Annotated in this window: 52 protein-coding genes and 1 pseudogene (2 of these 53 only partly in view); 17 read left to right on the top strand and 36 right to left on the bottom strand. The window is 63.6% G+C overall.

The genetic code is table 11. The features are described 5' to 3' along the window. The 4 genes in view from PFZ56_RS10885 to PFZ56_RS10870 are tightly spaced (at most 11 nt apart) and all read right to left on the bottom strand, a layout consistent with a single transcriptional unit that may run on beyond the window. Positions 1–104 carry the beginning of an HlyD family secretion protein gene (locus PFZ56_RS10885; RefSeq protein ID WP_123727534.1) on the bottom strand. Its footprint begins 757 nt before the window's first position, so only the first 104 of its 861 coding nucleotides appear in the window; its start codon is at positions 102–104; its stop codon lies off the left edge, out of view. A gap of 10 nt (positions 105–114) precedes the next feature. Then, positions 115–315 carry a DUF1656 domain-containing protein gene (locus tag PFZ56_RS10880; RefSeq protein WP_007930063.1) on the bottom strand — a complete coding sequence of 67 codons (201 nt, stop codon included), beginning with the start codon at positions 313–315 and terminating at the stop codon, positions 115–117. Beyond that, positions 305–2512 (bottom strand): FUSC family protein, encoded by a 2208-nt coding sequence (locus PFZ56_RS10875; protein WP_170001125.1) that lies wholly within the window; start codon positions 2510–2512, stop codon positions 305–307. The genes PFZ56_RS10880 and PFZ56_RS10875 overlap by 11 nt, the downstream gene beginning before the upstream one ends. A gap of 11 nt (positions 2513–2523) precedes the next feature. After that, on the bottom strand, positions 2524–4035 hold the full coding sequence (locus PFZ56_RS10870; protein ID WP_170001126.1) for an efflux transporter outer membrane subunit: 1512 nt from the start codon (positions 4033–4035) through the stop codon (positions 2524–2526). A gap of 266 nt (positions 4036–4301) precedes the next feature. On the opposite strand from PFZ56_RS10870, the gene PFZ56_RS10865 reads away from it, so the two are divergent. Together PFZ56_RS10865 and PFZ56_RS10860 are read left to right on the top strand one after the other, a co-directional pair. Further along, entirely contained in the window at positions 4302–5270 is a 969-nt protein-coding gene (locus PFZ56_RS10865; protein WP_170001127.1) for a LysR family transcriptional regulator, read from the top strand. A gap of 210 nt (positions 5271–5480) precedes the next feature. Then, positions 5481–6455, top strand: coding sequence for a D-glycerate dehydrogenase (locus PFZ56_RS10860; RefSeq protein ID WP_102878432.1), 975 nt, complete (start codon positions 5481–5483; stop codon positions 6453–6455). A 90-nt stretch (positions 6456–6545) separates the two neighbouring features. Here PFZ56_RS10860 and PFZ56_RS10855 read toward each other — a convergent pair whose 3' ends face one another. Then, on the bottom strand, positions 6546–7493 hold the full coding sequence (locus tag PFZ56_RS10855; protein ID WP_170001128.1) for a DMT family transporter: 948 nt from the start codon (positions 7491–7493) through the stop codon (positions 6546–6548). A gap of 156 nt (positions 7494–7649) precedes the next feature. On the opposite strand from PFZ56_RS10855, the gene PFZ56_RS10850 reads away from it, so the two are divergent. The 3 genes from PFZ56_RS10850 (at position 7650) to PFZ56_RS10840 (ending at position 11155) form a co-directional block, all read left to right on the top strand. Beyond that, positions 7650–8525 (top strand): AraC family transcriptional regulator, encoded by an 876-nt coding sequence (locus PFZ56_RS10850; protein WP_110596049.1) that lies wholly within the window; start codon positions 7650–7652, stop codon positions 8523–8525. Positions 8526–9000: 475 nt separating this feature from the next. After that, entirely contained in the window at positions 9001–10275 is a 1275-nt protein-coding gene (locus tag PFZ56_RS10845; protein WP_110596048.1) for an OprD family porin, read from the top strand. A gap of 115 nt (positions 10276–10390) precedes the next feature. Continuing rightward, complete coding sequence (locus PFZ56_RS10840) at positions 10391–11155, top strand: phosphatase PAP2 family protein (protein ID WP_346010512.1); 765 nt, start codon at positions 10391–10393, stop codon at positions 11153–11155. A 34-nt stretch (positions 11156–11189) separates the two neighbouring features. On the opposite strand, the gene PFZ56_RS10835 is transcribed toward PFZ56_RS10840, so the two are convergent. The 11 genes from PFZ56_RS10835 to PFZ56_RS10785 form a co-directional block, all read right to left on the bottom strand. Further along, entirely contained in the window at positions 11190–13628 is a 2439-nt protein-coding gene (locus tag PFZ56_RS10835) for a TonB-dependent receptor (RefSeq protein WP_170001130.1), read from the bottom strand. A 315-nt stretch (positions 13629–13943) separates the two neighbouring features. Next, the gene (locus PFZ56_RS10830; RefSeq protein ID WP_170001131.1) at positions 13944–15647 is read right to left on the bottom strand and encodes a bifunctional UDP-sugar hydrolase/5'-nucleotidase; all 1704 of its coding nucleotides are present in this window, start codon (positions 15645–15647) and stop codon (positions 13944–13946) included. A gap of 147 nt (positions 15648–15794) precedes the next feature. Further along, positions 15795–16433: a MotA/TolQ/ExbB proton channel family protein gene (locus tag PFZ56_RS10825; protein WP_110653400.1), complete on the bottom strand. Its 639-nt coding sequence runs from the start codon at positions 16431–16433 to the stop codon at positions 15795–15797. Between the two features lie 28 nt (positions 16434–16461). Next, a complete protein-coding gene (locus PFZ56_RS10820) occupies positions 16462–18702 on the bottom strand; it encodes a TonB-dependent receptor (RefSeq protein ID WP_110596044.1) in 2241 nt (746 codons plus the stop codon). 43 nt (positions 18703–18745) lie between these two features. Then, positions 18746–19516 carry an energy transducer TonB gene (locus PFZ56_RS10815; RefSeq protein WP_102878423.1) on the bottom strand — a complete coding sequence of 257 codons (771 nt, stop codon included), beginning with the start codon at positions 19514–19516 and terminating at the stop codon, positions 18746–18748. A 4-nt stretch (positions 19517–19520) separates the two neighbouring features. Further along, on the bottom strand, positions 19521–19928 hold the full coding sequence (locus tag PFZ56_RS10810; protein WP_060837609.1) for a biopolymer transporter ExbD: 408 nt from the start codon (positions 19926–19928) through the stop codon (positions 19521–19523). Positions 19929–20096: 168 nt separating this feature from the next. Further along, positions 20097–21086, bottom strand: a complete 990-nt coding sequence (locus tag PFZ56_RS10805) for a FecR family protein (protein ID WP_102878421.1) — start codon at positions 21084–21086, stop codon at positions 20097–20099. Continuing rightward, positions 21083–21658, bottom strand: coding sequence for an RNA polymerase sigma factor (locus tag PFZ56_RS10800; RefSeq protein ID WP_102878420.1), 576 nt, complete (start codon positions 21656–21658; stop codon positions 21083–21085). The genes PFZ56_RS10805 and PFZ56_RS10800 overlap by 4 nt, the downstream gene beginning before the upstream one ends. Positions 21659–21672: 14 nt before the next feature. Continuing rightward, positions 21673–21999, bottom strand: coding sequence for a DUF3325 domain-containing protein (locus PFZ56_RS10795; protein WP_102878419.1), 327 nt, complete (start codon positions 21997–21999; stop codon positions 21673–21675). Beyond that, positions 21999–23564 (bottom strand): PepSY domain-containing protein, encoded by a 1566-nt coding sequence (locus PFZ56_RS10790; protein ID WP_170001132.1) that lies wholly within the window; start codon positions 23562–23564, stop codon positions 21999–22001. Before PFZ56_RS10790 ends, PFZ56_RS10795 begins: the two co-directional genes overlap by 1 nt. Continuing rightward, positions 23561–23866 (bottom strand): DUF3649 domain-containing protein, encoded by a 306-nt coding sequence (locus tag PFZ56_RS10785; protein ID WP_102861711.1) that lies wholly within the window; start codon positions 23864–23866, stop codon positions 23561–23563. Before PFZ56_RS10785 ends, PFZ56_RS10790 begins: the two co-directional genes overlap by 4 nt. 190 nt (positions 23867–24056) lie before the next feature. On the opposite strand from PFZ56_RS10785, the gene PFZ56_RS10780 reads away from it, so the two are divergent. From PFZ56_RS10780 to fecA, 3 genes are all read left to right on the top strand, one after another. Next, entirely contained in the window at positions 24057–24575 is a 519-nt protein-coding gene (locus PFZ56_RS10780; protein WP_394304634.1) for a sigma-70 family RNA polymerase sigma factor, read from the top strand. An 8-nt stretch (positions 24576–24583) separates the two neighbouring features. Continuing rightward, positions 24584–25549 (top strand): FecR domain-containing protein, encoded by a 966-nt coding sequence (locus PFZ56_RS10775; RefSeq protein ID WP_170001134.1) that lies wholly within the window; start codon positions 24584–24586, stop codon positions 25547–25549. A gap of 133 nt (positions 25550–25682) precedes the next feature. Next, entirely contained in the window at positions 25683–28043 is a 2361-nt protein-coding gene (fecA, locus tag PFZ56_RS10770) for a TonB-dependent Fe(3+) dicitrate receptor FecA (RefSeq protein ID WP_170001135.1), read from the top strand. Between the two features lie 67 nt (positions 28044–28110). Here fecA and PFZ56_RS10765 read toward each other — a convergent pair whose 3' ends face one another. Further along, the gene (locus tag PFZ56_RS10765; RefSeq protein WP_102861208.1) at positions 28111–28518 is read right to left on the bottom strand and encodes an HPF/RaiA family ribosome-associated protein; all 408 of its coding nucleotides are present in this window, start codon (positions 28516–28518) and stop codon (positions 28111–28113) included. Between the two features lie 213 nt (positions 28519–28731). Beyond that, the gene (locus PFZ56_RS10760; protein ID WP_102861207.1) at positions 28732–29679 is read right to left on the bottom strand and encodes a LysR substrate-binding domain-containing protein; all 948 of its coding nucleotides are present in this window, start codon (positions 29677–29679) and stop codon (positions 28732–28734) included. Between the two features lie 135 nt (positions 29680–29814). On the opposite strand from PFZ56_RS10760, the gene PFZ56_RS10755 reads away from it, so the two are divergent. The 3 genes from PFZ56_RS10755 to PFZ56_RS10745 all read left to right on the top strand — a co-directional run bounded on the left by PFZ56_RS10755 (position 29815) and on the right by PFZ56_RS10745 (position 33087). Then, entirely contained in the window at positions 29815–31191 is a 1377-nt protein-coding gene (locus PFZ56_RS10755) for an L-serine ammonia-lyase (RefSeq protein ID WP_170001136.1), read from the top strand. A gap of 63 nt (positions 31192–31254) precedes the next feature. Continuing rightward, on the top strand, positions 31255–32550 hold the full coding sequence (locus tag PFZ56_RS10750) for a serine/threonine transporter (protein ID WP_170001137.1): 1296 nt from the start codon (positions 31255–31257) through the stop codon (positions 32548–32550). Positions 32551–32769: 219 nt separating this feature from the next. Next, positions 32770–33087: a DUF3509 domain-containing protein gene (locus PFZ56_RS10745; RefSeq protein ID WP_102878412.1), complete on the top strand. Its 318-nt coding sequence runs from the start codon at positions 32770–32772 to the stop codon at positions 33085–33087. Here the strand turns inward: PFZ56_RS10745 and PFZ56_RS10740 are convergent. Then, entirely contained in the window at positions 33084–33584 is a 501-nt protein-coding gene (locus PFZ56_RS10740) for a phosphate-starvation-inducible protein PsiE (RefSeq protein ID WP_102861203.1), read from the bottom strand. The two genes, PFZ56_RS10745 and PFZ56_RS10740, sit on opposite strands and share 4 nt — an antisense overlap. A gap of 266 nt (positions 33585–33850) precedes the next feature. Between PFZ56_RS10740 and PFZ56_RS10735 the strand changes: the two are divergent. Further along, positions 33851–34105 (top strand): annotated as a pseudogene (locus tag PFZ56_RS10735) (YebG family protein); the annotation flags it as partial. A gap of 177 nt (positions 34106–34282) precedes the next feature. Here PFZ56_RS10735 and PFZ56_RS10730 read toward each other — a convergent pair. The 3 genes from PFZ56_RS10730 to PFZ56_RS10720 all read right to left on the bottom strand — a co-directional run bounded on the left by PFZ56_RS10730 (position 34283) and on the right by PFZ56_RS10720 (position 36089). Further along, complete coding sequence (locus PFZ56_RS10730) at positions 34283–34708, bottom strand: hypothetical protein (RefSeq protein WP_110653395.1); 426 nt, start codon at positions 34706–34708, stop codon at positions 34283–34285. Then, entirely contained in the window at positions 34705–34971 is a 267-nt protein-coding gene (locus PFZ56_RS10725; RefSeq protein ID WP_262379202.1) for a hypothetical protein, read from the bottom strand. Before PFZ56_RS10725 ends, PFZ56_RS10730 begins: the two co-directional genes overlap by 4 nt. Positions 34972–35069: 98 nt before the next feature. Next, complete coding sequence (locus PFZ56_RS10720; RefSeq protein WP_102878408.1) at positions 35070–36089, bottom strand: Glu/Leu/Phe/Val dehydrogenase dimerization domain-containing protein; 1020 nt, start codon at positions 36087–36089, stop codon at positions 35070–35072. A gap of 182 nt (positions 36090–36271) precedes the next feature. Between PFZ56_RS10720 and PFZ56_RS10715 the strand changes: the two genes are divergently transcribed. Together PFZ56_RS10715 and PFZ56_RS10710 are read left to right on the top strand one after the other, a co-directional pair. Next, on the top strand, positions 36272–37075 hold the full coding sequence (locus tag PFZ56_RS10715; RefSeq protein ID WP_110596037.1) for a SirB1 family protein: 804 nt from the start codon (positions 36272–36274) through the stop codon (positions 37073–37075). A gap of 59 nt (positions 37076–37134) precedes the next feature. Continuing rightward, positions 37135–37602 carry a GNAT family N-acetyltransferase gene (locus PFZ56_RS10710; protein WP_170001138.1) on the top strand — a complete coding sequence of 156 codons (468 nt, stop codon included), beginning with the start codon at positions 37135–37137 and terminating at the stop codon, positions 37600–37602. 12 nt (positions 37603–37614) lie between these two features. Here the strand turns inward: PFZ56_RS10710 and PFZ56_RS10705 are convergent, their stop codons facing one another. The 4 genes from PFZ56_RS10705 to hmgA form a co-directional block, all read right to left on the bottom strand. Further along, positions 37615–38985, bottom strand: coding sequence for an aromatic acid/H+ symport family MFS transporter (locus tag PFZ56_RS10705; RefSeq protein ID WP_170001139.1), 1371 nt, complete (start codon positions 38983–38985; stop codon positions 37615–37617). 138 nt (positions 38986–39123) lie between these two features. Beyond that, positions 39124–39762 carry a maleylacetoacetate isomerase gene (gene maiA, locus PFZ56_RS10700; protein WP_170001140.1) on the bottom strand — a complete coding sequence of 213 codons (639 nt, stop codon included), beginning with the start codon at positions 39760–39762 and terminating at the stop codon, positions 39124–39126. An 11-nt stretch (positions 39763–39773) separates the two neighbouring features. Next, positions 39774–41075, bottom strand: a complete 1302-nt coding sequence (gene fahA / locus PFZ56_RS10695) for a fumarylacetoacetase (RefSeq protein ID WP_170001141.1) — start codon at positions 41073–41075, stop codon at positions 39774–39776. A 3-nt stretch (positions 41076–41078) separates the two neighbouring features. Then, positions 41079–42383 (bottom strand): homogentisate 1,2-dioxygenase, encoded by a 1305-nt coding sequence (gene hmgA, locus PFZ56_RS10690; RefSeq protein WP_102878402.1) that lies wholly within the window; start codon positions 42381–42383, stop codon positions 41079–41081. 167 nt (positions 42384–42550) lie between these two features. Between hmgA and PFZ56_RS10685 the strand changes: the two genes are divergently transcribed. After that, positions 42551–43351, top strand: a complete 801-nt coding sequence (locus PFZ56_RS10685) for an IclR family transcriptional regulator (protein ID WP_102861192.1) — start codon at positions 42551–42553, stop codon at positions 43349–43351. Positions 43352–43361: 10 nt separating this feature from the next. Here the strand turns inward: PFZ56_RS10685 and PFZ56_RS10680 are convergent, their stop codons facing one another. From PFZ56_RS10680 to PFZ56_RS10640, 9 genes are all read right to left on the bottom strand, one after another. Next, a complete protein-coding gene (locus PFZ56_RS10680) occupies positions 43362–45914 on the bottom strand; it encodes a LuxR C-terminal-related transcriptional regulator (protein WP_170001142.1) in 2553 nt (850 codons plus the stop codon). 148 nt (positions 45915–46062) lie between these two features. After that, positions 46063–47430, bottom strand: a complete 1368-nt coding sequence (locus tag PFZ56_RS10675) for a DUF1329 domain-containing protein (RefSeq protein ID WP_170001143.1) — start codon at positions 47428–47430, stop codon at positions 46063–46065. Between the two features lie 24 nt (positions 47431–47454). Then, positions 47455–49245: a DUF1302 domain-containing protein gene (locus PFZ56_RS10670; protein ID WP_102878399.1), complete on the bottom strand. Its 1791-nt coding sequence runs from the start codon at positions 49243–49245 to the stop codon at positions 47455–47457. Between the two features lie 484 nt (positions 49246–49729). Then, positions 49730–50089 (bottom strand): hypothetical protein, encoded by a 360-nt coding sequence (locus tag PFZ56_RS10665; protein ID WP_102861188.1) that lies wholly within the window; start codon positions 50087–50089, stop codon positions 49730–49732. A 162-nt stretch (positions 50090–50251) separates the two neighbouring features. Continuing rightward, entirely contained in the window at positions 50252–51163 is a 912-nt protein-coding gene (locus PFZ56_RS10660; protein WP_102879066.1) for an SDR family oxidoreductase, read from the bottom strand. A 168-nt stretch (positions 51164–51331) separates the two neighbouring features. Beyond that, positions 51332–52234, bottom strand: a complete 903-nt coding sequence (locus tag PFZ56_RS10655) for an alpha/beta fold hydrolase (protein ID WP_102878398.1) — start codon at positions 52232–52234, stop codon at positions 51332–51334. Then, the gene (locus PFZ56_RS10650; RefSeq protein ID WP_102861186.1) at positions 52234–53016 is read right to left on the bottom strand and encodes a class II aldolase/adducin family protein; all 783 of its coding nucleotides are present in this window, start codon (positions 53014–53016) and stop codon (positions 52234–52236) included. The genes PFZ56_RS10655 and PFZ56_RS10650 overlap by 1 nt, the downstream gene beginning before the upstream one ends. Positions 53017–53160: 144 nt before the next feature. Then, positions 53161–53847 carry an LrgB family protein gene (locus PFZ56_RS10645; RefSeq protein ID WP_060837578.1) on the bottom strand — a complete coding sequence of 229 codons (687 nt, stop codon included), beginning with the start codon at positions 53845–53847 and terminating at the stop codon, positions 53161–53163. Then, complete coding sequence (locus PFZ56_RS10640) at positions 53837–54223, bottom strand: CidA/LrgA family protein (protein ID WP_170001144.1); 387 nt, start codon at positions 54221–54223, stop codon at positions 53837–53839. Before PFZ56_RS10640 ends, PFZ56_RS10645 begins: the two co-directional genes overlap by 11 nt. A gap of 98 nt (positions 54224–54321) precedes the next feature. Between PFZ56_RS10640 and PFZ56_RS10635 the strand changes: the two genes are divergently transcribed. Continuing rightward, on the top strand, positions 54322–55218 hold the full coding sequence (locus PFZ56_RS10635; RefSeq protein WP_170001145.1) for a LysR family transcriptional regulator: 897 nt from the start codon (positions 54322–54324) through the stop codon (positions 55216–55218). On the opposite strand, the gene PFZ56_RS10630 is transcribed toward PFZ56_RS10635, so the two are convergent. Further along, on the bottom strand, positions 55199–55654 hold the full coding sequence (locus PFZ56_RS10630) for a flavodoxin (protein ID WP_110596029.1): 456 nt from the start codon (positions 55652–55654) through the stop codon (positions 55199–55201). The two genes, PFZ56_RS10635 and PFZ56_RS10630, sit on opposite strands and share 20 nt — an antisense overlap. Positions 55655–55813: 159 nt before the next feature. Here PFZ56_RS10630 and PFZ56_RS10625 point away from each other — a divergent pair, with 159 nt between their 5' ends. Next, a protein-coding gene (locus PFZ56_RS10625) for a PAS domain-containing protein (RefSeq protein ID WP_102861182.1) crosses the window boundary here: on the top strand, positions 55814–55831 show its beginning. It continues 456 nt past the right edge of the window; the window shows 18 of its 474 coding nt (coding positions 1–18); the start codon lies at positions 55814–55816; its stop codon lies off the right edge, out of view.

Raw genomic sequence — 55831 nt, 5'->3', positions numbered from 1 at the left:
CGGGTCCAGGGGGTGTACATGTAGTGCTCCCACAGGGTGCGGCCGATCCACAGGGCCAGGGCCAGCACGAGCAGGGTGGCGAGCAGGCTGAAAAACTTTTTCATTGCGGGGGTCTCAACGGTAGACAGTGAGCGCCATGGCGCCGAACAGACAGCAGAACAGGCTCAGGCGCAGCAGCGCCGGGTGCCAGAAGAAGCGATACAGGTCATAGCCGGAAATGAACCGGTCCAGGGCCCAGGCCAGGGCCGCGGCGATGAAGAACATCAGGGTCATGGTGGGCATGTAAACGCCGTGGAAGGCGATTTCACGAGGCATGGTCAAGTCCTTGGGGTGCAGGCGCCGTTGGCTTGGCCACGGCATAGGCCGCCAGCGGCGATTGCGGGTCGAGCAATGAAGTACGGATGAAGTGCAGGTAGCTCTTGACCCGGCGCAGGGCCGAGGTGTCGAAGTGCGGGGCAAAGGGCTCGTCGGTGGCCTGGACCCGGCTGATGGCGTGGTCCACGGCGATCAGGCCGCGCTCCAGGTTGCTCTGGCTCGGTTGCAGGAACAGCCGCACCAGGGAGCGCCCCATGACCCGGATCGCCTGGCGCCAGGGCTGGGATTCGGCATAGGCCGGGTGCACCGGGAGGATCGCCTGCTCCTTGCGCAACTCGATGATGGCGTGGCCGACTTCCAGCACCACGAACATCCAGCGCAGCAGTTCGCTCTGCACCTTGGGCTGACCCACCGCCAGGCCGTAGGCCTGGTGCAGCAGGTCACGGGTGCGGCTTTCGAAACTGGAGGCCAGGCCCTTGAGCTTGCCGCTGATGGCGTACACCACCTGGCCGCGCAGGTCCTGCTCCAGGCGCCGCCACAGCCAGCGGCTGTTGGGCGGCAGGATGATCGCCCCGGCCGCGGCGCAGACCAGCATGCCCATGACCATGGCGATGTAGTCGTTGATGAAGGTGTAGGGGTTGTAGACGGTCAGGTTGTCCGGCACCGAACCGGTGCTGAAGAAGATCAGCAGCCCCAGGCCGACCCCGGCGTACTTGGGCCTTGAGGCGAGGAATGAACCGAGCACGATCACCGGCGCCAGCATCAGGCACAGCAGCGGGAAGCCGTCGATCCAGGGGAACACGAAGAACATTTCGACGAAGCCCACCAGGGCACCGATCAAGGTCCCGCAGGCCATCTGGAAGGCCATGCGCTTGGGGTTCGGCGTCGCGGCCGAGAGGCCGATGGTGGCGGCGGCAATCAGGGTCATGGTGGCACCGCTGGGCCAGGCGGTGGCCACCCAGTAGCTGCCCAGCACCACCAGCACAAAGGCCGCGCGGATGCCCGAAGCGGCGCAGGCCAGCCAGTTGGTCTGCGGCGTGTAGGGCTCGTCCCAGCGCTCGCGTTCGTGACTGTGGTCGGCCAGGGACGCGTGGGTCTGGGCGTAGCTGTGCATCTCGTCGACGAAACGGTAGAGCAGCTCGTAGGCGGTGTGAAAATCCAGCTGCTCGGCGTCGCTCGGACCGCTCTCCTGGAAGGCCGCCCGCAGGCTGCGCACCCGTGCTGGCAGTTCGGCCTTGTAGGCCGCCAGGGCCGTGGCCAGGCGCGCCGCATCGGGGCTGGTCAGGGCCCGGCCGGAGAAACCGTCCAGCAGTTCCGCCAGGTCCTGCAGGCCCGGCTTGATCGCTGCCACCACATGGTCGGCGCCACTGCTGCGCAGCCGCTCGAGCAACTGGTGCAGGGCGTTGAAGCGCGTGGTGATGCCCATGAATTCGCTGTTCAAGCGGCTCAGGCGGCCATTGCGCCGGCGCATGTGCGGGTCTTCGAACACGGTGACACTGCGCAGCCCTTCCAGGCCCACGGCCTCGGCGATGAAGCGCACGTTGCTGGTTTCAAAGCTGTCGCGCTGGCTGCGCCCGCGCAGGCCGTCGGTGACGAACAGGGCGAACACCCCGAAGCGTTGGTACAGGGCGTTGCGCATGGCGGCGCTGGCGGTCTGCGGCAGGATCGCGGCGCTGACCAGGGTCGAACAGAGAATCCCCAGGGAGATCTCCAGCACCCGCCACACCGCCGCCATGAAGGCGCCTTCCGGGTGAGCCAGGGCCGGCAGCCCGACCATGGCCGCGGTGTAACCGGCCAGCACGAAACCGTAGGCGCGAAAGTTGCGGTAGCGCGCGGCACCGGCCGAGCAGATGCCGACCCAGATCGCCAGCGAGCCGAGGAACAGCTCGGTGTTCTGGGCGAACAGGGCGATCAGCGCCACCATCACCGCCGAGCCGGTCAGGGTGCCGAGAAAGCGGTAGAAGCTCTTGGCGAACACCTGGCCGCTCTGCGGCTGCATGACGATGAACACGGTGATCATCGCCGTGCGCGGTTGCGGCAACTCCAGGCGCATGGCCAGCCACAGGGTGAGGAACGCGGCGGCCAGGACCTTGAAGATGTAGACCCAGGTCACGCCGTCGCTGCGCGCCCAGTCGAAGAAACCCCGGCGCCATTCCAGGGAGTACAGCCAGCGCAAAGGGGCGGGCAAGGAAGTCATGAGGGCCTGCTTCAGTGGTCGAACACGGCCAGGGCCGCGGGGGTCTTGGGTGCCTGGGTGCGATTTTCCGCGGGGACGTCACGGCCGGCTTCCAGCCCGCCGCCCAGGGCTGTCACCAGGTCCGCCTGGACGGTCAGGCGCGCGGCCTGCACCTGTTGCTGGATCTGCTGCTGGTGGAACAGCAGGCTCTGGGCGTTGAGCACGTTCAGGTAGTCGGTCAGGCCGCGCTGGAAGGCCACGGTGGCGATGTCGTAGGTCTTCTGCGCCGCAGCCACCGACTCGGCGGCGAAGGTTTGCTGCTTGTTCATGGACTCGCGGCGGATCAACTGGTCGGAGATGCTTTTCAGCGCGTCCACCAGGGTCTGGTTGTACCTGGCCACGGCCAGGTCGTAGCCGGCTGCGGCTTCACCCAGTTCCGAGCGCAGCCGCCCGCCGTCGAAGATCGGCAGGCTGATGGCCGGGCCGACGTTGTAGTTGAGTTTCTTGCCGGTGAGGAACTCCAGGGCCCCGCCGCCAGTGGCCATGAAGCCGATGCTGCCCACCAGGTCGACGTTGGGGTAGAAGCCGGCGTGAGCCACATCGATGCCACGGGCCTGGGCCGCCACTTGCCAGCGGCTGGCGACCACGTCCGGGCGCTGGCCCAGCAGTTCGGCGGGCAGGGCCGAGGGCAGTTTCAGCGCGGCGCCCAGGGACAGGCTCGGTCGCTGCAGTTGCGCGCCCTCCCCCGGGCCCTTGCCGGCCAGGGCCGCCAGTTGATTGCGGGTCAGGGCGATTGCTTCGTCCAGGGCGTCCAGCTGGCGATGGGTTTCCGGCAGCGGCGCCTCGGCCTGGCTGACTTCGAAATGGGTGCCGAGGCCGCCGTCCAGGCGTCGTTGCGCCAGTTCGAGAATCTGTTGCTGCTGCTTCAGGGTGGCGGCCACGATATCGCGCTGGGCGAAGTGCAGGGACAGCTGGATATAGCTGCGCACCACGTTGTTCACCAGTTCCAGCTGGGCCTGGCGGGCTTCGGCCACGCTCATGTGGGCCAGGTCGACGGCGCGCTCGGTGCTGTTGCTTTCCCGGCCCCAGAGGTCCAGGGCATAACTCAAGCCCAGGGCGGCGTTGTTGTCCCAGGTGGTGGTGTTGGCCAGGGCGCCGGGGCCGTAGAACTGATCGGTGGGCCAGTTGTGGCGCTTGAGGGTGGCGTCGCCCTTGATCTGCAACGACTCGGCCGACTCGGCGATACCGGCCAGGGCCTTGGCCTGGCGCACCCGGGCGGCGGCCATGGCCAGGCTCGGGCTGCCTTGCACGGCGAGGCTGATCCAGCGGTTCAGCTGCGGGTCGCCGTAGGCCTGCCACCACTGGGCACTGGGCCAGTGGGCCTCTTGCGCGGCGCTCTTGATCGCCTCGTCAGTGGCCAGTGTATTAGCGGGAAGTGTCTTGCCTTGTGGGGCAATGCCTCCGGTTCCGATGCAGCCGCTGATTGCTAACGATAAAGCCCAAACACTGAGGGTCTTGAACCCTCTGCTGATGCGACGCGGCACTGCTGCGAATTCCTGAAGATCGGGGGGGAGTATTTCTCTCGTAGGCATCGGCTGGCCGGCGCAGCGATACGCCTGCTAAACCGCGTTGCGCGGATCGCCGGCAAACCGGCTCCTACGGATCGGCGCAATTCTAGGGGGCGGCCGGGGCGGCGATAAGGTGGGATTCCTGTGAATCTTTGTTACCGTAAACGCGATAATCCCTTGGTCGCCTATCCAAGCCCCCGTAACTTCGTGTCACAATTTGCCATCTCCCCAGAGAGCACCCCATGGACACTTTGCAAAACATGCGCGCCTTCAGTTGCGTCGCCGAAGCCGGTAGTTTCACCGCCGCGGCAGTGCAACTGGACACCACCACGGCCAACGTCTCGCGCGCAGTCTCCAATCTTGAGGCTCACCTGCAAACCCGCCTGCTCAACCGCACCACCCGCCGTATCGCCCTGACCGAAGCCGGCAAGCGCTACCTGCTGCGCTGCGAGCAGATCCTGGCCTACGTCGAAGAAGCCGAGGCCGAGGCCAGCGACGCCCACGCCCGCCCCGCCGGGCAATTGAAAGTGCACACCATGACCGGCATCGGCCAACACTTCGTGATCGACGCCATCGCCCGCTATCGCAAGTCGCACCCGGACGTGACCTTCGACCTGACCATGGCCAACCGCGTGCCGGACCTTCTGGACGAGGGCTACGACGTGTCCATCGTCCTGGCCAGCGAGCTGCCGGACTCGGGGTTCGTCTCCCAGCGCCTGGGGATCACCTACAGCATCGTCTGCGCCTCCCCGGCCTACGTGAAAGCCAACGGCTGCCCGCACAAACCCAGCGACCTGCTCAACCATGCCTGCCTGCGCCTGGTGAGCCCGGTGATACCGCTTGAGAAGTGGGCTTTCGACGGCCCGGAAGGCCAGGAGATGGTGACCATCAACAGCTCGCCGTTCCTGGTGAACTCTGCCGACGCCATGAAGACCGCGATCATCAGCGGCATGGGCGTTGGTGTGCTGCCGGTGTACGCCGCCATCGAAGGCCTGCGCAACGGCACCCTGGTACGGGTCATGCCCCAGTACCGCTCCCAGGAGTTGAACCTGTACGCCATCTACCCGTCGCGCCAGTACCTGGACGCCAAGATCAAGACCTGGGTCGAATACCTGCGCGGCTCCCTGCCGGAGATCCTCGCCGCGCACCAGGCGGAACTGGCGGCCTATGAACTGAGCGGCAGCCTGAGCGGCGCACGCCTGAGCACTTGAGCCCGCCCCCTTGAACCGGGGGCCTGTAGCCGCTGTCGAGCCAAGGCGAGGCTGCGCGGGCTCAGCCTGAGCAACTCTCGCCGAACCCTCCAGAGCGGCCACCAGGCCGCCCCTGTGCAAGCCATCGCAGCCTGCGGCAGCGGCTACAAAAAGCCGGTGGGGAATGTTAGCTTGCTTGGCATTCTCTCCCGCCTGATGAGTCTCCCCGCAATGAAAAAGACGGTACTAGCCTTCAGCCGCATCACCCCCGAGATGACCGAACGCCTGCAACAGGACTTCGAGGTCATCGTCCCCAACCCCAAGCTCGGGGACATCGCCGCGCAGTTCAATGAAGCCCTGCCCCAGGCCCACGGCCTGATCGGCGTCGGCCGCAAACTGGGACGCGCGCAGCTGGAAAACGCCGCACGACTGGAAGTGGTGTCGAGCATCTCGGTGGGCTACGACAACTACGACCTGGACTACTTCAACGAACGCGGGCTGATGCTCACCAACACTCCCGACGTGCTCACCGAAAGCACCGCCGACCTGGCCTTTGCCCTGCTCATGGGCAGCGCCCGCCGGGTGGCCGAGCTGGATGCCTGGACCAAGGCCGGGCAATGGCAGGCCAGCGTCGGCCCGGCGCTGTTCGGCGGCGATGTGCACGGCAAGACCCTGGGCATCGTCGGCATGGGCAACATTGGCGCGGCCATCGCCCGGCGTGGGCGTTTGGGCTTCGGCATGCCGATTCTCTACAGCGGCAACAGCCGCAAGACTGCCCTGGAACAGGAACTGGGGGCGCAGTTCCGGAGCCTGGAGCAACTCTTGGCCGAGGCGGACTTCGTCTGCCTGGTGGTGCCGCTGAGCGACAAGACCCGACACCTGATCAGCCACCGCGAACTGGCGCTGATGAAACCCAGCGCGATCCTGGTGAACATTTCCCGGGGGCCGGTGGTGGATGAACCGGCGTTGATCGAAGCCCTGCAGAAGGGCCAGATCCGCGGCGCCGGCCTGGATGTGTACGAGAAAGAGCCGCTGGCAGAATCGCCGCTGTTCCAACTGAAAAATGCGCTGACCCTGCCGCACATTGGCTCGGCCACCCATGAAACCCGCGACGCCATGGCCAACCGCGCCATGGCCAACCTGCGCAGCGCCCTGCTGGGCGAACGCCCGCAGGATCTGGTCAACCCGCAAGTGTGGAAGGGCTGACCAGCCACTGCCTATCCCCCCCTGTAGCCGCTGCCGAGCCTGCGAGGCTGCGACAAGGTCCGCAGGACCTTCAGCGATAGCCCGGCAGAATCAGGTCGCCTGGTTTTGCGACGGCTGCGCCGCCGTTCGCAGCCTCGCGAGCTCGGCAGCGGCTACAGAGGCTGGCGCAGCCTTGGGTTTACGGAACACCAGGACGTTGCCCAGCATCACCAGCACCAGTCCAGCCAATGCCGGGGCGGTCCATTGGTAGCCTTCGGCAAAGGCCGAGACGTTCAGCGCCACCACCGGGAACAGCACCGTGCAATAGGCTGCCCGTTCCGGGCCCATGCGCCCGACCAGGGTCAGGTAGGCGGTAAAGCCGATCACCGAACCCGGTATCACCAGGTACAGCAGCGAGCCGATGTAGCGGGTGGTCCACTCCAGGTCGAAGGCAATGCCCTGGAACAGGCAATACACCGCCAGCATCGTCGCGCCGTAGGCCATGCCCCAGGCATTGGTGGTCATGGGCTTGAGTCCGGCTTTCTGCTGCAGGCTGGAGAGCATGTTGCCCGCCGAGAAACACAAGGTGCCCAACAGGGCCAGGCCCAGGCCCAGCAGGGTTTGCGGACTCGCGCTGTGGCCTGCCAGTTCCGGCCAGAACAGCAGCCCCAACCCCAGCAGGCCCAGGCCGCCGCCCAGCAGCACGTTGCGGGCAATCTTCTGGCCAAAGAACACCCGCGCATTCAGGGCATTCCACAAGGTCGCGGTAGAAAACACCACCGCCACCAGGCCGCTGGGAATCCATTGGCTGGCGTGCAGAAAGCACATGAAATTGATGCAGAACAGGCATAGGCCCTGGGCCAGGCAGATCAGGTGGCCACGGCGGTTCATTGGCTGCAGCTTGCGGCTGAGCAGCAGCAGGACGAACAGCACCAGGGCCGCCAGGGCGAAGCGATAGACGATGGACGCCGGAATCGCCACCACCCCCAGTTGCAGTTTCAGGGCGATCCAGGTGGTGCCCCAGATCAGCACGGTCAACAGGTACAGCGATAGGTTCATGGCGGGACTCCTTTATCAGGAGTGCAGTGTCCCGCCCGACCGACCTTGGGCGCTTGCATAAACTTGCGCTTTTTATCGGCCCGGGGCTGGCGGCGAACCGGCGAGGGAGTAGCATGCAAACCACCGGAAACCGGACCCCTTGCCGACTCGAACAGCATGCCCGCATTGGATACCCTGCAAGTCTTCCAAGCCTTGAACCGCTCGCCCCATGCTCGCCTGGAGCATAGCGCCGAGCTCGGAGACGGCTTGTCCGCAGCCTTGTGGAGCAACCATCACGACGCCCAGGAATATGAGGCGCCCGGCCACCACACCCTGTCCTGCTACCTGGCCGGCGGCACCGGCACCTTTCGCCGCGATCAGCCGGGCAGCAAAGGCGGCCCGGGCAAGCTGTGCATCCTGCCTGCCGAGCACCAATCGGCCTGGGTGATCAACGGCGATATCCGCCTGGCCCACGTGTATTTCAGCCCCGAACAATTCGCCCTGGGTTGCGTCACCCTGCTGGACCGCGAACCCCGGGCAATGCAACTGCGCGAAAGCACCTTTGTCGACGACCCCGAGCAGACCCGGCGCTTTGCGCAACTGGTCCGCCTGAATTGGGACGAGCCCGGCGAGCGCCTGCTCACCAGCAGCCTGGCCCACGAGATGCTCTGCCATGCCCTGCTCAATCAAGTGGGCCTGCGCCAGGGTGCCCGGCTCAAGGGCGGCTTGGCCGCGCACCAGCGCCGCCTGCTGGTGGACTACATCGACAGCCAGCTGGACGCGCCCCTGAGCCTGGGCCAACTGGCGGGGTTGTGTGCGCTGTCGGAGTACCACTTCGCCCGCATGTTCCGCGCAAGCTTCGGCCTGCCGCCCCATCAATATGTGCTGGCCCGGCGCCTGAGCCGGGCCCGGCACCTGCTACGCAGCACTGCCCAGCCCCTGGGGGAGATTGCCCTGGCCTGTGGTTTTGCCAGTGCCAGCCACTTCAACAATCGCTTCCGCCAGGCCCTGGGTGGAACACCGGGGGACTACCGCCTGGCATTCCTGCGCTGAGGTTCGGCTTAATCCTGACCCGCCTCTGTAGGCCCCTTCTTATGCCAAAGTCCGCATCGGCACGCCTGAATAAGTAAATTACTCAAATTCTTTACCTAAACAGGACAACTCCTACCAAACAATTAATAAACTCCTACGCTGCCCTCTATAAAAGAGCACTTCTAACAAGTACCTGTATGACAAACAAAAACATAAACAGGTAATTATTTTAAAACTTCAGTTACCACCCCATTCACAGAACTGATGATTCTTGTTTAACCCCAGACCCAACTTAGTCTTTAGGCCTTGAATCCCCGGCATTACGCAAAGATTCAACAAACAGCCACACGCCTTCACCCCCATCAACTTCAACCCCAAAAAAGCCACACCCACAACTTCACCCACCCTTCATCACATTTAAACAAAGCTGCAAAGACTCAACACATCAGCCCCCAATCGCCTTTCTCCTAAAACAACAAAAACAGAGGACGATGAAATGCCTTCAAGACACTGGCCACGACAATGGCTCAACCGCTCTACCCTACTTTGCGCCGGGCTGCTGGCCATCCCGGTAAAAGCCGAACTGCTTGAAGACAGCAGCGCGCGCCTGGAACTGCGCAACTATTACTTCAATCGGGACTATCGCGAAGGCACAGCGCCCAGCCGTGAAGAATGGGCACAAGGTTTGCTCTTGCGCCTGGACTCGGGGTTTACCGAGGGCCGCCTGGGTGTGGGTGCCGACGCCATCGGCATGCTCGGCATCAAGCTGGACTCCGCGCCTGGCCGAACCGGCACCGGGCTGCTGAAGGTGGGACGCGATGGCCGGGCAGAGGATGACTATTGGAAACTGGCCCTGGCCGGGAAGCTCAAGGCCAGCAAGACCCTGTTCAAGTTCGGCGCGCTGGTGCCACCGGTACTGCCCACCTTGAAACCCAACGACGGCCGCCTGTTTCCGCAGATTTTCGAAGGCGGGCTGCTGACCTCGAATGAAATCGATGACCTGGAGTTGACCGCCGGGCGCCTGAGCCGGGTCATGCAGCGCAACGCCACGCAGTACACGCCGCTGACCTTGAGCCCCTTGAACCGGCGCTTCCAGGGTCAGGGGGCAACGGCAGAACACTTCGACATGGCGGGCGTCGACTATCGGTTCCACAAGCAATGGCTGGCGCGGGTGCATGTCGCCCAACTGGAGGACATCTACCGCCAGCAGGTCTTCACCCTGGTCAACAAGAGCCCCTGGGGCGCGGGGACGTTCAGCAGCGATCTGCGCTTGAGCCTGATGAACGACTATGGCAATGCCAAAGGCGGCAAGATCGACAACCGCGCTCTGCAGGGGCTACTCGGCTATGCCTATAAAGGCCACAGCCTTGGCCTGGCTTATCAGCGAATGTTGGGAGACACCGGTTATGCCAACATCCTGGGCGCCGATGCCAACTTGATCAACTTATCGGTACTGGGTGACTTCGCCAATGCCAAGGAACGTTCCTGGGCACTTCGTTATGGCTATGACTTCGCCAACCTGGGTTTGCCGGGACTGAGTATCAACAGCCGCTATATATCCGGCAGCCATGCCGAAATCACCGGCACCCGAACCATTGGCAAGTCATGGGAGTTGGATAACGAACTGCGTTATGTCGTGCAACAAGGCCCACTGAAAAACTTGAGTGTGCGCCTGCGCACCGCACACTATCGCTCCAACTATGCCAAGAACTTCATTCGCGACACCGATGATACACGGCTGATGTTCAATTACGCCTGGAACATCAAGTAACCCAACAAGCAGAACCCATGTAGCGAATCAAACTCCTAGAGGTGATATCCACATGCAACGCCTACTATCGAACTGTTTGGCCGGTCTATTGTTTTCAAGTCTGATCCACTCCGCCGTGGCCAAACAAACCAGCCAAACGGAAAGCGTCCCGGAGTTCCGACCGGGTTACTTGATCGGTTATCTGAAACAGCAGGATCTGCCCAATAGTCTGTCGCTGTTACCACCACCTCCTGCGGTGGGCACGCCAGCCTTCGCGCTGGACCAGAGCATGGCTGAAAAGAGCCAGGCCTTGCGTGGCAGCAAACGCTGGGCGTTGGCCATCAGCGATGCCAACCTGAAATTCCCCGCCGCCGCTGAGACGTTTTCCTGTGCGCTGGATGCGCCAATCAGCGAACAGCAAACACCTGCGCTGTACAGAGTCTTGCGCCGGACCCTGACCGATGCCGGGCTGGCCACCTATAGCGCAAAGAAGCGCTACCAGCGCCCCCGGCCCTTCGTCTACAACCAGCAGCCCAGTTGCACCCCGGAAGATGAAGCCAAGCTGGCCGCGGATGGTTCCTACCCATCGGGCCACAGCGCCATCGGCTGGGCCTGGGCGCTGCTGTTGAGCGAACTGGCCCCCGAGCACGGCAACGCGCTCTGGGCCCGTGGCCGGGCCTATTCGGAAAGCCGCATGGTGTGCAACGTGCACTGGTACAGCGATGTCCGTGAAGGCCGCGAGATTGGCGCGACCACCGTGGCACGCTTGCACACCGATCCGACCTTCCAGGCCGACTTCGCCGTCGCCCGGCAAGAGCTGCTGGCCGTTCGCGCCAAGGGCCTGACTGCCAGCGGCGACTGTGCGGCGCAAGCGCAAGCCCTGGCGCTGGGCGCCGACTAAGGCGCTACGGCCAGGCCCTGGATCAGGGTGCTCATCAGAACTCCAGGGTGCTCGACAGCGACACCTGGCGGGCATCCCCCATGGACACGAAGAACTTGCTGGCCGACGAGGTGTAGTAGGTCTTGTCTAACAGGTTCTTCACGTTGAGCTGGAACTTGACCTTCTGCCCTTCGACCCGGGTGTCGTAGGTGGCAAAGGCATCGGCCACGGTGTAGCCCGGCAGGTCGAAGCTGTTGGGCGCATCCCCGGCGCGCTCGCCGACATAACGGGCCCCGGCGCCGACGCGCAGGCGGTCGCCACCGATCAGGCTGCCGAAGTCGTAGACCGCCGACAGCGAGCCGGTGTTCTTGGCCACGTTCTGCAGTTGCTTGCCCTTGTACTGGGTGTCCTTGGTCACTTCGGTGTCGGTGTAGGCGTAGCTGCCAATCAGGCTCCACTGATCGGTGAGCTGCCCGGTCAGGTCCAGTTCCAGGCCCTGGGAGTGCACCTCACCGGCGACGCTGGTGACCGTCTCGGTTGCGGTGGCGGTGGTCACCAGCACATTGCGCTTGGTGATATCGAACAGCGCCGCGCTGGCGGTGACGCGCCCGGGAATGTCGAGCTTGGCCCCCAGCTCCCAGGACTTGGCTTCTTCCGGGGCGATGGAGCCGTCGAGCACCGCGCTGCCACCGGCCAGATCGGCGATGCTGGAGTTCGGCTTGAACGACTCGGTGTAGCTGCCGTAGAGCGACAACTGGTCGGTGTAGCGATACACCAGACCGGCCCGCGGCACGAATTTCTGTCCGTTGCTGTTGGTATTGACCCGGAACGGCCGGCCCTTGCCGGCGTACTGGTCGTATTCCTGGAAACGTCCGCCGCCCACCAGAATCCACTGGTCGGTAAGGTGGATGGCGTCCTGGAAAAACAGCGAGTCGCTGCGCAACAGGTCGGTCTGCGCACTGTCGTTGGCGCTGACCGTGGTTCCGGCCACTTCCCGGCCGTAGACCGGGTTCAGGTAGTTGAAGGTGGTCCGGCTTTTCTGCCGGATCAGGTCGGCGCGGTAGATCTTGCGGTACTCATCATCCAGGCCAAACACCAGATCGTGGCGCATACCGCCCAGTTGCACCTGGCCTTCCAGGCTGACGGTGGCGTAGCGGTCGGTGGTCAGGGCGTCCTGGGTGCCGTCCATGGCCCGGGTCAGGGTGCCGTTGGCGTTTACCGCGGTCAGGCGCACCTGGCTGGCGTCGTAGGTCTCGCGGTTCCAGCTGTAGCCGAAGTGGGCCTTCCAGTCGTCGCTGAGCTCGTGGTCGACTTCAAAGCGATACAGGTCCGAGCGCCCTTCCATATTGTTGAACGGCTCGTCCAGGCGTCGGGTGGCCGGGATGTCCAGCGGGTGATTGGTCTTGGGATCGATGGCGGTGCCACGGTCGAAGGGGGTCAGGAACTCGCGGTGCTCATAGGCCAGCAACACCTTGGTGCGCTCGCCGTACCAGGCCAGGGACGGCGCCACCAGGGATTCGCGATGGGTGCCGAAGTTGCGCCAGTAGTCTTCGTCTTCATGGTCGACGATCAAGCGGTAGGCCAGCCCGGAATCACCCAGCGGCCCCGTGGTGTCGAGGCTGCCGCCGCTGCCGTTCTTGCCCGAGCCGTAGGTCGAGCCGCGCACGGTCAGGGCCGTGGACTGCTGCAATTCAGGCTTCTTGCTGACAATGTTGATGACCCCGCCCGGGTCCTGGATGCCGTACAGCAGAGACGACGGGCCCTTGAGCACTTCCACCCGGTCCGCCGTGGCATTCAGCGCCCGGCCCTGCACCACCGGCATGCTGTCGCGCATGATCGAACCGTTGCGGTTGTCACCGAAGCCGCGCAACAGCACCGCATCCTGGGTGCCGCCCAGGGTGTTGGTCTGGGTGATGCCGCTGACGTTCTTCAGGGCATCGTCCAGATTGCGCGGGGTCTGGTCCCGCAGCACCTGGGCCGGCACTACGTTGATGATCTGCGGGATTTCCTGGTTCAGCGCTTGGGAACGGGCCACCGAAGTGGTGGCCGGCGGCTGGTAGCTGGTGCTGTCGTCGAGGCCCGGGGTGGTGATGCTGGTGGCCCCCAGGTTCAGTGCGCCACTGCTGGGCAAGGGCTCCAGGACCAGGGTGTGCGCGTCGCTGCGCCGGTAGGTGAAGCCGGAACCGCCCAGCAGACGCTGCAGGGCCTGTTCGGCGCTGAACGGGCCGCTCAGAGCCGGTGCCTTGAACGCATAAGGCGCTTCGTCGGTGTAGACCACGCTGATCCCGGTGACCCGGGTGAAATCGCTCAGGGCCTGGGGCAGCGGCTTGGCCACGATGGCAAAGTTGAACAGCGCACCGTGTTGCGCACTGCCGGCCTCGGCCGCCTGCGCCACGCTCAGGGGCAGCCACGCCAACCCCGACACCACCAGCGCCGAAGCGCCGAACCACCGTTTGACCGAAGCGTTTGCCGCCGAATGTGCCCTGGACTTCATGCTTGAGACTCGCGTGTAAAAAAGCCATGAATGCGAATTAGTCGCACTTTCAAGCACTACACGTGGCTCGAACGCAAAGACCTCACCTGTTTTTTGAAAATATTTTCACGATGGCGAAAACGCCCCCCCGCCCGATGCATTCCTTGTAGCCGCTGGCGCAGGCTGCGAACGAGCTGGGCGGCACTCCGACGAAGTGGTCGCGGCGGTCTTGAGGCCGCTGCTGGCTTGGCGGGAGATCGCCAAGCAAGGTCCTGCGGACCTTTTCGCAGCCTCGCAGGCTCGGCAGCGGCTACAAGGATCGGGGCGATTCTGGTGTCAGTTGAGGCGCTGGATGCGCCCGGCGCTGGTGCTGGAACCCACCGGCTGGCCCTGCTGGTCCATGGCCTTGAGGTACTGCAGCATCGCGTCCAGATCGCTGAGCCCGAGGTCGCTGCGGTTGCGGCCGCTCTTGAACAGGCTGAAGCGGTCGCCGCCATCGGCCAGGAAGCCATTCATCACCAGTCGGTAGTTGCCATCGGCCTGCAGTGGCTTGCCGTTGAGGCGCAGGCTGCCGGGCACTACGCGGCTGTCCAGCGGGCGCTGGGCGTCCCAGCGATAACTGAAGCCCTGGGACACTTGCAGGATGTTGGCATCGTCCGCGCCCTTCCATTGCTGGTTGAGCACCTGTTCGATCTGCCGCCCCGTGAGGTCGAAGGCGATCAGGTTGTTGTTGAACGGCTGCAAGGTCGCCAGTTGCCCATAGTTCACCTGGGTCTGCCCCGGTTCCAGGGCCAGGTCGCTGCGAATGCCGCCGGTGTTCATGAAGGCGATTTGCGCACCGTTGGCCCGGCCACCCGCCAGGTGGGCATCAGCGATCAGGTCGCCGATGGGCATTTCCCCGGCATTGTCGGCGCGCCGGGCAATCGGCGAGGCGGCAATCGCCCCTACCGGCTGGAGCAGCACCTGATTGCTGCGGGCCTCGACCTCCTGTTGCAGCTTCGCCAAGTCCTGGTCCTGTGGATAACGGGCCGGATCGGCCAGCAGGTTAAGGGCCTGGATGCTCGTCACCCGGTGCTGGCCCGGGGTCACTTGCAGGGTCAGGTGGGTCAACAGATGGCCGTAGGCATTGCCCTGGGTCACCAGCAATGGCCCGACCTTGCACAGGTAGCCCTGGTGCGAGTGAGCGCTGATCAACACGTCCACCGCCGGGTCCAGGCGCTTGGCCACGTCGACGATATCGCCACTCAACTGCGAGCAGTCCTGCTTATCGAAAGGTTCCGGGGTCGCGCCGCCCTGGTGCACCACGGCGACGATGGCGTTGACCCCCTTGGCGTTGAGTTCGGGAATCAACTGGTTAATGGACTGGGCTTCATCGGCCACCTGCAAACCGCGCATGCCCTTGGCGCTGACCACCGAAGCCACGTCCCGCAGCACCGCGCCGACGAAGGCCACCTTGACCCCGCGCACCTCCTCGATGCGGTAGGCCGGCAACAGCGGCTGGCCGGTGTCGCTGTCCAGCAGGTTGGCCGCCAGGTAGGGGAAACCGCTGCCGGGGTAGTTCGGGCGGAACTGGCAGGCCTTGTCCGGCCGCGATGACTGGCAGCCGCCATTGAGCTGGCGCAGGAACTCGGCCTTGCCGTTGTCCAGTTCGTGGTTGCCGATGGCGCTGAGCTTCATGCCCATCTGGCGCAAGGCGTCCAGGGTCGGCTCGTCGGCCCACATGGCCGACAGCGGCGGGCTGCCGCCCACCAGATCGCCGGCGCCGATGAACAGCAGTTGCGGGTCCTGCTGGCGCAGCTGGCTGAGCATGCCGCCCAGGGTGGCGATACCGCCGGCCGCAAGCTTGCGCACCCCGCCCGGGGCCTGGGGGTCCTTGTAGCTGAAGGGGTTGGCCTGCAAATAGCCGTGCAAGTCGTTGATGGCGACGATGTTCACCGCCACCGGTTGCGGCTCGCGCGGCAGCGAGCTGCAACCGGCCAGAGTAACCAGGGCCAGGGTCAGTGCACCCAGCACCCGGGGCATGGGACGAAGACGGGACATGAAAGAAATCCTTGGCAGATCAGCAAAAAAAAGGCCGCTGACACAGGCCTGGATCGGACAGAGACGAGCGCTGGGGAACAGCGCTCGCCGTCGATCGTCCGAACGCGGCCCGAGCCTACGGCAGCGGCTACAGGTCACGTCAGGTCATCAGGCCGGTTGCAGATTGCCGTGGACCGTGGGTGCGGGGGCCTTCAGGGCGGTGCCCATGCCGGCGCGCAGCAACAGGATCTTCAGGTGGTCGGTGATGCGCTCGACCCGGTCCTGGAAGTGGTTGTGGAAAATCATGCTGCCCAGGGCGATGGCGATACCCAGGGCCGTGGCGTAGAGCGCGGTGCCGATGCCCTTGGACACTTCGCCCGGGTCGCTGACGCCGGTCTCGGCCAGGGCCTTGAAGGTGTCGATGATCCCCAGGATGGTGCCCAAGAGGCCCAGCAAGGGCGCGGCGGTGACCACGGTTTCCAGCAGCCACAAGCCATGCATCAGCTTGCTGCGGGTGGCGATGTAGATCGACTCGCTGAGGTCTTCCAGGTCCTTGTGGCTGGCCAGCCCCTGCTTGTGGGCGAACAGCTCGGCGACCATCTCCAGGGGCAGGCTGTTGCGCTGGCGCAGCTCGGCGGGCAGGTCGTCGACGCTGTGCATTTTCGGGTTGAGTACGGCCTCCAGTTTCTTCGCCTGGCGCAGGCTGAAGCTGAAGTAGATGCCGCGTTCCACGGCGATAAAGGCGGCAATCGCAGCGGCGCCGTACATGGTGTAGAAGGTGATGTCGTGCAGCAGATTCATGTCCATCGTCATTTCCTCTTGGGCCCTAAGGCCATCAGAACCCGGCTTCCAGGGAGACCATCGCGGTGCGTTCCTCACCGACGTTGTAATAGGCCGTGCTCGGTGCCAGGCCATTGGTGCGCTGGGTGTTGAACGACACGGTGCGGGTCGAGGCCAGGTATTCCTTGTCGAACACGTTGAGCATGGAGAAGCGCAGGGTCGCGGACTTCAGCACTTTCTTGTCCACCGGCAAGTGGATACCGGCATTGAGATCCACCACGGTGCGGCCGGCGATCTTCTCGTCGTTGGTCAGGTCGCCGTAGAAGGCGCCGACGTACTTGCCGACGACGTTGCCGTAGTAGCGCGAGTCGTCGTAGCCCAGGCTCAGGTTGAACATGTTTTCCGGCACGTTGGCCAGTTGCTTGCCGGAGGTGGGCAGCAGCACGTTCTTGTTGCTCAGGTCGTCCATCTGCTCGGACTGGGTGTAGGTGTACGAGGCGTAGTAGTTGAAGTCGTGGGGCAACTTGCCGCTCCACTCCAGTTCCAGGCCGCGGTTCTTCACTTCGCCAACGTTGGCCACCACATAGTCGCCGTTGACGTCGGTGGTGGAGATCTGCCGGTCCTTGAAGCTGATGTAGAACAGGGTCGCGCTCAGGGCCATGTTGTCTTCGCTGTAGCGCCAGCCCAGTTCCTGGTTCCAGCTCAGCTCGGGTTTCAGGCTGATGGAATCGCCCTTGTTGTAGAGCACATAGTTGGGCGGCGTGCGCATGTTGCGGGTGACGTTGTAGAAGGCCTGGTTGTTCGGGTCGATCTGGTACTTGGCGTTGAAGCTGGGCAGGAACTCGTGGTACTTGGCGTCGCGTTTTTCCGGCTTGTCGGTGAGGCTGCCGAGGTTGTTGCCGTCACGTTCCACGTACTGGTAGGCCAGGGCTCCGGTGAGGGTCAGGTCCGGGGTCGCCTGCCAGGTGTCCTGCACCCAGAGTTTCTGCGCCGGGGTCACGGTGTATTGGTGACGGCCCTGGACCGTGGCGCCGTTGCGGTCCACCAGTTGGTCGGAACCGTTGTAGTCGCCCCAGACATTTTCCGGAGCGCCATTGCCCTTGATCCCGATGAAGGGCTGGGTCTGGCGCTGGCGGGCGCGCTCGTACCAGTAGCCGACGTCCAGGCTGTGCTCTTCGTTGAGATCCCACTTGAGCTTGGTGGTCATCCCGGGGCGCCAGGTTTCGGTCCACGACGGCCGGTAGTAGGTGCCGGCAGGCAAGCCGCTCAGGTCGTAGTTGCCGGCCTTGTTCGAGCTGGCGGACAAGCTGGTGGCGGTCTGGCCGCTGAAGCTGCCGCCGTTGGACCACACGTAGTAGGGGTTCAAGGTCAGGCTCAGGTCGTCGCGCAGCTGGAAGCGCTGGGTCACCGAGGCGGTCAGGCTTTCAAAAGGGTTGCGGTTGAGCTTGTAGGACTGGGACACGCTGCCGTTCTTGAACACGGTGCTTTCCGAGTAGTCCAGGCGCCGGCCCTGGTTCTGGAACTGGGCCTTGCTCAGGCTGTTGTAGTTGTAGTTTTCCTGCTGGTTGTACTTGACGATGGCGTTGGTGGAGTTGCCGTTGCCGTCTTCGAACAGGGTGTTCCACTCGACCTTGTCAGCCCGCAGGGTGCCCTTGCCGCGCCACTTATCGCCCTCGGTGTGGGACGCCGAGACCCAGGTCTTGAAGCCGCCCAGGTCACCGGTATTGAGACGGGCGAAGCTCTTGCGCACGTTGTTCGAGCCGATGGACTGCTTGGCGAACACGCCGAAGTCCTTGGTCGGGCGCACGGTCACCAGGCCGATGTTGCCGCCGCTGGAGCCGATGTGCGGGCCGTCGGCTTCGGACGAGCCCTGGGTGACGAAGACTTCGCTGAAGTTCTCCGGGTCGCCCATCAGGTTCGGGTAGATGCTGTAGTCCCCCGAATCGTTGATCGGGAAACCGTCGGCAGAAAGCCCGACCTGGTCGGAGTTCATCCCGCGCATGGTGAAGTTGGTGCCGCTCAGGCCGGTGGCGTCGGTGCTGGAAACGTTGATCCCCGGGGTGTACTTGAGCTTGTCCACGGCGTTGGCAGTGGGGGCCATCTGGTCCATGGCCTCCTTGGTCACGGTGGAACGTCCCTTGGCGCTTTCTTCCTTGATCATGTGGCCGTTGCCCAGGGTCTGTTTACCGGCAACGTTCACCGAACCGACGTCAACTGTATCGTCGGCCAAAACCAATGGCGCAAAACTGCCCAGGCCCGATGCCAGAAGCAGGGCATAAAGTTTATTGATCTTCACGGGTCAATCCCTTGCTTACAACTTTCGTTAATAGGTGATGGGTTTATTCCACGTTGTAACTAAAGGTCGCGGTAAAACGTTGCTTGTTCTTGCCGGAGAACGCGTCCGAGGGAAACGGTGAAACTTTCTCCACGCGGCGCAAACTGGTTTGCGCCGCGCGATTGAGCAACATGTTCGGCGCCTTGTTTTCGATGCCACTGTCGAGCACGTTGCCGGCCCGATCGACTTCCAGCCAGATCACCACATCGCCCTGGGGACGTTGCAGCGAGGCCTCGCGGCCGCTGGGGTATTGCTTGTGCTTTTCCAGTTCCTTGCGCAAAGCGGCGGTGTACAGGCTTTCCTTGATTGCACTGGCGGGCGCCGCAGGTGCGGGGGCCGGAGCCGGTGCGGGAGCCGCTGGCGCCACCACCGGTTGCGGTGCTGCAACCACCGCCGGCTGCGGCGCGGGGGCACTCCTGGCCACCTGAGCCGGAGCCGGCTTGGGTGGTTGCGGCTTGGCCAGCAACGGCTTGGGCGCTGGGGGCTTGGGCTTGACCACCGGCTTGGGCTTGGGCGGCTCGATCACCAGCGGCTCTTCCTCGGGCACCACCAGCGGTGGCTCGGGCTCGATCGGCAGCGGCTCGGGCTCAGGCGGTGGTGGCTCTGCCGCGGCCACCAGTTCCGCCGCATCCACCAGGGCAATTTCCACCGTGCTTTCGTCGTACACCGGCTTGATCTGCAACTGTTGCAACTGACTGGCATAGATCACCAGCAACAACAGGCCGGCCGGCAGCAGGCACGCCAGCCACTTGCGAGTTCTATATAAACCGAACATGGCGTCAGGACTTGCGCGTAGCGATGGAGACGGAAGAGAAGCCATTGCCCTTGAGCAAGTCCATCACCGAAACCAGGCGTTTAACTTCCACGCCCTGATCGCTGTTGATAATGATCACCAACTTTTCGCTGCCGTTGTTCAGCACTTTAAGTTGTGCCAACAGCGCCCCTTCATCCAGGTCCTGACCGTCGAGTTGCAGGCGCTCTTGCAGACCCAGGGTAATCACCGCCTTGTTTTGCGGCTTCAATTGTTGCGCGGTACTGGCCACCGGCAACTGCGTCTTGATTCCCACGGCGGGAATCACGTTGAGACTGATCAGTACGAAGAACACCAGGAGAAACATCATCACATCGATCATCGGAATGATTTCGATGTGGGCCTTCTTCTTTTTTGCGACATCCCAGCTGCGCATCGTCTTGCTCCCGCTTCAGCCTTCCCTCCCTTGTGAGAGCTGAATCACAACCCTCGCCGATCCTGACCATGTGCTCAGGAATCCGCAGATCATCCGCGCCTGATATAACGGTTTGGTGACAGAAAGGTGTGATATCGATGAATGTTCGGGAGCTCTGGGACGGGCCTTTCAGCGCAGGACTATGAACCTGCCGAGGACTTGGTGCTGTTCGAACCCTAAGGCCGCCTGCAGGGAATCGAGGACCGCCTGAGGGTCCTTGCTGGAGAAACTGCCACTGACCCGGCGCGCTGCCAGTTGGTCATTGAGCAGCAGGATGCGTCCGGGGAAATAGCGCCGCAGGTCCTGCACCACCTCGGCCAGGGGCGCGTGGTAGTAGTTCAGCCAACCCTGGCGCCAGGCCAGTTGCGCTTCGCTGTCGACACCCTGCAACGGGGTCGCCTGGCCATGACCGTACGCCACCTGCTGGCCGGCACCGAGCACCTGCTGCGCCGCGCCTTTGGCGGCGGTGACCGCGACACGCCCGGACAGCACCGTGACCTGGGCACCGTCGGCTTGCAGACGCACTTCGAACTGGGTGCCCAGGACCCGCGCTTCGCCCTCCCCGGCCGCCACCACAAAGGGCGCGCCCGTGTGGCTGACGCTGAAGAAACCGGCACCACGACGCAACTGCACATGCCGTTCGCCGTGGCTGAAGTCCACGGCAATGGCGCTGTCGGCGTCCAGGGTGACCTGACTCTGGTCGGCAAGAATCACCGTGCGTACCTGACCCGGCGCGGAAACGTAATCGGCGCCCAGGTCATCGAGCCAACGGCCCGGCTGCCAGCCGGCGCCCAGGGCGATCACCAGCAGCACACTGGCGGCCATGGCCAACCCTGCCGACCAGCGCCGTCGGGCCCGAGCACGGGCTCCGTCCATGGCGCGCAGCAGGCCCTGCAGGGCCAAGGCGTCTTCATCCGCCAGGGTCCGCGCCGGCTGTTCACTCAACTCCCACAGCACCTGGGCCTGGGCATAGGCTTCGACGTGGGCCGGATCGGCCTGCAGCCATTGGCTGAAGGTGGCCTGGTCGCCACTGCTGGGCTGATCGTGGAGCAGGCTCAGCCAGGCCAGGGCGGCCTGTTCCTGGGCCGGCGTCGGGATGACACGGGAGCGCTGATTCACGGTGCATTCCTTGGCGTGCGCGGGGGCGCAGGTTCCCGCAGGCTGGCCTTGCAGGCTTCGAGGGCGCGCATCATGTGTTTTTCCACGGCGCTTTGGGACAGGCCCATGACCTTGGCGATCTCGGCGTACTTGCGCCCGTGGATACGGTTGAGCAGGAAGATCTGCCGGGTTCGCTGCGGCAGGCTGCGCAGGGCGGCCTCCACGTGTCGCAAGTCATTGCCGGCTTCCAGGGCGGCCTGGGGCTCGCTGCCCTGGTTGTCCTGCTGTTCCGGTAGCCAGCCTTCACTGACCCGCACCCGCGCGCCTTCGCTGCGCAAGTGATCGATGGCAATGTTGCCGGCGCAGCGCAGCAGGTAGGTGCTGAGCTCTTCGACCTGCACCAGGGGCCGGCGCCAGAAGCGCAGGAACAGGTCCTGCACCAGGTCCGCGGCGGTGGCCCGGCAGCCGACCCGGCGGCTGACCAAGGCTTCCATCTGCGAACGCTGGGACAGGAACACCTGCAGAAAATGCGCACGACTGCCCCGCAGATCGGGGTGATCCAGGTCGCTGGGTTCCGGTGGCAGGGCGCTCATCACGGGCCGCTCCCTCAGAACCGGGCCAGGGCCGCGAGGGGGCAGGCCAACAGACTGGCCCCCGCCATCGACAGCACCAGACGCGGGCGATAGGGCAGCAGCAACACCAGCAGCAAGGCACTGCACATCAGCACGGCGCACCACTGCACCAGCCCCAGGCTCCAGCCGGTGCCCTGCACTGCCGCCGCCAGCGACAGGCCCAGCAACAACCAGCCTCCCAGGCGCAGGCCCTGTTGGCGCCGAGTCGTGGGCTTGTGCCCCAGCAGTTCGCCGTGATGCCGGTCCAGGGACAGGCACAGGCCGGTGAATCCGCTAAAACACAACAGCAGCGCCAGCAACATCAGTTCACCTCGGTGTCAGGGGGCAGAGGCCGCTGCCGGGCCGGTGCTTGCTGGCCGCGATGCAGCTTGCGCGCAGCCCAGGCCAGGAACAGGCCACTGCTCAGGCAGGCCAGGTCGAAGCCCGCCAGCATCCAGTCGCCACGCACCATGAAGCCGTCCATCAGGCTCGGGCTGGTCACAGCGTCCAGCAAGGGGATGCTGGAGAACAGCAAGGCGGCGAGGCTCAATTGCTCGACCCAGGCACGCCGCCCGGGCCGGACCACGGCATGCACCAGGCTCAGGCCCCACAGGATGAAGAAGCTGTTGACCTCCCACTCAGCGCGCTCGGCGAAGGCTGCCGGCAACAGCCGGTTGGCCCAGAAGAAGCCGGCCACCGCCAGCACCAGCCCGGACATGCTGGCAATGTTCAGCACTTCCACCAGGCGCAGCTCGAAGGGCATGACCCCGCTCTTGGCGTGCTTGAGCTGGCGCTTGCCCAGCCAGATCACCAGCCCGGTGCCGATCATCGCGGTGCTCGCCAGGCCGCAGATAAAGTACAGCCAGCGCAACACCGGACCGGCGAACAGGCCCATGTGCAAGCCATAGAAACTGCCGCCGATGGCCATGGGCAGGGACTGTTCGGGGCTGGCGTCCAACGGCTGGCCAGTGACCCCGTTGAACGACACGCTGCTGCCAAGATCCCGGGCCACCCGGTCGGCGCTGTGGCGCATGACGTGCACCGACGCATTCACATCCCCCGGGTGGTTGACCACCAGGCGCTGCGCATGGCCCCCCGGCCACTGTGCCAAGGCTTGCTTGAGCAGCGGGTCCAGGGCCGTCAGCACTGCCGGCTGCCCAGCCGCCGGGATGCTGTTGCTGGCCGGCCGCAAGTCCTTGAAGAACGCATTGCTGTCACCCTTGTAGGCCACCAGGATGCTCGCCGGCATGACCATGGACATGAAGATCACCAGGCTGCTGTAGGTGATCATCAAGTGGAATGGCAGCACCAGCACACCCACCGCGTTGTGCCCGTCGAGCCAGGTGCGCTGGCCCTTGCGGGGCCGGAAGGTGAAGAAGTCCTTGAAGATTTTCTTGTGGATGATGATGCCGCTGATCAGGGCCACGAACATCACCATGGCGGCCAGGGTCGACAACCAGCGGCCCCAGGGATAAGGCATTTGCAACTGGAAGTGGAAGCGGTAGAAGAACTCGCCGCCACGGGTATCGCGCACCTGCAGTTCGCTGCCGGTGCTGGGGTCCAGGAGTTTTTCCGTGAACTCGCCGCGCTCGCCCGGGGCGCTCGGCGCCTGCCAGGCCACCGATAGCAGCGGCTGGCGCGCATCGGGCAGGGTAATGAACCAGCGCTGCGCGCCCTGGCCGTGCTGTTCCAGGTAACGCTGGGCCAGATCCAGGCTGATATCGGCATGCACGGCCCGAACCGGGGCCTCCGGCTGCATCCAGTGGGTAATTTCCTCCTTGAAGTAGGACAGGGTTCCGGTGAAGAAAATCGCGAACAGCAACCAGCCGAACACCAGCCCGGCCCAGGTGTGCAGCCAGGCCATGGACTGACGCAAACCTTCCTTCATGGCAAGGCCACCCAATAGGCGCTGCCGGCGACCAGCGCCAGCACCAGGCTTGGCAGCAACAGGCCGAACCAGGCCTGCCAGGCAGTGCGACAGGCGAAGCACCAGAGCACCGCCAAGAGATAGAACACAAAGGAGGCCATCATCCCGCTGAGCACGGCGTCGGCCCGGGGAATGGGCAGCAGCAGGGTCAGGCAGACGCTGGACAGCGCCGCCAGCAGGTAACCACCCAGGACCGCGGCACAGACCCGCGAGACCACTGCCAGACGATAGGAAGCGGGAACTCCGCCGGCCTTGCTTTTCATGTTTGAACCTTGCAGCGAGGGGATGCCCGGGGCACTGCGCAGGCCGTCGGGGAGAAACAGGCGCACAATACTAATGATAAATATTCTCATGTGCAAAAAAACACCGACAACGCGGCCCCTTTCTGTCGGTACGGGCTGATTGCCGAATGCCCTGTCTCAACACTACAATGCGAACAATTCTTGTTCTCTTATGCGCCTTGTGGGTGCAGGAGCGTCCGACTTGTCCCATTGCGCTACCGTCGAAGGCCTCTACCAAGCCCATCACAGCTGGCTGAACACTTGGTTGCGGCACCGGCTCGGCTGCCCCCACAGTGCCGCCGACCTGGCCCAGGACACCTTTATTCGTGTGCTCAGCGCCCGGGAAACACCAACCCTGATCGAACCCCGGGCGTTTCTCACCACCATCGCCAAACGGGTGCTGTTCAACCACTACCGACGCCAGGACCTGGAACGGGCCTATCAGGAAACCCTGGCGCAGATGCCGGAACAGGTGGCCCCCTCCGAGGAGGAACGGGCCATCATCCTGCAGACCCTGATGGAGCTGGACGCCTTGCTCGACGGCCTGCCACGCCCGGTCAAGCGGGCCTTCCTGCTGTGTCAGCTCGATGGCCTGACCTACGGCCAGATTGCCGAGCAATTGAACATCTCCATCGCCACAGTCAAACGTCATCTGAACAAAGCCGCCATGCGTTGTTATTTCGCCCTGTGAGCGCCTCGATGAACCCACACCTCAATGGCCAGCCCGACTTCAGCAACGCCGTGGCCGAACAGGCCGTGCACTGGCTGATCGAAATGCAAGGCGGCCCCCTGAGCCCACGCCAGCAAGCGGCCTGGCAGCAATGGCACGACGCCCATAGCGAACACCAGCGAGCCTGGGCGCATATCCAACGGGTCAATCAGCGCTTGCGCGGCTTGTCCTCGCCCCTGGCCCACGCGGCCTTGAATGCACCGAAATCCGCCAGCCGGCGCCAGGCCCTGAAGCTGTTGCTGATTCTCGGTGCCGGCTCGGCCGCCGCCTGGGGCCTGCGGGAACACAACCCGCTGCCGCCGCTGTTGGCGGACTACCGCAGCTCCCTGGGCCAGCGGCGCACCTTGCAACTGAGCGATGGCAGCCAGTTGCAACTCAACACCAGCAGCGCGGTGGATGTGCGTTTCGATGGACAGCAACGACTGATCCGTCTGCTGGAGGGCGAGATCATGCTCAGCGCCGGCCAGGACGCCCGGCCGCTGGTGGTACAGACTTCCCAGGGGCAGGTCCGCCCCGCTGCCGCACGAATCAACCTGCGCCAGTTCAAGGAGCACAGTCAGTTGGCGGTGTTTTCCGGAACGGTCAGCGTGACGCCGGCGCACTACAGCGCAATGCCGCCTCAGGTAGCGGCCGGACAACAACTGAATTTCACCCACAGCAGCTGGCAGCCGCCCCGAGCGCTGGATGCCGGCAGCGGTGCCTGGAGCGAAGGCATGCTGGTGGCGGCCCATATGCGCCTGGCGGATTTCCTCGACGAGTTGGGGCGCTACCGTCGTGGCCAGTTGAACTGCGATGCCCAGGTGGCGGACCTGCTGATCTCAGGCAGTTATCCACTGGATGACAGCGAGCGGATTCTCGACCTGCTGGCCATCAGCCTGCCGGTCAGGGTGCGGCGCTTTACCCGCTATTGGGTCACGGTCGAGGCCCGGGCCTGATTGTCGGGAACCACCATCCGTCGCTGGTTCTTTCGCTCAGGAAGATTTTTTCATGGCCGTTGAGCCGTTTTGCCCGGCTCGGGTGACAGAGAGGGAAAGCCACCTTGATTCCCCCTTCTCAGGATCGCCGTTCATGACCGAGCAACCCATCCGCCTCACGCCCCTGGCCCGTACCCTGCGTCACCTGTTGCTGGGCGCCAGCCTGAGTCTGGCCAGCCTGCCCCAGGTCCTGGCCGCCACCACCGAGACCAAGCCTTACCACATTGCCCCGACCAGCCTGGAAAGCGCGCTGAACCAGTTCGGTCGTGAAGCCGGGGTGCTGATCTCCTTCGGCTCAGAGGTCACCCGTGGCGTGCAAAGTCGTGGCCTGGAAGGTAACTACAGCCCGGAACAGGGCCTCAAAGCCCTGCTGCAAGGCACCGGCCTGCAAGCCCGGGCCGAGGGCCAGAATGCCTTCAGCCTGCAACCGGCCAACCCCGAGGCAGCCCCGGCGTCGGTGCAACTGGAGGCCTCCAGCGTGGTCGGTGACTGGCTCGGCGATGCCCGGCAGAGCGATGTCTTCGAGCACCCCGGCGCCCGGGATGTGATTCGGCGGGAAGAGTTCGAGCGTCAGGGCGCGACCCAGGCCCGGGATGTGCTCAATCGGATTCCCGGGGTCAATGCACCGGACAACAACGGCACCGGCAGCCACGACATGGCCCTGAACTTCGGCATTCGCGGCCTCAATCCGCGTCTGGCCTCGCGTTCCACGGTGCTGATGGACGGCATCCCGGTACCGTTCGCCCCCTACGGTCAGCCGCAACTGTCGTTTGCCCCCATCAGCATGGGCAACATGGATGCCGTGGACGTGGTGCGTGGCGGCGGTGCCGTGCGCTACGGCCCGCAGAACGTCGGCGGCATCGTCAACTTCGTGACCCGGGCGATTCCCGATGCGCCAACGGTCAAGGGTGGTTTTCAGACCGAGACCAGCCCCTCCTCCAGCCATGACGGTTTCAAGACCAGCGCCAACCTGCTGGCCGGCGGCACGGCCGACAATGGCCTGGGTGGCGCCCTGCTGTACTCCGGCACCCGCGGCGGCGACTGGCGCGAACACAGCGACACGCAGATCGACGACCTGATTCTCAAGGGCAAGTACCAGCTCGACGAGGCCAACAGCTTCAATGCCATGGCCCAGTACTACGAGGGTGAAGCGGACATGCCCGGCGGCCTGAACGTGGCGGACTACAAGGCCGATCCGTATCAGTCCACCCGTCCCTATGACAAATTCTGGGGCCGCCGCACGATGTTCAATGTCGGTTATCGCTATCAGGAAGATCGCCGGGAGTTCACCGTCAACAGTTTCTTCACCAAGACCCTGCGCAGCGGCTACCTGGACCAGGGCAGCTTCCTCTCCCTGTCACCCCGCGAGTACTGGGTCCGTGGCCTGGAAACCCGCTTCGCCCAAGGCTTCGACCTGGGGGACAGCAGCCATGAAGTGGGCGTCGGCTACCGCTACATCAACGAAGCCGGGCATGAACTGCGCTATCGCACACCGCTGACCGCCAATCAGCAACTGCCCACCAGCAACAGTCGCAACGACCGGGATACCCGTGGCGGCACCGAGGCCCACGCATTCTTCGTCGACGACCGGATCGATATCGGCAAGTGGACCCTGACCCCGGGCATCCGCTACGAGATGATCGAGTCACAGCAAAGCAACAACCTCACCCACGTCAAATACCAGGGCGACTACAACACCGCGCTGCCGGCGCTGAATGTGCTGTATCACCTCAACGAGAGCTGGAACCTCTACGCCAATACCGAAGGCTCCTTCGGCAGCGTGCAATACAGCCAGATGCCCAACCGGGTGGCCAGCGGCGAGGTCAAACCGGAAAAAGCCCGCACCTGGGAACTGGGCACCCGCTATGACGATGGCAACCTGCGGGCGGAGATCGGCGCCTTCCTGATCAACTTCGACAACCAGTACGACAGTAACCAGACCAACGACACGGTGATCGCCCGGGGCGAAACCCGCCACCAGGGTATCGAGAGCAGCATCAACTACGCCCTGGACGGCCTCGATCCGGCGCTGGCCGGTTTCAATGTCTACGCCACCTATGCCTACGTCGATGCCACGATTCGTGAGGACGGTCCGAACAAGGGCAACCGCGTGCCCTTCTCCTCCAAGCACAAGGGCACCCTGGGGGTGAGCTACACCGAAGGTCCGTGGAAGCTCAACCTCGACAGCAGCTACCAGAGCAGCCAGTTCGCCGACAACGCCAACACCTCGCGTGAAAGTGCCGACGGCAGCAACGGCCGCATCCCCGGCTACATGCTGTTCAGCACCCGTGCCGGCTACGACTTCGGCCCGCAGCTGTCTGACCTGAATGTCGCGGTGGGCGTGAAGAACATCTTCAACCACCAGTACTTCACCCGCTCCTTCGACGACAACAACAAGGGCAAGTACGTGGGTGAACCACGCACGCTCTATGTACAAACGTCAGTGGCGTTCTGACTTTTCTCGCCACAAAACAAAACGGGCCTGCAATGCAGGCCCGTGGGTTGGGGGAGAAACTCAGCCGTCAGCTATTGAGCGCGGCCTGTTGGTTTTCCAGGAATTCTTCTTCGAGCAGGGCATCCGCCTCGGTGCCGTCGCTGCTGGGCACGGCCGCCGCACGTTTGCCGCGCAATTTACCGAACATGTGCTCCAGGGCACTTTCCAGCTTGATGGTCGCACCATCAATGGCCTGTTCCAGGGTGTCGGCCTTATGGGTCACGGAAATCGGCTGGTGACCTTTCGGACGGGCTTCCAGCTGGCAGCGCATATCGTCCGGACCTGACTTGCCACCGTTCTCGTCCCGCAGGTGGACCACGACCCGGGTCAGGTCTTCTTCGTAGCGTTCGAGCGTGCTTTCAACGGTGCTGCGCACCCACTCCTCCAACCGAAGGCTGCTTTGAATATGGTTATCGCTATGGACTTGGATTTGCATAGTTCTTCCCTTATTTCAGCTTGCTCGTAAGAGGGTCAAGGCAGGACGTTTGGACCTGCATTTCGTGACCTCTTGATTACACAATTAGGCACGGCGACGAACATTTCAACCCCTTAAAAAAGATAAATATTCATACGCAAATAAAGCCGGACAAACTGCAAAGGCGCTGTTAAGGTCGGGAGTTAGCTCGATTCGGCCCCCTCGCTCAAACCCTCACAATTGCCCCTCTCCCAGGGGGTGCAGACCGCGAAAGATCTCCGCTTCTTCCACCAGCCAATCATGCACCGCACGCACACCCGGATGGCTCAGGGCGCCCGGTGCATAGAGCAGCACATAACGCTTGTGATTGGGCACCGCCAGACCGAAAGGCACGATCAGGGTGCCGCGCTCCAGTTCGTCATTGAGCAGGGTGCGCCGGGCAATCGCCACGCCCATGCCGGCGATCGCCGCCTCGATGGTCAGGTGGTTGCGGTTGAAGGTGTGGCCACGACGCACATCCGCGCCTTCGAAACCGATGGCATTCAGGTAGAACTCCCATTCAGCGTATTCAAAGCTGCCGCGCCAGGCGGTGATGTCGTGCAGCAGGGGGAAATGCGCCAGATCTGCCGGCCCGTGCAACGGCGGACGGCCCCGCAGCAGACTCGGCGCGCAGACCGGGAAGATCTGCTCGTCCAGCAACGCGGTGGACTGCAAGCCGGGGTAGCTGCCGTCGTTCAGGTCGATGGCCAGGTCGAAGTCGCCTTCGTGCAAGGCCACGCTGCTGTCTTCGGCCACCAGCCGCAGCTGGATCTCCGGATAACGCTGTTGCAGCCGCGGCAGGCGCGGGGTCAGCCACTTGCCGAGAAACGAAGGGATCGAACGCAGACGCAGGGTGCCACTGATCATTCCCGCGTCCAGGCGCCGCAGCTCCGCATCGATGCTGCCGTAGGCCTCGCTCACCGTCAGCGCCAGGCGCTGGCCTTCGGCACTCAGTTCCACACCCCGGGGCCGACGGTGAAACAGACGCAGACCCAGGCGCTCTTCCAACTGACGGATCTGCTGGCTGACCGCGCCGGGCGTGATGTGCAGTTCTTCAGCACAACGGGTAAAGGACAGGTGCCGCGCGGCACAGGAAAACACATGCAGCCAGACATAGGTCTGGGCATGAAACTGACGGCTCATCGTTTAGTCCTGCTAAAGGATCTCTTAGGAAGTTTCGTTGGTCAGTTCCGACCGACCCGGGCAGTATCGCCGACATTGCGCTTGGCCTACAAAAAATGGCAGCGATCCACCTTCCATTGCTTGTAAGGCTTTAGCATGGCTATCAGTGTTTTCGATCTTTTCAAAGTCGGTATCGGTCCCTCCAGCTCCCACACCGTGGGCCCGATGCGCGCCGCCGCCACCTTCGCCCAGGCGCTGTTCGACCTGGGCCTGGAGGATCAGGTACAGCGGGTGCAGATCCGCCTTTACGGCTCCCTCTCCGCCACCGGTGTCGGCCATGCCACCGACCGCGCCAGCGTCATGGGACTGATGGGCGAATGGCCCGATAGCATCGATCCGGGCAGCATCGGCCCACGCATCCAGCAACTGCGCGACAGCGGCCAATTGCTGCTGGGGGGGCGCACGAACATCGCCTTCGACTGGCAACAGGACCTGCTCCTGCTGGACCAAAGCCTGCCCTACCACCCCAACGCCATGTCCCTGACCGCCTCAGGCGAGCAAGGCACGCTGCTGGAGCAGACCTACTACTCGGTAGGTGGTGGTTTCATCATCGAGGCCTCTCAGGTCGAGGCCGGAACTGAAGCCGGCGCCAGCGTCGAATTGCCTTACGACTTCAATAGCGCTGCTGAACTGCTGGCGCTGTGCAAGACCCACAAGCTGCGGGTCGGCGAGCTGATGCTGGCCAACGAAAGGGCTTGGCGCAGCGACGCCGAAATCCGCAGCGGCCTGCTGCATATCTGGTCGGTGATGCGCGAATGCGTCGAACAGGGCCTGCGCCACGAAGGCATCCTGCCTGGCGGCCTCGATGTCCCGCGGCGCGCCGCCAAGCTGCACCGCAGCCTGCTGGAAATCGGCAAGCCGAATGTCATCACCTCAACCCTCTCGGCCATGGAGTGGGTCAACCTCTACGCCCTGGCGGTAAACGAGGAAAACGCCGCCGGCGGGCGCATGGTCACCGCTCCTACCAACGGTGCGGCGGGGATCATCCCGGCGGTGCTGCACTACTACATGAAGTTCAATCCCCAGGCCTCTGACGACGACGTCGTGAACTTTTTCCTCGGTGCCGCGGCAGTGGGCATCCTGTGCAAGAAGAACGCCTCTATTTCCGGCGCCGAAGTCGGCTGCCAGGGCGAAGTGGGCTCGGCCTGCGCCATGGCCGCCGCGGGTTTGGCGGAAGTCCTCGGCGCCACCCCCGAGCAACTGGAAAACGCCGCCGAGATCGGCCTGGAACACAACCTCGGCCTGACCTGCGACCCGGTGGGCGGGCTGGTGCAGGTGCCCTGCATCGAGCGCAACGCGATTGCCGCGGTGAAAGCGATCAACGCCACCCAGATGGCCCTGCGCGGCGACGGCAAACACTTCATTTCCCTGGACCGGGTGATCCGCACCATGCGCGATACCGGCGCCGACATGCATGACAAATACAAAGAAACTTCACGGGGCGGCCTGGCAGTGAGCTGGGTGGAATGCTGAGGAGCCTTCCCTGACCGTCCGTAACACGTGAGCCCGAGCAAAAATAATAACGAGGCGATACCGATGACCGATGTACCCACACCTGCTGCCGAAAACCCCACAGTAGCCACACCCCGCGACACCGCAACAGCCCGGCAAGGCTGGAGCAAGCACGACACCACCTGGATGCTCGGCCTGTATGGCACCGCCATCGGCGCCGGCACCCTGTTCCTGCCGATCAACGCCGGGGTCGGTGGCTTCTGGCCATTGATCGTGCTGGCGCTGCTGGCCTTCCCCATGACCTTCTTCGCTCACCGCGGCCTGACCCGTTTCGTCCTCTCCGGGCGCTCCGGGGACATCACCGAGGTGGTGGAAGAACACTTCGGGGTCGGTGCCGGCAAGCTGATCACCCTGCTCTACTTCTTCGCCATCTTCCCGATCCTGCTGGTGTACAGCGTGGCCCTGACCAACACCCTGGGCAACTTCATGGAGCACCAGCTGCACATGACCCCGCCGCCTCGGGCGCTGCTGTCGCTGCTGCTGATCCTCGGCCTGATGGCCATTGTGCGTTGCGGCCAGGACGTGATCGTGCGGGCCATGAGCCTGCTGGTCTATCCGTTCGTCGCCGCCTTGCTGCTACTGGCCCTGAGCCTGATTCCCAACTGGAACGGCGCGTTCTTCGCTTCGGCCGGCGAGGGCATGCCCCTGCCGCTGTTCTTCAAGACCTTGTGGCTGGCGATTCCGGTGATGGTGTTCTCCTTCAACCATTCGCCGATCATCTCGGCCTTCGCCCTGGATCAGAAACGCCATTACGGCGCCCAGGCCGAACGCAAGAGCAGCGGCATCCTGGCCACGGCCCACGCCATGATGGTGCTGACGGTGATGTTCTTCTGCTTCAGCTGCGTGCTGGCCCTGTCGCCGGCGGACCTGGTGGCGGCCAAGGAACAGAACATCTCGATCCTGTCGTACCTGGCCAACCACTTCCAGACCCCGGTCATCGCCTACGCCGCACCGCTGATCGCCCTGGTGGCCATTACCAAGTCGTTCCTGGGCCACTACATCGGCGCCAGCGAAGGCTTTCAGGGGCTGATCGTAAAAAACCTGCGGGGGCGCTCGCTGTCGTCCACCCGCCTGGAAAAGATCACCGCGCTGTTCATGATCCTCACTTGCTGGGCCGTGGCCACCTTCAACCCGAGCATCCTGCACATTATCGAGACCATGGGCGGACCGGTGATCGCCTGCCTGCTGTTCCTGATGCCGATGTACGCGATCCAGCGGGTGCCTTCGCTGCGCCAGTATTCGGGCCAGCTGTCGAACCTGTTCGTGGTGCTGATCGGCCTGATCGCACTGTCTGCGATCATTTACTCGGTCGTGCCCTGAAACGGGCAGGAATAAAAAAAGCGGACCTTGTGGTCCGCTTTTTTGTCCCCGCAATCATTGCCCGGCGAGGTTCCCGGCATGCCCCTTGCTTTGTTCATCCTTGAGCAACACGGACGTAGGCAAACCTCGGCAAACGACCGGCCAGCGGTCTGGAATCGCGAACTAATTCCGCGCCCTGCCAGTCAATGACTGCACGATCCAATCAGGCGGTGACGCATCATGGACAACCCCTTTCAACTGATTACCGACACCTTCACCCCGGATTATCAGGTCAACCTGAGCATCCAGGGCCTGGACGGCAGCATCATGCTGACCTTGTCCCAGGCCGGCCGGGTGGTGGCCAAGCGCATGATCAGCGCAGCCCAGCGCAATGACCCGCAGCGCATCAAGCGCCTGGTGCAAAGCATTCAATTCGGCATCGCCATCGAGCAAGGCCACAGCGCCGTAGCCATCCTCGAAGCCATGACCAACGGCGACAGCCTCGCACTGCTGCCGTCCGCTGGCCATAAGCCCGCGCCCCAGACCTTGCGTTTCTAGAGCTCGCCCTTCTCCACTTCCGGGTGCTCGCCGGAGCCCGCGCCGATCTTGCGTTGCGGATGTTCGATCTTCACCGAGGGAAACTGCGACGAGGCGTAGCGCACCACCAGAATGGCGAAGGCCAGCAGCAGGATGCCGCCACACAGGTAGATGATCCCCAGGTCTGGCGGGCTGTGGTGCGAGACGTTGGAAATCAGTAGCCGGGTCAGCGCGGTGATCGCCACGTAGATCAGGAAACGCACTGGCATATGGTTGGTCTTGAAGTAGATACCGACCATCGCCCCCAATTCCAGGTAGATGAACAGCAGCAGGATGTCATCGATCTTGATGTGGCCTGCCTCAAGCATCTGCAGGAATTCCATCACCGCCGCCCAGGCAGTCACCGCGCCAATGGCGAACAGCGCCAGGTAATGGAACGACTCGACAAACAGGTTGCCCAGGGACTCGGCCAGTTGATGGACGTTCTGCCGTAGGTTCTCGGCCCAATTGATTTTCACGATGGTTCTTCCTTAGGTCGGTTCGACCGGATGATGCGGATTGGACGTGACGGTTGTTCTGCATGCAGAAAAAAGGCCAGGAGCCGTCAATGAGATGGTGGCCGCCCGCAACGAGGCACGGCCCCATCACAATCGACCCGGGAAAAAAATTCCGTCTACATTAAAAAGCCACTATCCAAGGGAAAAGGATTCGCCTATTCTCTCGACCTGTATATAGATACAGTATTTATACAGACCCATTATCGTGAAGGCATGTGAGGTGGTGAATGGCCGTCGAAGTGGTATACCGCAGCAGCCGAGATCTGGAGCGCTTGTTCATGGATAAAGCCGAAGCTGACCGTCATGACAAAATGCTCGAACTGGCTGAAGTGCTGGCGCAAGTGTTGCAAAAAGCCGTGCCGTCGCTGAGCGAGCAACAGGTGGAAGAAGCCGGGATCTACATGGCGAAGAACCGCGATGTATTCGCCAGGGCCTTCAAGAGCCAGCCGGATGCGTTGTCCGAATTGCTCAGCGCCCCCGCTCCCGCGCTGGAGGTGGTTGAAGCGCAGCAACCTGCTGAAGTCGAGGCGCCGACCAAACCGGCGAAAGCGGCCAAGGCAGCGAAATAGGCTTTACGCGAATTGAATAAGCTCTGTGTCCATGGCACAGGGCTTTTTTCATGTTTGCCGATCAAGGAGTGCCCGTGATGCAGCCGCCGGTCAAACGACTGCCGCGCCTTTCGGCTCGGGCAAATCGATCAGGTTGCGACGCAATATCGCAGTGATCTTGCCCATGAAAATCACGGGCAAATCGGTCGCGCCTCCATACAGGTCGACCATTCCAACCTCAACCGCGCTGTCGACGATACTGGAGAACGCCTCGATATCTTCAGGCGCTATCAAAGCAATAAGGCTTTGTGGCAAATCATCTCCTCGACCATTCAATGCCAGTTGCGCTCCGGCCCTGTCCCAGGCCAGTAAACGATCTTTTTCCGGATAGTCCTCAAGGTGCTTTAGCAAGTCATCGACAGCAGGATGAGCAATACCTTTGCTCAGGCAGTAAGCCTCCAGGCACGCCGCAGCGTACAACTGCAGGTCCCTGACAGAACACCCGATCAATGGTTTGTCGGTATGGGCCTGGGTCATGGCGCAACCTCCCACACCCTGCAGCCTGGCGAGCAGTATCCGGACGCTATATCCATGGCTTCCAGGATTCTGTCTTCAAGTTCTTCAGATGCGTCGTGCCTGAGCAACGCCAGATAGTTGTACACCGCCTGCGCGCCAAAGCCCCGATCCCGGTACCGCTCAAGAAGCTGGCGTATCGATTGAATATCCGCACCTTTGCGCAACAGCGAAGCCAACTGCTCATCCAGGCCACTATCCAGCACTTGAGGCATCGTCGAATTCATTCCTTGTCGTTGGCCTTTGAGGGATCGGGCTCAGCGCGGCAACCTTTCCCGGGCCCTGATACTACAGAGGGCGAGCCAAAGGGATAAGACACAGATACCTAGCGGTACAGCACCCGCTCCGCCAGTTCGTCCGCGACCCGCGCCGGAGAGCGTTTTTCCGCCTGGGCGTGGGCGAAGATCTCCGTCAGCCGCAGGCTGATCTTCGACAGGTGCGCGGTGATCACCGGAAGCTCCTCATTGCGATGCTTGAGGGACACATAGATCAGGCCACCCGAATTGATCACGTAGTCCGGCGCATAGAGAATCCCGCGCCGCTCCAGTTGATCGGCCACTTGCAGGTTGGTCAGTTGATTGTTGGCCGAACCGGCCACCGCCGCGCAGCGCAACTGGGCCACGCTGAGGCTGTTGAGCACGGCGCCAAGGCCGCAGGGGGCGAGAATGTCGCAGGGGGTGCTGAGCAACGAATCGTTGGCGACGGGATGCGCCCCGAGTTGCTCCATGGCCAACTGCACCTTGCCGGCATCAATGTCGCTGACCAGCAGCTCGGCACCAGCGGCGTGCAGTTGCTCGGCCAGGGCAAAGCCGACGTTGCCCAGGCCCTGGATTGCCACCCGCAGGCCTTCCAGGTTGTCGCTGCCCAGGCGGGCCATGGCGGTGCTGCGAATCCCGGCGAATACGCCCATGGCGGTGTGGGGCGACGGGTCTCCGGCGGCGCTGGTGCTGGTGACGTAGCGGGTCTGCTGAGCGATGCAGTCCATGTCGGCCACCGAAGTGCCGCTGTCGATGGCGGTGATGTAGCGCCCGTCCAGTTGCTCGATGCAACGGCCAAAGGCCTCGAACAGCGCCGCGCGGTTTTCCACATGGGCGGGACGGATGATCACCGCGGTACCGCCGCCTTGAGGCAAGCCGGCCAGGGCCGCCTTGTAGCTCATGCCCTGGGCCAGTCGCGCAGCGTCTTCCACGGCACTGGTGGTGTCGGGATAGGCCAGATAACGGCAACCGCCCAGGGCGGGCCCCAGGCGGTTGTTGTGGATGGCGATCACTGCCTTCAACCCGGTGCTGGGGTCGACGCTGAGGTGCAGCGATTCAAGGCGAGTGCTGTGCATGAGAGCGAACATCGACGGGCTCCCGAATCACTTCTTGTAGTCGCCAGTATAGGCTTGCGCCTGGAATTTGCTGCGCCACGCAGGAATAAGCCGCGGGCTTTTACAGGCTTTGGGAAATAACCTGCTACCACCTGTGTCAGCACTGGACGAACCTGCGCCACGAGGCTAAAACGAGGCATCCGTCGGAGGTTGAGATGAACCCGCGCCAAGCCTTTTTCGCCTGCCTGCACCGCTCGCCACCAGCCCTGCTGGAAGCGGCCCTGTGGATTGCCGCCGAGCATGCACCAAAACTTGTGCCCGAGCGTCACTTGGAAGCCTTCAAGGAGATCCAGCTGCAGATCGGCAGCAGCCTGCCTCATCTACCGCCGAACGAACTGGGCCAGCCACTGTTGCGGCGCATGAACGACCTGGGCTTCCAGCAGGACGAGCACCTGCCCCTGCGCCCCCAGGCGGCGCTGATGGACAAGGTCCTGGAATCGCGCCGCGGGCAACCCCTGGCCCTGGCCCTGATTGCCCTGGAGCTGGCACAACGACTGCAGATTCCCCTGGTGGGGGTGAACTTCCCCGGGCACTTCCTGCTGCGGGTGCCCGGCGCCGACCATCTGCTCGATCCCTGCGGCGGACGCCGACTGTACCCCGCCGACTGCCGGGAACTGCTGCAACGCCAGTACGGCGCCCATATCAAGCTCAGTGCCGAACATCTGGCCAGTGCCGAGCCGCTGCAGATGTTCCAGCGCCTGTCGCGCAATCTGCGCCAGTTGCACCTGTCCTACGACGACAACCTGGCAGCCCTGATCAATGCCGAGCGCGTGCTGGAACTGGGCAACGGCAGCGCCGCCGACTACCTGGCCCGGGCCAGCCTCTATCAACGCCTGGAGTGCCCGAATGCCGAGCGCTTCGACCTGGAGCACGCCTTGCTGCTCAGCGACGACCCGATCCAGCGCCTGCGCCTGACCGAGCGCCTGGGGCACCTGCCGCCCAACACCGTGGTCCACTGATCGCATCCCGGACCGGGCTCTGGCAGGATGCTCGGCTCACTCCACGGAACGGGCACAGCATGCTGATCAGAAAAGCTCATGGCGGCGACGCGCAACGGGTCTTCGACATTCGTAACCAAGCCATCAACCACCAGTGCCGCGGCCACTACCCCGACGCCGACTTGCAGGTATGGACCGCCGGCAGCCTGGCGGACTACTTCATCGAAGTGGTGGAAAACACCGGCTACGTGGCCGTCATCGACAACCAGGTAACCGCCAGCGGCCTGCTCGACCTGGAGACCGGACAGGTCGACGCGGTGTTCGTCGACCCGGCCTACATGGGCCAGGGGATTGGCCGGCAGATGATGGCCTACCTTGAGGAACGGGCCCTGCAAGCCGGGCTGCCGCACCTGATCCTGGACTCGACCTTGAACGCCGCCCACTTCTATCGTCAGTGCGGTTTCGTCGGCGAGCGGATCGCCCAGTACCAGTCGCCCCGGGGCCTGACTCTGGCCTGCGTGCCGATGATCAAGCACCTGGCACGCTGAACCGACAGCACATCAGGACTTGAGCGCTTCCTGCAGCTCGGGGGCCACTCCCGCACCACCTGCGGGAGCCTCGGACGGCGAGCGCACCTGGATGATCAGCAAGGCCGCCAGTACCGCCGGAATCGCGCAGAAGAAGAAAATCTGCTGCACCGGGATATGCATCGCCAACAGCAGGCTGCCGAACAAGGGCCCGAGGATCGAACCGAAGCGCCCCACCCCCAGCGCCCAGCCAGTGCCGGTGGCGCGCACCTGAGCCGGATAGAAATTGCTGGCGAAGGCGTTGAGGGTCAGCTGGCCGCCGATGATGCAAAAACCGGCGGCGAACACGAACACCACCAGGTAACGCGGATTGTCGTGATTCAGGCCGAGCAACACCGTGCACAGGGCCGCGGCGCCGAGCACGGCCGCCAGCAAGCGCACCTTGCGCTTGAGGCGGTCGGCGAACCAGGCCATGCAGATCGCCCCCAAAGTGCCGGCGAAGAGGAACATCGAGGTCACCAGATTGGCCTGTTTCAGGGCCAGGCCACTTTCCAGCAGCAAGGTCGGCAACCAACTGATCATGAAGTACAGGAGGATCAGGCTGACAAAAAACGTCGACCAGATCAGCAGCGTTGGTCGCGCATAGCCCTGGCGGAACAGCTCCAGCACCGTGAGCTTGCTGCCTGCCGGTGCTTCAGTGGCGTCGCTGACAACCGGCGGTGGCTGCCAGTCCGGGAGCATCTGCGCAGTGACCTTGCGCAAGCGCGCATAAGGTGGCGCATCCCGCAGCAAGCGCGGCAGGGATTCGGGCAGGCGCCAGACCAGGAACGGAAACAGCAACAACGGCGTGATCCCACCGGCCAGGAACACCGCCTCCCAACCGAAGCGGTCGATGAAACCGGCAGCGACAAAACCACCGGCAGCGCCACCGAACGAGAAACCGCAGGCGGCCAAGGTCACCATCAAGGTGCGCAAGCGTGGCGGCGAATACTCGGACATCAGGGCCATGGCGCTGGGCATGGCGCCGCCCATGCCGATCCCGCAGATAAAGCGCGCGGCCATCAGGCTATCGAGGGAATTGGCGAACACCATCAGCACCGTCAGGCTGGCATAGATCAGCACGCAACCGAGCAGAATCCGTCGCACCCCGAACCGGTCTGCCAGAGGTGTCACTGCCAGAGAGCCGAGAGTCAAGCCCAGCAGGTTGGCGCTGAACACCGGGCCGAAGGCGGACTTTTCCAGGCCCCAGTCCTGGGCCAGGGCCGGCACCACATAACCCAGGACCTGGGCATCGTAGCCGTCAGTGACCAACAGCAAGGCGAGAAGCAACAGGAGCAACCACTGATAGCGGGACACCGGGCGGGCGTCGAGCGCAGCACGAAAGCTGGCAATCTGATTTTGCATCGCAAGGTACCTGTTCGTTTTTTATGGTTATGAGCAGCAGTGTTGCGCAGGTCACAGGCGGTGACCGCTCAAGCCCCGTTGCGGGGCCCGGGTGATACGGATGCCACGCTGCCCCGTACACCGGGGCAGCGTGCAGGCTCAGGCCGGGGTGTCCGGCTGGTTGGCCGGGTGCGCAGCCTGGAACGCCGGGTGCGCCGCAGCCAGGGCTGCGACTCGGAGAATCCGTGGATAGTCATCCAGAGACACCTTGAAGCGCTCGGCGGCGTACAGCTGGGGAATCAGGAACACATCGGCCAGCCCCGGCTCATCGCCGAAACAGAAGCCGTGGTCACCGATCAGTTGTTCCAGGGCCGCCAGGCCCTGGCTGATCCAATGGTCGATCCACACCAGCAACTGCTCTTCTTCATGCCCCCATTCCCGCAGCAGGTTCTGGGTGCTGGAGTTGTGCAGCGGGTGGATGTCGCAGCCGATGATGGCGGCCACCGCACGCTCCCGGGCGCGGCTGACCAGATCCTTGGACAGCAGCGGCACCTGCGGATAACGCTCTTCCAGGTACTCGATGATCGCCAGCGACTGGATCAGCAGGTCGCCGTCGTCGGTGCGCAGGGCCGGCACCCGTCCCTGAGGGTTGATCTCCAGGTACTCCGGCTGGCGGTTGGCGCCGCCCTTGGGCACCAGCAGATTGACCGGGATGGCCTGGAATTCCAGGCCCTTGAGGGCCAGGGCGATGCGCACCCGATAGGAGGCGGTGGAACGGTAGTAGGTATAGAGCTGCATGGGGCTCTCCCTTAACGGGCCGGCTGGACAGTGCCCCGGCATTCGCCGAAGCCGATGGAGGCGAAACCTTCGCGGCGGCAACGCCCGCGCAGAATGATTTCATCGCCGTCTTCGAGGAACTTGCGCACCTCACCGGAAGCCAGTTCGATGGGCTTCTTGCCGCCTTCGGTGATCTCCAGCAGGCTGCCGAACTGACCGCTCTGCGGGCCGGACAAGGTGCCCGAACCAAACAGGTCACCGGCCTGCAGCTGGCAGCCGTTGACGCTGTGGTGCGCCACCATCTGCGCCACGGTCCAGTACATGTACTGGGTGTTGCTCAGGGTCAGGCGGTGGGCCGGCAAGCCCTGCTCGCGCATGGCCTGGGTGATCAGCAGCACTTCCAGCTCGATGTCGAAGCCGCCAGCGGCCTGATCGCGCTTGTCCAGCAGATAAGGCAAGGGTTGCGGGTCGCCTTCAGGACGCTGGGGCTGGGCCTGGCGGAACGGCTCCAGGGCTTCGGCGGTCACCACCCAGGGCGAAATGCTGGTGATGAAGCTCTTCGACAGGAATGGCCCCAGCGGCTGGTATTCCCAGGCCTGGATATCCCGCGCCGACCAGTCGTTGAGCAGGCAGAAACCGGCAATGTGCTCAGCGGCGTCGCCAATCGCGATGGGCTCGCCCATCTCGTTACCCTGGCCAATCCAGATGCCCAGTTCCAGTTCATAGTCCAGGCGTGCGCAGGGGCCGAAGGTCGGTTCGCTCTGCCCGGCCGGCAGGGTCTGGCCCTTGGGCCGGCGCACATCGGCACCGGAGACCCGGATGGTCGAGGCGCGACCGTGGTAGCCGATGGGCACGTACTTGTAGTTGGGCAACAGGGGGTTGTCGGGACGGAACAGCTTGCCGACGTTCTGCGCGTGCTCGATGCCGACATAGAAGTCGGTGTAGTCATTGATCTTGGCCGGCAGGTGCATCTGGCATTCCGCCGCCAGGGGCAGCAGCTTCGCGCCCAGGGCTTGGATCTTGTCGCGCAGGCTGCTGCCCTCGCCCAGCAGTTCCAGCAGGCGCTCACGCAGGGCGACGCGGGCCGGACGGCCAAGCTGGAAGAAAGCGTTCAACTGACCACCACGGGCAGCTTGCACCGCGGCCTGGGCCTGGCCTTCGAACAGGCCGGCGTCCAGCGCCGCTTCCAGGTCGAAAATCTGTTCGCCAATGGCAACGCCACTGCGGGGCGCCGAACCCTGGGTGCTGAAGACCCCCAGGGGCAGGTTCTGCAACGGGAAGTCGGGGTGACCGTTGGCGGACTCGACCCAGCTACGGGTGATGGTTGAGGTCATGGGTTATCTCCGATTCGGGTTGAAGGTGGCGGGCAGCGAGGCCCAGCAAGCATCGTAGTCGTTCTGCAGTTGCGGGCATTCCAGGGCGAACTGGCTGGGACGCAGCACCTGGCTGGTCTCGAACATGAAGGCCATGGTGTTGTCGATCTTCGAAGGTTGCAGCTCGACGTTGATCGCCTTGGTGCAGGTCTCGCCGTCCGGACCGTGGGCGCTCATGCAGCTGTGCAGGGACGCGCCGCCGGGCAGGAAGCCTTCGGCCTTGGCATCGTAGGCGCCCTGGATCAGGCCCATGAATTCGTTCATCAGGTTGCGGTGGAACCACGGTGGACGGAAGGTGTTCTCAGCCACCATCCAGCGCGGCGGGAAGATCACGAAGTCGAGGTTGGCCAGACCCGGCACGCTGGTGGGTGAGGTCAACACAGTGAAGATCGACGGGTCCGGGTGATCGAAGCTGACAGTACCGATGGTGTTGAAACGGCGCAGGTCATATTTGTAGGGCACGTTGTTGCCGTGCCAGGCCACCACGTTGAGCGGCGAATGGTCGAGTTCGCAGCCCCAGAGTTCGCCGAGGAACTTCTGCACCAGGGTGGTGGGCTGCTTGAGGTCTTCGTAGTGAGCCACCGGGCTCAGGAAGTCCCGGGGATTGGCCAGGCCGTTGCTGCCAATGGGGCCCAGGTCTGGCAGGCGCAGCGGCGCACCATGGTTCTCGGCAATGTAGCCACGGGCTTGCGGGTCCAGCAGCTCAACGCGGAATTTCAGGCCGCGAGGCAGCACGGCGATTTCCAGGGGTTCCAGCTCCAGCACGCCCAGCTCGGTGGCAATGCGCAGGCGGCCCAATTCCGGCACCAGGAGCATTTCCCCGTCGGCGTTGAAGAACACCCGCTCCATGGAGCGGTTGGCGCGGTAGTGATAGACGCTGATGCCGGAAGGACTCTGCGCTGCAGAGTTGGCCACCATGGCCACCAGGCCATCAATGAAATCGGTGGGTTCGGCAGGAATCGGCAACGGGTTCCAACGCAGGCGGTTGGGGGTCACCTCTCCCAAGGAGCCGCCCGCCAACTGGCGCTCGAGCTTGGCGAACGCCGGGTGATTGGCCGAGGGCTGGATGCGGTACATCCAGGTGCGCCGGGCTTCGCTGCGGGTCATGGTGAAGGCGGTGCCGGAAAACAATTCGGCGTACAGGCCGTAAGGGGCTTTTTGCGGGGAGTTCTGGCCGACGGGCAGTGCGCCCGGCAGGGCTTCGCTGGCGAATTCATTGCCAAAGCCCGATTGGTAGCTGAGGGCCGACGCCGAAGAATCGAGGTTCATGGAGCCTCCTGGAAGTTGGAATAGGCAGGGGCCCACCACTCCTTCACAAGAGTTATCGGCACGCCTGGGTTATTTTTATCGTAATCCAATTACGCATAACGTAATTTGATTGCCTATGAGCGTCAAGCTATAAAGACCGCCACTTGTAACGGGACCCCGACACCTCCATGGAAAAGCCGCGCAGCACCAGCGACAGCACCGGTAAACAGAAAGTCCGCTCGGCCGAAGTCGGCACCGACATCCTCAAGGCCCTGGCCGAACTGTCACCGGCCACTTCTCTTTCGCGTCTGGCCGAACATGTGCAAATGCCGGCGAGCAAGGTGCACCGTTACTTGCAGGCGTTGATCGCCAGCGGTTTTGCCGAGCAGAACACCGCCACCAATCACTACGGCCTGGGCCGTGAAGCCTTGCGGGTGGGGCTGGCGGCCCTGGGCAGCATGGATGTATTGAAAGTGGGCGCCCTGCCCCTGGCGGAACTGCGGGACGAATTGAACGAAACCTGCTTCCTCGCGGTGTGGGGCAATCAGGGCGCGACCGTGGTGCACATCGAGCCGGCGGTGCGAGCGGTGACCGTGGTCACTCAATTGGGCTCGGTGCTGCCCCTGCTCAGCTCATCCACCGGGCTGGTGTTCAACGCCTACCTGCCACAACGGGAAACCCTCGATCTGCGCCAGCAGGAACTCTCCACAGGTGCCCCCCATGCCCTGGCCGACCCGCAGGTCCACGACGCACTGGCCGAGCAGATCCGCCAGCGCGGCTTGCACCATGTCCACGGTTTACTGATGCCTGGGGTCGATGCCCTGTCGGCGCCGGTATTCGATGCCACCGGCAAGATCGCCGCCGTGCTGACCGTGGTAGGGCCGACGTCGCTGTTCCACGCCGATGAACATGGACCCGCGGCCCAACGCCTGCTGGCGGCCAGCTCTGCGGTGAGCTGGCGCATGGGTTATCAACCGCAGCCCGAGTAACCGGCGCGCCTCAACTCATCAGCCCCAGGGCCTGGGCCTTGGCCACCGCCTGGGTGCGCCGCTCGACCCCCAGCTTGCTGTGAATCCTGCGGCCGTGGGTCTTCACCGTGTGCAGGGAGATGAACAACTGCTCGGCAATCTGCTGGTTCGAGCAGCCCTGGGCAATCAATTGCAGCACTTGCAACTCCCGCAGGCTGAGCAGGCTGTCGTGATCCTCCTGCGGCGCCGCGAGCGTGGTTGGCGGGCTGTCCAGTGCTTGCAACAACGCTGGTTGTCGCAGGCGCAACTCGTGCAGGACCTGGGGCAGATTGCAGCGCGCCACCCGCTCCTGCCCGGCCTGCAACGCCTGCGCCGCCAAGGCTTGATCGCCGAGGATGAAAGCCACCTCGGCCAGGGCCAATTGCACCTGTGCCTCCAGCCCCAGCATGCCGTGGCGCTGGGCCCGTGCCAGCAGCCCCTGCAACGTGGCCACCGGTGCCTGGGCCCGCCCAAGATGGACCTCGGCCAGCACCAGCAGGTACTCAATGCTCGGGATCAATTCCAGGGAGGCCGGCGGCGCCTGCAGGGCCTGGGGCCCGCGAAAGTGCCGGAGCACCCGGCTCAAGGCTTCGTGAGCCAGCTCCGCTCGGCCCTGCTGCAGCCAGAGCTGGCTGCTGACCTGCAACAGCACGCCACGGTAGACCGTGTCCGGGATCTGCCGTTGCTGCATCAGCCGCTCGGCGTCCCGCAGGCGCACGAACGCCTGGGCGTAATCGCCCTGGTTGGCCGCCAACTGGGCCTCACCGAGAAAGCCATACAAGGCGCGCTTGTCATGACTGACCAGGCAATCCTCAAGCCCTCGGCGAAAATACTCGGCTGCTTGCCCATCGTGTCCCTGGCGCAACGCCAGCCGGCCGAGGCGCAAGGCCAAGCGCCCGAGCAAGGGCGTGGCGCGCAGCGCTTGCCCGGACAAACGCTCGATCACCTGTTCCAGCAAACTTTGCGCCCGATGGGGCGCGCCGCGTTGTTCCAGCAATTGGGCATGATCGAGCTCCAGCAAGCCTTCGAACAACAACGCATCCTGGGCCCGGGCCAGACACAACGCCTCACGATTGAGGGACTGGGCCACCTCCAGCTCGCCGCACAACAGCGCTTGCTGGGTCAGGCCGGACAGGCACAGCAAACGGGTGGTCCAGGCGCCGTCCTCCAACTCGTTCAAGGCTTCGCGAAAGTGCTGCCGCGCGGCCTCCATCCGCCCGCCCAGGTGCAACAGCCACCCTTGCTGCGCCTGCCAGCGAGCCAGCAGCTGACGTTGTTCAACCGCCGAAGGTTGCGGTGCAAACCGTGCCATCTGGGCCATGCATTGCCCGGCCTGTTCGAAGCGTCCGGCAAACAGCATGGCCGCCACCAGCAACCCCAGTAACTGCGGACTGCCCAGCAGCAACTCGGCGCCCTGGCGCTCATGCAGTTGCAACAGCAACAAGCCATTGTGCTGCTGGAACAGGAACTCAATATTGAAATGCTCCAGCAGGCTGACCGCGACTTCGTACTCCTGGGCCAATAGCGCCTGCTCAAAGGCCGATTGCCAATCCTCCTGAGCGGTAAACCACTGGCACGCCCGCCGATGCCAGGAGCGCCCGGCGGGCCAGGCCTCATGCCGCATCAGCCGGGCCAGGGGTGCAAACACCTGCAGCCAGTCGGCACCGCCTTCCCAGGGTTCGATAAAGCAGCCCAGGTCCTGCAGGGTACGCAGGTACTGGGCCCCTTCTCCGGCGCCAAACAGGTGCTCGCACAACTCGGCATTGAACCGCGGCATCTGGGCCAGCACTTGCCAGACTTCCGCCAGTTCCGCCGGTAACACGCTGAACAGCTCATGCTCCAGGTATTCGAGCAAGGTATTGGGGCGCCCTGGCTTGCAGGGTTGGGTCACCCGCTCGCTGCCATCGAGCAAGGCGATGCGCACCCCGGCACACCAGCCGCCACTGCGCTGCAGGATGCTGCTGGCGGTCTGGGCACACAAAGGTTGCGGCAAACGTTGCAGCAGTTGCTCGATATCACGCTGGCTGAAGGCCAGGGCGCTGCCGTCCAGTTCGTAGAGCTGGTCGTCCAGCAACAGGCGTGGCCAGTTGCATTGGGGGCGGCGGCGACTGCCGATCCACCAGGTGAGCAAGGGGTTATCGATGCTCAGCAAGCGGTCCAGCAGCCCGTCCAGCTCCGGAGCCGGCAAACGGCAATAGTCATCAATGCACAGCCAGGCCGGACTGGGCAGATGAGCCAGGTGTAACAGCAGCGCGGCGGGATCGGCATCGGCCTGGTCCAAGGCGTCGGCCAGGACACGACACAAGTCTTCAGGACTCTGGCACGCACCGCCCAGGGGCAACCAGATGACCCGGCACGAAGCGGGGGCCTGCTGCAGGCATTCGCTGAGCAGGGCGGTCTTGCCGCTGCCGGCGGGGGCACACAACAACTTGACCCGCGCACTGGAGGCCAGCAACGGCGTACTCAGGTGGCCGCGTGGGGAATGATGGGAAGACAAACGGGGCATGAACCCGGGACGCTCTGGACAACGAGTCATGGCAGTCATTGCGGCGAGCCTTTTTATAGTTTTAGCCAGCGTGCCCCCACCCTAGCCTCGACCTCCCGACCTGTTGAAGAAGTATTCAGCGGGCTGATCCTCTGCCATAAAAAAGGCGACCGGGCGGTCGCCTTTGCACCTCGTGCGTCACTGCTGCCTAGCGCACCCCGCTGGCGCGCAAGGCGGCCGGAGTGTAGTCGGCCGCCTTGGCGGCAAAGCCGAATTCCAGGCTGTGCTTTTCCTCGTTCTTCATGCCCAGGGCCAGGTAGCGACCGGCGTTGAGGTCATACAGCGCTTCCAGGGTGTAGGCCGGGACCTGATGGTCGTAGTAGTACTGCGCGTGTCCCTCGGCCACTCGCCACAACTGGCCACGACCGTCGTAGTGATCCACCAGCGCCACCTGCCAGCTGTCCTCGTCGATGTACATGTGGCGGGTGGCATAGATATGCCGCTGGTTGGGCTTGACCGTGCCCACCACTTCCCAGACCCGGTGCAGTTCGTAGCGGGTCAGGTCCTGGTTGATGTGCCCGGCCTTGATGATGTCGTCGTACTTGAGGCTCGGCGAATCCAGCTTGTAGCTGTTGTAGGGGATGTACATCTCCTTCTTGCCCAACAGTTTCCAGTCGTAACGGTCGGGCGCGCCGGAAAACATGTCGAAGTTGTCCGAGGTGCGCAGGCCGTCGGCGGCGGTGCCCGGACCGTCGTAGGCCACCTGCGGGGCGCGGCGTACACGGCGCTGCCCGGCGTTGTAGATCCAGGCCGAACGGGGCTCCTTGACCTGATCCAGGGTTTCATGGACCAGCAGCACGTTGCCCGCCAGCCGCGCCGGGGCGGTCACCGACTGCTTGAAGAAGTTCTGCACGTTGGCGCCCTTGGCCGGGTCCAGGTCGGGGATCAGTTGCGGCGCCGCCACTTCCTCTTCAAAACGGATCGAGGTGTAGCTGCCGTTGGTCTGCGGGGTGGCCTGGGTGATGATGCGTTTCTGATTGCCACCGTGATAGCGGGTCAGGTGGTTCCACAGCACCTCGATGCCGTTCTTCGGAATCGGGAAGGCGTAGTAGCGGTTGCCCGTGAAGTTGGCCAGTCCGTTGCCGTCGTTGGTGGTGGTCACGTTCAGCGCGCTGCGCTTGGCCGACTCGTAGATTTCCGGTGGCAGGCCGACGCTGCGATGGGTCGGGTAGACCGGAATCCGGTAGCTGTCCGGGTAGCGCTTGAACATCGCCAGTTGCCCTGCGGACAGCTTGTCCTTGTACTTGTCGGCCGTGGCCGCGGTGATGATGAACAACGGTTTCTCATTGGCGAAGGGATCGGCGAGAAAGCCCTTGCTGTCCACCGCCCCGGCGTTCTTCGGGATGCCGCCGGTCCAGGCCGGAATCGAGCCATCGGCGTTGCCGGCCTTCTCCGCCCCCACGGGAGTCAGGCTGGTGCCCAGCTTGGCGGCTTCTTCCGGACTCACTGCAGCCATCAGGTTGGCCGCCCACAGGCCCAGTGCCAGGGCGCTGCATTGCAGAATCATCTTGCGCATTCAAGTGCTCCTTCTTGTGCCGGTTCAGAAGTTCACGCCAAAGCTCAACGCGAGGAAGTCCCGGTCGGTGAGGGTGTTGTAGCGCCCGCCAAAAAAGTCGGTGTAGCTGAGGCTGGCGGTGTAGGTGTTGCGGTAGTCGGCGTCAACACCAACGCTGAGGGCCTTGGCGCCCTGGTTGAACAAGCCGTTGGGGCCGTAGCCGTTGACGTCATGGGACCAGGACAGGTTGGGCTTGAAGTTGATCCCGCCGATCACGTTGCTGTAGTCGAGGATGGCCCGGGCCCGATAACCCCAGGAGGTGGCGGTGACGAACCCATCGGTGTCGCCGCCATAGCCGTACTGGCCGTAGACCGAGTCGCGGCCGTAGCGCAGCTTGCTTTTGTCCTCCAGGCCACCGACCCGGACAATCGCCGCCTCGCCCACCAGGGTCAGGCGATCAGCCCCCAGCACCTGATCGAAGAACTGGGTCATGCTGCTCTGGATCTGGGTGATTTCCTTGCGCCGGTAGCCGGTGTTGTCGGCGCCCATGGCGGTCTTGATCGGTGAAGCCGCACCCCCGGCAATGGGGTTGAGCAGGGCCAGGGTCAGGTCGTTGGTGTTGATCTGCACCGGGGCATTGGGCCGGTAGCTGATCTCGCCGGTCCAGGCGGTGCCGGTGGGCAGCGTGGTAGAGAAGCTGGCGCCATACAGGCGGATGTCCTCCGGGTATTCGAGGTAGTACTGGCCACGGCCGAGCATCACGCTTTGCACCAGGCCGCTGCCGGAACCGGGAACGATGCCGTTGGCGGCGCCGGCAATCGCGCCCAGGGTCGCCGGGCTGACATTGGCGGTGGTGGTGCTGACCACGGGGCTGCGGGCGTGGTAGTTCATGAAATACAGGCCGTACTCGGTGTCATCGCCGAGCCAGCGCAGAGCGGCGCCCCACTGCCCGGAGTCCCGGGCGTCGCGGTCACCGCCGCGGGGCAGGATCACCCCCTCGCGGGCCACCTGAAAGCCCTGGCCGAAGGCCGCTGCCACCGGTTGTAACGGTGCGATCGCCGGGTTGCCGACGGTGTAGCCGGTGGTGCAGCCATCGGCCACCACATCGTTGCCGAAGAAGGTGCCGCAGTTGTCCACCACGGTCTGGTCCCACTCCAGCTGATAGAAGCCTTCCACGGTCAACTGGTTGGTCAGGCCCTGGGAGGCGAACAGCATGTTCACCGGCACCAGGCCTTCCTTGATCTCGGCCCCGGGGCGGCGAAAGGCCGAGACGTCCACCGGGTTGATGCTGTTGATGGAGTTGCCGATGAAGGTGCTCTCGCCCCAGCTGACCACCTGCTTGCCGGCGCGCACGGTACCCGGCAGGTTGGCAATCGAGTAGTTGTGGTAGACGAAGGCGTCGAGAATCTGTGCGCCCGAGGACTTGGCGCCTTCCTTGCGGTTGTGGTCGCTGATGGGTTTGAACTGGCGATCCTCGTCCTTGAGTTCGAAGTCGTACCAGTACTTGCCGCGCACGAAGACGCCGGTGTCGCCGTACTTGAGTTCAAGGTCGTGCAGGCCCTTGAAGATCTTCGAGAAAGTCTCGCCCTTCTTGAAGTTCAAGCGGCCATCGTCACCGGTGGAAGACTGCGCGGTGCCACCATTGATGGTGCCGACAAACGCAGGGTCGGCATTGCGCATGCCCCAACTGGCGCCAACGGACAAGGACGAGTCGAACTGCCCTTCAATTTCCCCAATATTGAACGAAACCGCCTGCGCCTGAGCGCTGCAGCCCAGCGCTACCGCGACAGCCAGCGCCTGCGGTTTGAAGATGGCGCGCATTGTTGTTCTTGTCATGCGTCTTCCCCGGTGAGTGACAGGAGGCCTCACCCTACTGCCGGGGTACCACGGCCGATAAGCGCACCAAGGAGGTATTCGAGTTGTCGCCCGAAAGGATTAGCGCCCTTGCCACCGGGACCGTTCAGAGATGTATCCACGGGCTGGATACGCGACCATCAAGTGCATCGATACAGGTGCTGCGCCCCTCTGGACTGTTGCTCAAGCTGTAACAGTCCTTGTCCTGAATGGCTATTTTTCCAGGTCATGCCAGGGCTTATTCTTACCTCGCAGTCACGGCAAACAACGCCACGCCACTGCCGCGCAAAGAGCCCGTCGCCCGTTGCCCGAAACAGACTTCCAGTTGGCTTGAAAAGATTCAGTCCAGGCCACTACCCCAGGTTCACCGACGTTGATTTTGTAGCTCCTTGATCTAACGTCTTACCTTGGCCGCTGCTCTTGCAGCGGCCTTTTTTATGCGCGCAAGACAACGGCCAAGTTGGCCTTACAAGGTGTCGTCATCACCATCGTCGTAATGAAACTTGTGCAACAGACGATGCGCCACCGGTGACAGGATCAAGCCCAGAGTGGCGGCGAACACCAGGTTGGTGTAGAGCCCGTAGGTGGCAAAAAACAGTTTGCCGCCAGGGGTTTGCGGCATGTTGATGGGCCCGATGCCGCCGAGGATCATGGCTGCGTCATACAAGGCGTCGTGAAAGGAAATGTCCTGCTCGAAGTACAGCAGACCGCTGATACCCAGCAACACCGAAAAGCTGATCAGGGCCAGAACCACCAGGCCGTGAACACATAGACGCCGGATAAACAGCAGTCGCGACAGTACCGGCTGATCCTTTGACTCATACATCTCAAGCGCTCCTTGTGCGTTCGCCAGCCGTCGAGCATAGAGACGAACGCCACAGGAGTAAAACCGCCGGAGCCCAGGCTCCGGCGGGTCATTGCCTGGCGGCTTTCAAGCCTGGAAAAAACGCCCGCCGATCAGCGCCGGACAAGGCTGACCCACGCAGCGTCAGAGGGCGTACTTTTGCAGATTCTGCATCATCTCCTTGAGCGCCTCGATGTTGTCCTTGGGATGCGCCGCCCCCTCGAAATCGCAGATCTGCTGCCAGTGCGCCGCCACATCGTCGGGCGAAAAGCCCTGGCGCGGATCAAAACCGGCGCCCAGGCTGCGCTCCCAGCGCACCTTGCCGATCCAGCCGCCGCCCACTTCGAACAGGCCGGAGGTTTCCTCACACTGCTCGCTGCCCAGGTACACCACCAGCGGGCTCACCAGTTCCGGCTTGAGCTGCTCGAACACCTGTGGCGGGATCAGGCCCTCGGTCATCCGCGTGCCACCGGTCGGGGCAATGGCGTTGACCAGGATGTTGTTCTTGCGCCCTTCGATGGCCAGGGTCCGGGTCAGGCCGTACAGGCCGAGCTTGGCCATGCCGTAGTTGGACTGGCCGAAGTTGCCGTAGATGCCTGATGTGGACGCGGTGAAGATCACCCGTCCGTACGCCTGGTCCCGCAGATGCGGCCAGGCGGCGCGAGTGACTTTGTAGGCACCTTCGACATGCACCCGGTACACCAGGTCCCAATCGGCATCGTCCATCTTGTGGAAGGTCTTATCCCGCAGGATGCCAGCGTTGTTGACCACCACATCGACCCGACCAAACACATCCAGGGCGTTCTGCACGATTTTTTCGCCATCGGTGACCGAGTCGTGGTTGGCCTCGGCGATGCCCCCGGCCTCGCGGATCTGCGCCACCACCCGATCCGCCGCCGAGGCACTGGCGCCCTCGCCCTGGGCCGAGCCCCCCAGGTCGTTGACCAGCACCTTGGCCCCGTGCCTGGCGAACAGCAAGGCATGGGCCCGGCCCAGGCCGCCGCCGGCTCCGGTGATGATCACTACTTTGTCTTGCAAGCGCACAGATTCACTCATACCGAACTCCAGCAGGGCCAATGGACAATTCTTCGAGTGTCGGACAGCCAGCCGGCGGTCACAATAAAAACGTCCGGGCCTGAATGGTGCCCAATAAGACAGCGGGATAATCGCCCCGCCCGCACCAGAGCGCGCCCCTGCCTTGGGCCACACAGTGACCCAAGGCGCTCAGGAACCCATTGCCTGGCGTGGCGGCGCGAGCAATGTGTCGCGAAACCCCAGGTAATGCTTGAGCACCGGCAACGGCGCTTCGATCTGTGGGTAATGGCCGATACCCGGTAGCAGCACCGTGTCCGGCTCGGCGATCAACTGGCGATAGCGCTCCACCATGTGCGCCCCGGAAATCGGGTCCTGGGCGCCATCGATCACCCGCAGCGGCACCTCGCCGCGTTGCATGGCGCCGACCCAACGCTCGCGCTGGGCCCGTCGCTCGGGGATATAAGCGATCAACTTGTGCAGGATGCGCGGCCCGTTGTTGCTGTGCACCAGGCTCCAGAAGTCATCCAGGACCGACTCGCTGGGACCGGTCTGGGGGCCGAAGATCTGCCGGAAACTGTTCGCCAGCCCCTGGCGACTGAACACCCGCCCGAGCATCCAGCCCACGGGGCTGAGCAACAGCTTCTGGGTCAGCACCGGGCGATGGGTTTCCGGAAACAGACCGCCATTGAGGAACACGCAGCTGGCGATCTCGATCCGCGCTTCATAATGCCGGGCCAGCAGTTCCTGGGCGACGCTGTCGCCGTAGTCATGGGCCAGCAGGTGCAGCGGCTCTTGGATCTGCAAATGGGCCAGCAACGCCTGCTGCAAGTCTGCCTGCTCCAGCAGGCTGTACTCATGGTCCAGCGGCTTGTCCGAGTCGCCGAAGCCGAGCATGTCGCAGGCGATCACCTGATAGCGCCGCGCCAGGGGTTGCCACAGGTAATGCCAGTCCCAGCTGGCGGTGGGAAACCCATGGATCAACAGCAGCGGCTCTCCTTGCCCCGCCACCCAATAACGAATGCGCTGGCCGCGAAACACAAAGTCCTTGCCGCGCTTGCGCCAGACACACAGAGGAATTTCGGCGATAGGCATCAGACTTTATAACCCGGGTCGAGTTGATCGAGTTTGCGCAACAGGGCCGGCCAGGCCAGTGCGCCCCCCATCCCCTGGGCACTGCGGGTGACGCCGGCGATCATCGCCTTGGCCCCCGCCAGGATCGATGCAGGAATGGTGATCAGCTCAGCGCCGCCATTCTGCGCCAGCACCTGGATCTCGCAGGCACGCTGGAAGGTGAACATCATCAGGAAGGTATCGGCGATGCTGGCGCCGCAGGTCAGCAAGCCATGGTTGTGCAGCAGCAGGAAGTTGTTGTCCCCCAGGTCGGCCTGCAGCCGCTCTTTCTCCTCGGGGTTCAGGGCCACGCCCTCATAAGGGTGACGGCCCAGGCTCGACAGCACGAACAGCGACTGCTGGCTGATGGGCAGCACGCCCTGCTTCTGCGCCGACACCGCGACCCCGGCGGCCGTGTGGGTATGCAGCACACAGAGCACATCGTGGCGCACCGCATGCACGGCACTGTGAATGGTGTAGCCCGCCGGGTTGATCTCGTAGGGGCTGTCCATCAGCTTGTTACCGGCCTGGTCGACCTTCACCAGGCTAGAGGCGGTGATCTCGTGGAACATCATGCCGAAGGGGTTGATCAGGAAGTCTTCGGTGCCCGGCACCTTGGCGGAGATATGGGTGAAGATCAGGTCGTCCCAGCCGTGCATGGCCACCAGACGGTAGCAGGCGGCGAGGTCCAGACGGGTTTGCCACTCAACGGCGCTGACTTGTTTTTTTACACTCGGTGTCGATTGAACGGGGGCTAGGCTCACGGCAAGGACCTCGGTGATGGTTCTTATTGGATGAGGGAACCCTCAGAGTCTAGACAGCTTGCATCGACTGCGGAGTTGCATTGACAGCCAGCTTGATGACCGTACGGGTCAGCCGGAGAGAAGGCTCTGATCCGCGGCTTTGCGTCAAAGCACAGACGCCAGCAAAGGGGCCGCGAAGAGGTTCAGCAACCCGGTCAACACCATCACCAGACCGGCCACCGAGCCCTCTTCCCCCCCAACTTCATGGGCCCGGCTGACTCCGGCTCCGTGGGCACCGACACCAAACAGCGCGCCCCGGGCCAGGGCACTGCGCAAGGGCAGCCAGCGCAGCAGCACACCGCCGAGCATGGCACCGAACACCCCGGTGAACATCACGAACACCGCCGTCAACTCAGGCACGCCGCCCAGGTCATGGGCCAGGGGCATGGCGAACGGCGTGGTAATGGAACGTGGCACCAGGGACAGGGTCACCGAGCTGTCCAGGGCCAGCATCTTCGCCAAGCCGAAGGAACTGCCGATGGACGCGGCGCTGCCCGCCAGCATGCCCAGCAACAGGGCCGACCAGTGGCGCATCAGCAACTGGCGCTGCTGCCAGATGGGAATCGCAAAGGCCACCGTCACCGGCCCCAGCACCAGCATCAGCCAGTGGGTGTTGGCGGCGTATTCGGCATAGGCGGTGTGCAGCGGCACCGCAATTGCCAGCAGCAGGGCCGGCACCAGGATCAACGGCGATAGCAGGTAGCGCCCGGTGCGCCGGTAGATCCAGCGGCTGAACAGATACGCCCCCAGGGTCAGGGCCAGCCAGAACATCGGCATCAGTTCAAGCTTCATGGCGCATCCTCCAGCGGCAGACCATCTCCACCGTGAGTGCGGTCACCAGCATCACCAGCAGGGTGCTGATACCGATCACCAGCAGAATCCGCCAGCCGTCCTGACGCAGCAGTCCGCCGTAGTCCAGCAAGCTCATCAGCGCCGGAATGAAGAACAGCAGCATCTCCGCCATCAGCAGGCCGGCCCCCAGTTGCAAGGCCGCCGGCTTGACCCAGCCCAGGGCGAAGGCCAGCAGCAACAGCGCAAGGCCAATAACCCCACCGGGAATCGGCCAGGGCAGCCAGGTAGCCAGTTGGCAACCGAGAAAATAGATGGCCAGCAGCGCTGCCAATTCGCCAATCAGGCGGCCCAGGCGTTTACAGGTGGAAATGTTCATGGTGGTTGAGTCCTCTTAGGGGCCCATTTTATGAAAAGCCCCTGCATCACCGAAGCGAATTGTTAGACTTGAAACCATTCCAATCTGGAATTACCACCATGGATTTCAAACAACTGCGCAGTTTTGTCGAAGTCATCCGCCAGGGCGGTTTCACCCAGGCGGCCAGGACCCTGCACATCAGCCAGTCGGCGGTCAGCAAGCAGATCGCGCAGCTGGAGCAAAGCCTGGGCACGCCCCTGCTGGAGCGCCAGGGCTCGCACATTCATCTCACCGCCGCCGGCGGCGTGGTGCTGCAGCGGGCCGAGGACATGCTGCGCCTGCGCCATGAACTGCTCAGCGAACTGGATGACCTGAGCCATCTGGCACGGGGTGAACTGCGCCTGGGTCTGCCGCTGCTGGGCAGCGATGCACTGTTCGCCAGCCGTTTCGCCGAATACCGCCGGCGCTACCCGAATATCCAGGTGCAACTGCTCGAAGGCGGCAGCCTGAATGTCGAGCAGGCCGTGCGCAGTGGCGAGCTGGAACTGGGGGGCAGCCTGACCCCCAAGGACCCGGCGTTTGCCTATCAACCCTTCTGCGATGAACCCCTGGATGCCTTGTTGCCCGCCGATCATCCCCTGGCGCTGAACGCCCAGGTGCGCCTGGAAGAACTGGCCGATACGCCCTTCCTCCTCTATCAGCGCAGCTTTGTGCTCAACGACCGGCTGCTCCAGGCCTGCCAGCAGGTGGGCTTCACGCCAAAGGAAGGGGGACGTAGCGGCCAGGCAGACTTTCTTGCGGCGCTGGTGGCCGCCGGTCAAGGTGTGGTGTTGCTGCCCAGTGTGGTGGCCCGCGGCCTGGTGCGGCCGGGGGTGGTGCGCCTGACGCTGAAGGCCCCGGACTATCTGCGCTGGGACATTGCCTTCATCTGGCGCCAGGGCGCGTATCTGTCCAAGGCAGCGCAAGCCTGGCTGGCGCTGCTACGAGAACAGCCGGTCAACCCCGCAGGGCGCTGACCAACTCGGCCAGCCAGGGCTCGGCATCGGTTTCCGGGGTCACGCTCTCGCTGGCGTCCAGGCGCAGCATCGGCAGCACTTCTTCCACTCCCAGCTCGGCAAACAGCTCACGCATCTGCTCGCCACCGCCACAGAAGGTATCGCCGTAGCTGGAATCCCCCAGGCCGATTACCGCTCCGGGCAGCCCACGCCAGGCGGCGGGCAACTGATCGCGAATGCTCGAATACAGCGGCAGCAGGTTGTCTGGCAGTTCGCCCATGCCGGTGGTCGAGGTCACGGCCAGCAACGCCTGCGGTGCGAAGGCCTGAAGCTCGGTCAAAGTGGCCCGCGAGTTGTGCCAGGCCTCGAAACCTGCGGCGTTGAGGAGCTTGGCGGCGTGCCGGGCGACTTCTTCAGCCGTGCCGTACACCGAGCCGGAAAGGATGGCGACTTTCATCAATCTGTTCCTGAAGCTGACTAAAAGACTGGGATATTACCAGCTACGGAGTAAAATCCCGCTTCTGCTGCCCGCACCGCTCAAAAGCGCCTGTGGACAGCGTGCCAGCGTGACTTAGAATTCAATTCAACACTTGCTGATTGATAGCGGAACTTCGGGATGATCAACGCTCATCTG

The organism is Pseudomonas danubii (assembly GCF_042980055.1).
GTDB lineage: Bacteria > Pseudomonadota > Gammaproteobacteria > Pseudomonadales > Pseudomonadaceae > Aquipseudomonas > Aquipseudomonas danubii.
Note: the sequence above shows the minus strand (reverse complement) of the source record. Positions and strands in the feature narration are given on the sequence as shown.

Excerpts from the sequence above, each read along its gene's own strand:
- PFZ56_RS10880 (WP_007930063.1), bottom strand. The coding sequence starts at position 315 with ATGCCTCGTGAAATCGCCTTCCACGGCGTTTACATGCCCACCATGACC.
- PFZ56_RS10795 (WP_102878419.1), bottom strand. The coding sequence starts at position 21,999 with ATGTTGCTGGCGCTGCTGTTGTGTTTTAGCGGATTCACCGGCCTGTGC.
- PFZ56_RS10685 (WP_102861192.1), top strand. The coding sequence starts at position 42,551 with ATGGAAAAGCCGCGCAGCACCAGCGACAGCACCGGTAAACAGAAAGTC.
- PFZ56_RS10830 (WP_170001131.1), bottom strand. The coding sequence starts at position 15,647 with ATGTCCCGTCTTCGTCCCATGCCCCGGGTGCTGGGTGCACTGACCCTG.
- PFZ56_RS10725 (WP_262379202.1), bottom strand. The coding sequence starts at position 34,971 with ATGAATTCGACGATGCCTCAAGTGCTGGATAGTGGCCTGGATGAGCAG.
- PFZ56_RS10645 (WP_060837578.1), bottom strand. The coding sequence starts at position 53,847 with ATGAAGCTTGAACTGATGCCGATGTTCTGGCTGGCCCTGACCCTGGGG.
- PFZ56_RS10745 (WP_102878412.1), top strand. The coding sequence starts at position 32,770 with ATGGACAACCCCTTTCAACTGATTACCGACACCTTCACCCCGGATTAT.
- PFZ56_RS10630 (WP_110596029.1), bottom strand. The coding sequence starts at position 55,654 with ATGAAAGTCGCCATCCTTTCCGGCTCGGTGTACGGCACGGCTGAAGAA.
- PFZ56_RS10790 (WP_170001132.1), bottom strand. The coding sequence starts at position 23,564 with ATGAAGGAAGGTTTGCGTCAGTCCATGGCCTGGCTGCACACCTGGGCC.
- PFZ56_RS10775 (WP_170001134.1), top strand. The coding sequence starts at position 24,584 with ATGAACCCACACCTCAATGGCCAGCCCGACTTCAGCAACGCCGTGGCC.
- PFZ56_RS10825 (WP_110653400.1), bottom strand. The coding sequence starts at position 16,433 with ATGGACATGAATCTGCTGCACGACATCACCTTCTACACCATGTACGGC.
- PFZ56_RS10780 (WP_394304634.1), top strand. The coding sequence starts at position 24,057 with ATGCGCCTTGTGGGTGCAGGAGCGTCCGACTTGTCCCATTGCGCTACC.
- PFZ56_RS10680 (WP_170001142.1), bottom strand. The coding sequence starts at position 45,914 with ATGACTGCCATGACTCGTTGTCCAGAGCGTCCCGGGTTCATGCCCCGT.
- PFZ56_RS10755 (WP_170001136.1), top strand. The coding sequence starts at position 29,815 with ATGGCTATCAGTGTTTTCGATCTTTTCAAAGTCGGTATCGGTCCCTCC.
- PFZ56_RS10750 (WP_170001137.1), top strand. The coding sequence starts at position 31,255 with ATGACCGATGTACCCACACCTGCTGCCGAAAACCCCACAGTAGCCACA.
- hmgA (WP_102878402.1), bottom strand. The coding sequence starts at position 42,383 with ATGAACCTCGATTCTTCGGCGTCGGCCCTCAGCTACCAATCGGGCTTT.
- PFZ56_RS10640 (WP_170001144.1), bottom strand. The coding sequence starts at position 54,223 with ATGAACATTTCCACCTGTAAACGCCTGGGCCGCCTGATTGGCGAATTG.
- PFZ56_RS10730 (WP_110653395.1), bottom strand. The coding sequence starts at position 34,708 with ATGACCCAGGCCCATACCGACAAACCATTGATCGGGTGTTCTGTCAGG.
- PFZ56_RS10760 (WP_102861207.1), bottom strand. The coding sequence starts at position 29,679 with ATGAGCCGTCAGTTTCATGCCCAGACCTATGTCTGGCTGCATGTGTTT.
- PFZ56_RS10850 (WP_110596049.1), top strand. The coding sequence starts at position 7,650 with ATGCCCGCATTGGATACCCTGCAAGTCTTCCAAGCCTTGAACCGCTCG.
- PFZ56_RS10655 (WP_102878398.1), bottom strand. The coding sequence starts at position 52,234 with ATGCCTATCGCCGAAATTCCTCTGTGTGTCTGGCGCAAGCGCGGCAAG.
- PFZ56_RS10665 (WP_102861188.1), bottom strand. The coding sequence starts at position 50,089 with ATGTATGAGTCAAAGGATCAGCCGGTACTGTCGCGACTGCTGTTTATC.
- PFZ56_RS10810 (WP_060837609.1), bottom strand. The coding sequence starts at position 19,928 with ATGCGCAGCTGGGATGTCGCAAAAAAGAAGAAGGCCCACATCGAAATC.
- PFZ56_RS10815 (WP_102878423.1), bottom strand. The coding sequence starts at position 19,516 with ATGTTCGGTTTATATAGAACTCGCAAGTGGCTGGCGTGCCTGCTGCCG.
- PFZ56_RS10720 (WP_102878408.1), bottom strand. The coding sequence starts at position 36,089 with ATGTTCGCTCTCATGCACAGCACTCGCCTTGAATCGCTGCACCTCAGC.
- PFZ56_RS10705 (WP_170001139.1), bottom strand. The coding sequence starts at position 38,985 with ATGCAAAATCAGATTGCCAGCTTTCGTGCTGCGCTCGACGCCCGCCCG.
- PFZ56_RS10710 (WP_170001138.1), top strand. The coding sequence starts at position 37,135 with ATGCTGATCAGAAAAGCTCATGGCGGCGACGCGCAACGGGTCTTCGAC.
- maiA (WP_170001140.1), bottom strand. The coding sequence starts at position 39,762 with ATGCAGCTCTATACCTACTACCGTTCCACCGCCTCCTATCGGGTGCGC.
- PFZ56_RS10635 (WP_170001145.1), top strand. The coding sequence starts at position 54,322 with ATGGATTTCAAACAACTGCGCAGTTTTGTCGAAGTCATCCGCCAGGGC.
- PFZ56_RS10765 (WP_102861208.1), bottom strand. The coding sequence starts at position 28,518 with ATGCAAATCCAAGTCCATAGCGATAACCATATTCAAAGCAGCCTTCGG.
- fahA (WP_170001141.1), bottom strand. The coding sequence starts at position 41,075 with ATGACCTCAACCATCACCCGTAGCTGGGTCGAGTCCGCCAACGGTCAC.
- fecA (WP_170001135.1), top strand. The coding sequence starts at position 25,683 with ATGACCGAGCAACCCATCCGCCTCACGCCCCTGGCCCGTACCCTGCGT.
- PFZ56_RS10660 (WP_102879066.1), bottom strand. The coding sequence starts at position 51,163 with ATGAGTGAATCTGTGCGCTTGCAAGACAAAGTAGTGATCATCACCGGA.
- PFZ56_RS10875 (WP_170001125.1), bottom strand. The coding sequence starts at position 2,512 with ATGACTTCCTTGCCCGCCCCTTTGCGCTGGCTGTACTCCCTGGAATGG.
- PFZ56_RS10670 (WP_102878399.1), bottom strand. The coding sequence starts at position 49,245 with ATGACAAGAACAACAATGCGCGCCATCTTCAAACCGCAGGCGCTGGCT.
- PFZ56_RS10785 (WP_102861711.1), bottom strand. The coding sequence starts at position 23,866 with ATGAAAAGCAAGGCCGGCGGAGTTCCCGCTTCCTATCGTCTGGCAGTG.
- PFZ56_RS10675 (WP_170001143.1), bottom strand. The coding sequence starts at position 47,430 with ATGCGCAAGATGATTCTGCAATGCAGCGCCCTGGCACTGGGCCTGTGG.
- PFZ56_RS10715 (WP_110596037.1), top strand. The coding sequence starts at position 36,272 with ATGAACCCGCGCCAAGCCTTTTTCGCCTGCCTGCACCGCTCGCCACCA.
- PFZ56_RS10855 (WP_170001128.1), bottom strand. The coding sequence starts at position 7,493 with ATGAACCTATCGCTGTACCTGTTGACCGTGCTGATCTGGGGCACCACC.
- PFZ56_RS10835 (WP_170001130.1), bottom strand. The coding sequence starts at position 13,628 with ATGAAGTCCAGGGCACATTCGGCGGCAAACGCTTCGGTCAAACGGTGG.
- PFZ56_RS10845 (WP_110596048.1), top strand. The coding sequence starts at position 9,001 with ATGCCTTCAAGACACTGGCCACGACAATGGCTCAACCGCTCTACCCTA.
- PFZ56_RS10800 (WP_102878420.1), bottom strand. The coding sequence starts at position 21,658 with ATGAGCGCCCTGCCACCGGAACCCAGCGACCTGGATCACCCCGATCTG.
- PFZ56_RS10860 (WP_102878432.1), top strand. The coding sequence starts at position 5,481 with ATGAAAAAGACGGTACTAGCCTTCAGCCGCATCACCCCCGAGATGACC.
- PFZ56_RS10865 (WP_170001127.1), top strand. The coding sequence starts at position 4,302 with ATGGACACTTTGCAAAACATGCGCGCCTTCAGTTGCGTCGCCGAAGCC.